At 40.9% G+C, this 44,991-nt stretch carries 39 protein-coding genes; 25 read left to right on the top strand and 14 right to left on the bottom strand.

The window, feature by feature from the left end; genetic code table 11:
• Positions 1–58: 58 nt before the first annotated feature.
• Entirely contained in the window at positions 59–679 is a 621-nt protein-coding gene (locus OCT63_RS18200; RefSeq protein ID WP_269984234.1) for a tyrosine-type recombinase/integrase, read from the bottom strand.
• A 592-nt stretch (positions 680–1,271) separates the two neighbouring features.
• Here OCT63_RS18200 and OCT63_RS18205 point away from each other — a divergent pair.
• Both OCT63_RS18205 and OCT63_RS18210 read left to right on the top strand, forming a co-directional pair.
• Entirely contained in the window at positions 1,272–2,441 is a 1,170-nt protein-coding gene (locus OCT63_RS18205; protein WP_269984235.1) for a Y-family DNA polymerase, read from the top strand.
• Positions 2,442–2,983: 542 nt separating this feature from the next.
• Positions 2,984–5,158 carry a hypothetical protein gene (locus OCT63_RS18210; protein WP_269984236.1) on the top strand — a complete coding sequence of 725 codons (2,175 nt, stop codon included), beginning with the start codon at positions 2,984–2,986 and terminating at the stop codon, positions 5,156–5,158.
• A gap of 43 nt (positions 5,159–5,201) precedes the next feature.
• On the opposite strand, the gene OCT63_RS18215 is transcribed toward OCT63_RS18210, so the two are convergent.
• The 4 genes from OCT63_RS18215 to OCT63_RS18230 all read right to left on the bottom strand — a co-directional run bounded on the left by OCT63_RS18215 (position 5,202) and on the right by OCT63_RS18230 (position 7,480).
• On the bottom strand, positions 5,202–5,462 hold the full coding sequence (locus OCT63_RS18215) for a hypothetical protein (protein ID WP_269984237.1): 261 nt from the start codon (positions 5,460–5,462) through the stop codon (positions 5,202–5,204).
• Positions 5,463–5,473: 11 nt separating this feature from the next.
• The gene (locus OCT63_RS18220; protein ID WP_269984238.1) at positions 5,474–5,968 is read right to left on the bottom strand and encodes a hypothetical protein; all 495 of its coding nucleotides are present in this window, start codon (positions 5,966–5,968) and stop codon (positions 5,474–5,476) included.
• A 737-nt stretch (positions 5,969–6,705) separates the two neighbouring features.
• Positions 6,706–7,059: a hypothetical protein gene (locus tag OCT63_RS18225; RefSeq protein WP_269984239.1), complete on the bottom strand. Its 354-nt coding sequence runs from the start codon at positions 7,057–7,059 to the stop codon at positions 6,706–6,708.
• The gene (locus tag OCT63_RS18230) at positions 7,049–7,480 is read right to left on the bottom strand and encodes a hypothetical protein (RefSeq protein ID WP_269984240.1); all 432 of its coding nucleotides are present in this window, start codon (positions 7,478–7,480) and stop codon (positions 7,049–7,051) included. Before OCT63_RS18230 ends, OCT63_RS18225 begins: the two co-directional genes overlap by 11 nt.
• 172 nt (positions 7,481–7,652) lie before the next feature.
• Here OCT63_RS18230 and OCT63_RS18235 point away from each other — a divergent pair, with 172 nt between their 5' ends.
• The 3 genes from OCT63_RS18235 (at position 7,653) to OCT63_RS18245 (ending at position 10,784) form a co-directional block, all read left to right on the top strand.
• Positions 7,653–8,576: a hypothetical protein gene (locus OCT63_RS18235; RefSeq protein WP_269984241.1), complete on the top strand. Its 924-nt coding sequence runs from the start codon at positions 7,653–7,655 to the stop codon at positions 8,574–8,576.
• Between the two features lie 201 nt (positions 8,577–8,777).
• A complete protein-coding gene (locus OCT63_RS18240) occupies positions 8,778–10,181 on the top strand; it encodes a hypothetical protein (protein WP_269984242.1) in 1,404 nt (467 codons plus the stop codon).
• A 72-nt stretch (positions 10,182–10,253) separates the two neighbouring features.
• The gene (locus OCT63_RS18245) at positions 10,254–10,784 is read left to right on the top strand and encodes a hypothetical protein (protein WP_269984243.1); all 531 of its coding nucleotides are present in this window, start codon (positions 10,254–10,256) and stop codon (positions 10,782–10,784) included.
• On the opposite strand, the gene OCT63_RS18250 is transcribed toward OCT63_RS18245, so the two are convergent.
• Positions 10,781–11,206, bottom strand: coding sequence for a hypothetical protein (locus OCT63_RS18250; RefSeq protein WP_269984244.1), 426 nt, complete (start codon positions 11,204–11,206; stop codon positions 10,781–10,783). The genes OCT63_RS18245 and OCT63_RS18250 overlap by 4 nt on opposite strands.
• Positions 11,207–11,469: 263 nt before the next feature.
• On the opposite strand from OCT63_RS18250, the gene OCT63_RS18255 reads away from it, so the two are divergent.
• The 4 genes from OCT63_RS18255 to OCT63_RS18270 all read left to right on the top strand — a co-directional run bounded on the left by OCT63_RS18255 (position 11,470) and on the right by OCT63_RS18270 (position 14,048).
• Complete coding sequence (locus OCT63_RS18255) at positions 11,470–12,168, top strand: hypothetical protein (RefSeq protein WP_269984245.1); 699 nt, start codon at positions 11,470–11,472, stop codon at positions 12,166–12,168.
• A 35-nt stretch (positions 12,169–12,203) separates the two neighbouring features.
• On the top strand, positions 12,204–12,638 hold the full coding sequence (locus OCT63_RS18260) for a hypothetical protein (protein WP_269984246.1): 435 nt from the start codon (positions 12,204–12,206) through the stop codon (positions 12,636–12,638).
• A 59-nt stretch (positions 12,639–12,697) separates the two neighbouring features.
• Positions 12,698–13,234 (top strand): hypothetical protein, encoded by a 537-nt coding sequence (locus OCT63_RS18265; RefSeq protein ID WP_269984247.1) that lies wholly within the window; start codon positions 12,698–12,700, stop codon positions 13,232–13,234.
• Between the two features lie 76 nt (positions 13,235–13,310).
• Complete coding sequence (locus tag OCT63_RS18270) at positions 13,311–14,048, top strand: excalibur calcium-binding domain-containing protein (RefSeq protein WP_269984248.1); 738 nt, start codon at positions 13,311–13,313, stop codon at positions 14,046–14,048.
• 81 nt (positions 14,049–14,129) lie between these two features.
• Here the strand turns inward: OCT63_RS18270 and OCT63_RS18275 are convergent, their stop codons facing one another.
• From OCT63_RS18275 to OCT63_RS18295, 5 genes are all read right to left on the bottom strand, one after another.
• Positions 14,130–15,338 (bottom strand): hypothetical protein, encoded by a 1,209-nt coding sequence (locus OCT63_RS18275; RefSeq protein WP_269984249.1) that lies wholly within the window; start codon positions 15,336–15,338, stop codon positions 14,130–14,132.
• A gap of 242 nt (positions 15,339–15,580) precedes the next feature.
• On the bottom strand, positions 15,581–16,564 hold the full coding sequence (locus OCT63_RS18280) for a hypothetical protein (protein ID WP_269984250.1): 984 nt from the start codon (positions 16,562–16,564) through the stop codon (positions 15,581–15,583).
• 218 nt (positions 16,565–16,782) lie between these two features.
• Positions 16,783–20,652 carry a toxin-antitoxin system YwqK family antitoxin gene (locus OCT63_RS18285; protein WP_269984251.1) on the bottom strand — a complete coding sequence of 1,290 codons (3,870 nt, stop codon included), beginning with the start codon at positions 20,650–20,652 and terminating at the stop codon, positions 16,783–16,785.
• A gap of 685 nt (positions 20,653–21,337) precedes the next feature.
• The gene (gene tnpC, locus OCT63_RS18290) at positions 21,338–22,744 is read right to left on the bottom strand and encodes an IS66 family transposase (protein WP_038224876.1); all 1,407 of its coding nucleotides are present in this window, start codon (positions 22,742–22,744) and stop codon (positions 21,338–21,340) included.
• A gap of 275 nt (positions 22,745–23,019) precedes the next feature.
• Entirely contained in the window at positions 23,020–26,982 is a 3,963-nt protein-coding gene (locus OCT63_RS18295) for a toxin-antitoxin system YwqK family antitoxin (protein WP_269984252.1), read from the bottom strand.
• 681 nt (positions 26,983–27,663) lie between these two features.
• Here OCT63_RS18295 and OCT63_RS18300 point away from each other — a divergent pair.
• On the top strand, positions 27,664–28,869 hold the full coding sequence (locus OCT63_RS18300; RefSeq protein ID WP_269984253.1) for a tyrosine-type recombinase/integrase: 1,206 nt from the start codon (positions 27,664–27,666) through the stop codon (positions 28,867–28,869).
• Here the strand turns inward: OCT63_RS18300 and OCT63_RS18305 are convergent.
• On the bottom strand, positions 28,853–29,314 hold the full coding sequence (locus tag OCT63_RS18305; RefSeq protein WP_269984254.1) for a hypothetical protein: 462 nt from the start codon (positions 29,312–29,314) through the stop codon (positions 28,853–28,855). The genes OCT63_RS18300 and OCT63_RS18305 overlap by 17 nt on opposite strands.
• On the bottom strand, positions 29,314–29,571 hold the full coding sequence (locus tag OCT63_RS18310) for a hypothetical protein (RefSeq protein WP_269984255.1): 258 nt from the start codon (positions 29,569–29,571) through the stop codon (positions 29,314–29,316). Before OCT63_RS18310 ends, OCT63_RS18305 begins: the two co-directional genes overlap by 1 nt.
• Before the next feature lie 130 nt (positions 29,572–29,701).
• On the opposite strand from OCT63_RS18310, the gene OCT63_RS18315 reads away from it, so the two are divergent.
• Both OCT63_RS18315 and OCT63_RS18320 read left to right on the top strand, forming a co-directional pair.
• Positions 29,702–30,082 (top strand): hypothetical protein, encoded by a 381-nt coding sequence (locus OCT63_RS18315; RefSeq protein WP_269984256.1) that lies wholly within the window; start codon positions 29,702–29,704, stop codon positions 30,080–30,082.
• A 2-nt stretch (positions 30,083–30,084) separates the two neighbouring features.
• Positions 30,085–30,510, top strand: coding sequence for a hypothetical protein (locus OCT63_RS18320; protein WP_269984257.1), 426 nt, complete (start codon positions 30,085–30,087; stop codon positions 30,508–30,510).
• Here the strand turns inward: OCT63_RS18320 and OCT63_RS18325 are convergent.
• Entirely contained in the window at positions 30,507–31,001 is a 495-nt protein-coding gene (locus OCT63_RS18325; RefSeq protein ID WP_269984258.1) for a hypothetical protein, read from the bottom strand. The two genes, OCT63_RS18320 and OCT63_RS18325, sit on opposite strands and share 4 nt — an antisense overlap.
• 342 nt (positions 31,002–31,343) lie before the next feature.
• Between OCT63_RS18325 and OCT63_RS18330 the strand changes: the two genes are divergently transcribed.
• The 13 genes from OCT63_RS18330 to OCT63_RS18390 form a co-directional block, all read left to right on the top strand.
• Complete coding sequence (locus OCT63_RS18330; protein WP_269984259.1) at positions 31,344–31,865, top strand: hypothetical protein; 522 nt, start codon at positions 31,344–31,346, stop codon at positions 31,863–31,865.
• The gene (locus OCT63_RS18335; protein ID WP_269984260.1) at positions 31,858–32,385 is read left to right on the top strand and encodes a hypothetical protein; all 528 of its coding nucleotides are present in this window, start codon (positions 31,858–31,860) and stop codon (positions 32,383–32,385) included. The genes OCT63_RS18330 and OCT63_RS18335 overlap by 8 nt, the downstream gene beginning before the upstream one ends.
• Positions 32,382–33,308 carry a type IV secretory system conjugative DNA transfer family protein gene (locus OCT63_RS18340; RefSeq protein WP_269984261.1) on the top strand — a complete coding sequence of 309 codons (927 nt, stop codon included), beginning with the start codon at positions 32,382–32,384 and terminating at the stop codon, positions 33,306–33,308. The genes OCT63_RS18335 and OCT63_RS18340 overlap by 4 nt, the downstream gene beginning before the upstream one ends.
• Positions 33,309–34,454 (top strand): ATPase, T2SS/T4P/T4SS family, encoded by a 1,146-nt coding sequence (locus OCT63_RS18345; RefSeq protein ID WP_269984262.1) that lies wholly within the window; start codon positions 33,309–33,311, stop codon positions 34,452–34,454. It begins immediately after the preceding gene.
• Positions 34,455–34,806: 352 nt separating this feature from the next.
• Positions 34,807–35,460, top strand: coding sequence for a TcpQ domain-containing protein (locus OCT63_RS18350; RefSeq protein ID WP_269984263.1), 654 nt, complete (start codon positions 34,807–34,809; stop codon positions 35,458–35,460).
• Positions 35,457–37,100, top strand: coding sequence for a hypothetical protein (locus tag OCT63_RS18355; RefSeq protein ID WP_269984264.1), 1,644 nt, complete (start codon positions 35,457–35,459; stop codon positions 37,098–37,100). Before OCT63_RS18350 ends, OCT63_RS18355 begins: the two co-directional genes overlap by 4 nt.
• A 2-nt stretch (positions 37,101–37,102) precedes the next feature.
• On the top strand, positions 37,103–38,686 hold the full coding sequence (locus OCT63_RS18360) for a type 4b pilus protein PilO2 (protein WP_269984265.1): 1,584 nt from the start codon (positions 37,103–37,105) through the stop codon (positions 38,684–38,686).
• A complete protein-coding gene (locus OCT63_RS18365; protein WP_269984266.1) occupies positions 38,683–39,417 on the top strand; it encodes a hypothetical protein in 735 nt (244 codons plus the stop codon). Before OCT63_RS18360 ends, OCT63_RS18365 begins: the two co-directional genes overlap by 4 nt.
• 8 nt (positions 39,418–39,425) lie before the next feature.
• Positions 39,426–41,243 carry a GspE/PulE family protein gene (locus OCT63_RS18370; protein ID WP_269984267.1) on the top strand — a complete coding sequence of 606 codons (1,818 nt, stop codon included), beginning with the start codon at positions 39,426–39,428 and terminating at the stop codon, positions 41,241–41,243.
• Between the two features lie 4 nt (positions 41,244–41,247).
• Positions 41,248–42,333 (top strand): hypothetical protein, encoded by a 1,086-nt coding sequence (locus OCT63_RS18375; protein ID WP_269984268.1) that lies wholly within the window; start codon positions 41,248–41,250, stop codon positions 42,331–42,333.
• Between the two features lie 66 nt (positions 42,334–42,399).
• Entirely contained in the window at positions 42,400–42,981 is a 582-nt protein-coding gene (locus OCT63_RS18380; RefSeq protein ID WP_269984269.1) for a hypothetical protein, read from the top strand.
• A gap of 13 nt (positions 42,982–42,994) precedes the next feature.
• Positions 42,995–44,425: a hypothetical protein gene (locus tag OCT63_RS18385; RefSeq protein ID WP_269984270.1), complete on the top strand. Its 1,431-nt coding sequence runs from the start codon at positions 42,995–42,997 to the stop codon at positions 44,423–44,425.
• A 71-nt stretch (positions 44,426–44,496) separates the two neighbouring features.
• Positions 44,497–44,991, top strand: a 495-nt coding sequence (locus tag OCT63_RS18390) for a hypothetical protein (RefSeq protein WP_269984271.1), incomplete at its 3' end; no start/stop codon positions are given.

Genomic DNA, 44,991 nt, shown 5'->3' on the forward strand with positions numbered 1-44,991 from the left:
ATTAGTACAGGGCATTATAATTCAGTAGCTTAGTATGCTTTGCAATATAGTATTTTAACTATAAAAGAGAAACTCTAATATCAAGATTTTCAGCAGACTCAAGCGCATCCTGCACATCGATACCAAGATAACGCACTGTGCTTTCGATTTTCTTATGACCGAGTAACAACTGAATGGCGCGTAAGTTTTTGTCTCGCTTGTACAGAATAGAAACTTTAGTTCTGCGCATGGAGTGAGTGCCATACAAACTGCTTTCTAAACCTATGGATGACACCCATTTATGGACTATGCGATCGTAAGCTCGGGTGCCAAGATGAGGTACAGTATGCTTTCGTGATGGGAATAAATAGTCAGTAGCGTTTAATTTAGCGTATGCTATCCATTTGCGTAACGACTCACGGGTATATGCAATTATCTCAAACATCACCGGCGTACCGGTTTTTTGCTGCACCACACTGGTACGAGTGAGAATATCGCCAGAGCGCATCACATCAGAGACTTTCAACGCCACCAAATCACACCCCCGTAACTTAGAATCAATCGCGAGGTTAAACAGAGCCAGCTCCTTTAAGTTGTTGGCTATTTCCAGCCGGGCACGGATAGACCAAATTTCTTGTTGGCGCAGCGGCGCTTTTTGGCCGATGATCTTGCCTTTGTTCCATGGTATGCGGCTTGCCATGATAATGCTTCATTATTTTGCAGTGACATTTCTTTATCGACAGAACAGCGTAAATAATGACCGAACTTGATGTTTCAATTAACATCACATAGCACACTTTGGTATGACCAGCATTTGAGGTTATGTTAGATCAAGACTTGATTAAGCCGAATGCGCAAGTAAAAGTCACCGAACATAATTGGCATTTGAAATAGCAATGACCGCTTTGAGCTGCAAAGCAGTCATTGTTGTTGGTTTATGCGAATCTCCGCTTTTGGCACAGAGCCGCCCTTCGGCTCTAAATTGTTTCTGTCCAGAAATGAGTTACAACAATATGATACTTTAATACTCAGTTGTAGCTCGATTCAGACTTGGTAGTAGCAATTAGTATGAATCTTTATTTTTGAGCACATTTAATTTAAATCGGTACGAACAGGGTTAATTGGTTGTTTAGTATGTACTTATAAAGTCCTCTCCTACATGAGAATTCATGAGCCCCATATCAAAAAATTCTCAACTTATTGCTTAATATCGGTGAGAATTACACAAAGCAGGCTACAGGCTTTATTTAGAAAGGTTTTTCATAACATTTTAGGGGGTAAAACGTGTAACGGTGAATAATGATGGGGCTGTGGTCGCGGCTAACCGTATGGCGGTAGACCTCGGAATAAAAAAATTTGAAGCGTACTTCAAACAAAAGGACAAAATTGATCTGCATAAGGTCAAAGTTTTTTCGAGCAACTATGCTGAATATTTTGCCCTTAGCCAAAAAATGATGGGCGTGATCAGTACCTTCTCCCAGCGTCATCATTGTTACTCGATTGATGAGATCTTTCTAGATTTGGCTGGGCACACCGAGGCGCTGTCTGATGTCCGTCAATTTGGTCTAAACATCAGAAAAGAGGTTTGGCGCTGTTGTAGGATCCCCGTTAGCTTTGGTTATGCGAATACCCTCACATTGAGTAAAGTGGCCAACAAGCTGGCTAAGTCAAAGCGCGAATACTCAGGTGTCTATGTGATTGAAACAGAGAAAGAACGAGTCGAATCGCTTAAGAAGACTCCCATCAAGGATGTTTGGGGGATTGGACGAAAGTTATCAACCAAAATGAAGTATATGGGTATCTCTACAGCATGGGATTTCGCGTCACGACCTGTTGAAGAGATCCAACGTAACTTCAATGTCAATGTTGAACGTTGTCATCGGGAACTCAACAACGAGCCCTGTTTAAATTGGGACGACTGTAGAGACGATAAGCAAACAATCATGTCAACGCGTTCAGTGGGTATGCGAATAACAGATATCAACTCGCTTAAGCAAGCACTGAGTTTCCATGCGAGTATTGTTGCGCGTAAGTGCCGAGAACAGAAAAGTTCTTGCAGAACGTTAACTGCGTTTGCAAGTACATCGCCATATGACAGCAATCCGAAGAGCTTTAAACGGATCCATACGTTTGAGTATGCGACTAATGATTCGACCCGAATAACGAAGGCGGTTACCGACATTGCTGAGCAATGTTTTCAGCCTGATGTTCCGTACTACAAAATTGGTGTGGCTGCTCTCGAATTAGTTTCTGATAGGCAGCGACAAGTTGATTTATTTGCTGAACCTGAAGACCCGGCATTGATGAACGTTCTCGATACCTTAAACAATCGGTATGGGAGAGGAAGTGTTTTCCTGGGAGCTCAAGGCACGAACGAGAAACAAGAATGGGAAATGCGCCGTGATTTTCTCTCTCCATGCTTTACTACAAGGGTTTCAGACTTTCCCGTAATTCAATGTTGAAGAAGTTATTGTTCAAAGGTCACTTTAACAAAATCATATATCATATATTTTTTTGGAATTAACGCTCCTCAATACATTGACAATACCAATGCAATTGAGTTATTAATTTAAGTGCACATGAGCTTTGATGGGTAGTGCAAACTTCTTAAAGGTCGGCTCTTTTTTAAGGTCGATAACAATTCTTAATACATCAAAGTAACTTACTATGCCGCAGGCCATTAGTGATTAGGCGAGTCTGCAAGGATAAAAAATGACACTTTACTACTACTAGCAGTCATCCTTCGAGTAATCTTCAAAAACTCCAAGTGAATGACTGAAATATTTAAATACTTAAATTTTTTACTGTCATGCATTTGGAGGTCCCCATGAACAATTCATAACGCACCAATCTGTTTCAATACCGGCATCTAATGCCTATCAACACTCGCAATGGAATTATTCATTGTGCCAGTTTCGCACATCCGTAATTTGAAGTCGTAATCTTCAAACCGGTATGTGTGGCTATGTATGCGATTGAATCCAATAAATTGAGGGATATGAAAATGAAACTGCTCACTCAAGGAATGCTCACAGTTCGATACCTACTGGTTACTACACTGACAGCAACACTGTCAGTTGGTTGTGGCGGCGACAGCGGCGGCGGCTCGTCGTCATCAAGCGGATCAGGAAATGTAGCCCCTACAATCTCAGCACCAACTTCTATTACCATGAATGAACGAGCGACCGACTCCGTCACTGTTTATTCGAAAGCAGACCCCGATAAACAGGTTATCGTTCAATTTGAACATGTATCGGGGCCAGAATTGACAATCACTGAACAGCCTACTGTTGGAAACAAACACGAGTTCACTGTTACAGCACCAAAAACAAGTGAAGATGAAGTGTCACTCTACAAAGTAAAATCACATACGCTGTATGATCCATCCAATCAAAGTGAAGCCGAACTTGAATTCAACATAGACTTCCTTGACCCTCGTGCCATTGAAACTTCGAAGTATGCACTAGGGCAGGACTATGAACTTGAAGCAGTGATTGGGGCAGGTGTTGACTTGGAATTCGATCAGCCAAAGCAGAATCGTTGCATGCAGAACTATGAGGTAGAAATAGTTCCACACAGCAAAGGCTCGTCCTTCCATCAAGAACAAACGATCCACCTTGAATCAGCAATGGAATTTGCTCAAGTCAAGGCTGACCTTTCGATTGTAGGTAAAGTCAGCCTCGGAGATTTCGAGTACAAACGACAAGTAAATAAACGTAATGGGCAAATTGCTTTGTATTACTTGATGGAGTTAAACAAAGACCTTCAAAAGGTAGTTGCCCCTCATAAGGGTGAAGTGATGAAACTGAAACCTGAGTATCATGAGTTGCTCTCTAAGGATTATTTAGGGTATCGGCTAAGATGTGGTACAGGTTATGTGGCAGAGGTTTACACGGGGGCACAAATTGTCACTGGTTTATTGTTCGAATTTAGCAATTATGAATTGAAGGAAGAGTTAACGGCGAATGGAAAATTTGTGGTTGGTACTTTGTCACAGCTAAAAACCACCCTCAATTATCTAAAAGAAAAACACTCAAAGGATGTCAGCATAATGATATCGTCACATGTAAAGGGAGGAGATGCAGAGCTCATTTACAGCGAGCTTAATAACTCAGACATAATGAGTTGCACGAACAATATCGACAAGTGTATTGACGCCGTAAGCAGTATTAATAACGCTATAACGTCTAACTCGGCATACTTTGAGTCCGTGAAAACCAACCCTGCAGTCATCAAAGTTAATACCTTCTCTTACCGCAATTCTGTTGATTTACCTGCGGACTATCAAGATACCATTCTCACCCCTGAAGAGCGTAATGCGAGCGATGAAATACTGAAAATGTATGTTCACGAGTTATCGTACCAAAGCTACACATCAAAACTGAACCGACTTAAGATTTCATTTACTGACTTCGAAAAGCATGAGGATGCTGTTACAGCTTTTGAATCAGATAACAGCACTGTTTCTTCTCGACTCGAACTGATCAAAGACGCGAATGAACGTTGCCAAATGAATCAAATCGGTTGTGATGTGGTTTTATCAGAACTTAATGTTGACCTAGGTTCATACCCGCTTGTTTACCCCACGATGCCATGGATATTGCAATCAGAGTTAATTAACGAACGTGAAAAAGTAGACGTACTTTGTATCCCCAAAGATTGGAAAACTTGGGTTATCACAGGGGTAGGCCGAAAGGAGGAAGCTACGCAATATTACGAGCACTATCCAATGGCAGTAAGACTCAGAAAGATTAATGACGACCAGACATTGGGGGAAGAAAAATATATGACTTGCCGTGGCGGGCACCACCAAAAGTACAGTTGGCAACCTGTATCAGAAACCAACACGGGCACCTATTTCAATTCGCAACCTTCAGGCTATGTATGGTTGTACCCACAAACACCTGACTATATCTTAAAAGAATTAAAGGAAGGGACAAGCTTTAGAAAGACAATGCAGTATTTCGGTGCTGTGTTTGTTAAGTACAATGACGGTGAAGTAGTTAACCACTGGACAGACAAGAAGGCCCGGTATTACAACAATCTTGTGGAGTACGATTCTTTAGGCACTCACCAAGTTGTTACAGCGCCGAATGGAGGGTGGATAAGTGGATTTGGTGTTCAGCGTTCTGAAACAAACGTTCAGCCAATTGTCGCCTTTACTGCAAAGCCATTATAAATTCTGTTAAATGAGAGGGGGGAGTCCCCCTCAATCAATTTTTTTATGCGTCATCTTCTAACAGAAAAATCACCTCATTCAACCCAATCCTTTTGGCGTCTTTAAGCAAAGATTCAGGGTTTCTATATTGCTTGACGCCAGTAATATAGGTCGAAACTATGTAACGATTTTGCTCTTCGTCTACGATAGATAAATTGTAACCCTTAATAAGACTCCCCTTGAATGGTCGAGCTTCACCAATCAGCTTTGTCTCTTTGCACAAAGCAGTAAGACACGAAACATTCATTAATTCTGAAGCCTCCATAGTGTTCTCCATTACTTATTCTCCAGCTGTATAGTTTTCTTCTGTTCAACTCTCTTTATCACTTCAAGGGTCAACTGGACATAATATTCGACTTCATCTTGCTTCTTACGAATATCAGCTTCTTCTTGACTGCATTTTCTTCCCCAACGAAAGGCACTGAAGAATATGTAAAATGACATAAATATTGCCGACAAAGTCAAAGAGAGTGAGAAGAACTCATCTCTTAGCGCGAGTAGGTCTGGGACACTGGATTTAGAGAGTTCAAAGGCGGTTTCGGCATCCAGGAAATAAAGAGAAGTCAGTACGACTGCCAATAAGCAAGCAATAGTGATCCTAACGAATGCTATAAGCACGCGTATCGGTGAGTGTAGGAGAAGTGACTTTAGAACGATTAAAGCACGGTATCCACTTGTATCAACAAGCTTGTCGTCAATCTCGTTACGTAGTTCACTAGTGATTTCTTGGGTTATTTCTATTGCTAGGTTATCTGATATGTGAGCTGACATGATTCATTCCTCTTAGTGATAATGCAAAAACGCAAAATCACAATAGGCTTCAATCCATCAACTCTCAACAGATAGTTGGTGTTTTTTGTTAAACAATGATATATATTCATTTTCTATGTAACGGGTTTCAAATCTGTCTACAAATTGAAAGAAATTGTAACGGGATGGTGTTGTGTATATTGCTAACATTGTCGATATCAATCAGAATTGAAAACCGATGATAGAGTAAGATTGTTCAAGTGGGCCAGATGACTAAAAAGACAGAACGACGTAACAACGAACTGGATATGCGTTTTCTATCAGTCACTAAGACCGCATATAAGATCCATATCCATTTACCGGATGATACGGTGACAAATCGGTCCATAGGATACCTTAAACAAGGCAAGGAGCAGGGTTACATTTCCGCTTTGAAGCTAAGAGACCAGATAGGTATAGAGGCATGGGGAAAACATTGGAAGCGAATCCTGAACGACCCCAAAATCTTTCATAAGTTGCCGAAGAACTTGGAGCCACAATTAATGGCAGACAAGAATAGTTCAAATCAATACTACAGAGCGATGCCTGTCGTTAATGGTAAGAGGGTTTGTTTTAAGAGAAGCATAAACAAGTACGGAAAGCTTGGAGCGTATTTAGCGTGTAAGAGAAAGCTGCTTGACGCGTACGAGGACGATCTTGAACTGTTAAGTTATATGGGGCGGGTACCTACTATATATCTCAAGTAATCTACGTGCACTCTACCAATACCAGCTATATGCCACCCATTTGTGGGTTCTGTCTCCTGGTTTCGGATGATCACCCAAACTAGGCACTACGTCATAGGTGCATAGCATCATTACAGCATATCCGTCGCTAGCGCGATACCCGGTTGCAGACATGTATTCGTCAAGATCAGCTTTATTCATAGCCTCAATTTCACCTACATGAAAGAACTCTCCATTGTGGTAACAACCTTCTTCGCTGGTGGTATCCCAAGCATTGTATTTATAAGGAAAGGGATGTTCTTCAGCGCGTGCTTGCTTGAAGATAGCAAACATGATGATGACTAAAACAGCAGCCGTGAAAATATTTGAAGTCTTGTTATTGTCCAATTGTCGGATCCTCAGTTAATTTGTACTTGTTTGGGAGCGCTGCAAAAGTCGTTTTTTGCCAATGCATATCTAAGCTATAGAACGCGCAAGTTGTGCATATGAGTTGCTGATCAGTAACAATGAAATTCAATGGGATCCCTTGCACAAGACTCGAACTAGCCATAATGACTTGAAGTTTTTGATCAGAATGAGAAAAGGGTTTAGTCATGATTCCATTAGGCGTGTATATCTCCACTGTGTCGTCCAGGACGCCATAATTAAAGATGGCAACCAAGTCAGATTCAGCACCTAAATAGATCCCTTTGAATGGTGGTTCGAGTGTGATCTCTGTCTCTAGAAACTCAGTCACTTTTGTAGACGGCCCCATATCTTGGCAACCCACTATTAATCCTAATGACAATATAAGCTTGGTCGGCTTCATCTCTAGCTACATTCATAAACTCGTATAAATGCATCATATCATTGCTGATTAAAATATTGCAAAGTTACATTAAAAACAATAGGCTTTTTTTAGCGGGTTTTACCTGATTTACATGCTAGTTTATGGTTGGTTTTACCCGGAACACGTAACTTTAGAAATGGAGCTTTATGATATGAAAAATAGCTTGATAGCTGTATGTGTGTTTATTGCATCAACTGGCGTCACGCACGCCTCTACAACAATAAACCCTAATCCAGGTGAGAAGGTCTCAACAATCGGAAACGTTGTTCAAACAGTAAACTCAACTGCAAATAATGCGTGGTTCTCATTAGTGGAGCAAGAATATGCTCTTAATGGTGGTTTCGGTGAGCGGGTATCAAACTACTATGTGGTGAAACATAACTTTGCTGGTCGCGTAAATAGTGATGCCTTCGGGGAAACATATTTTCCTGTGGAAACACATGTGTACGTCCCAAAATCTGAGTATTCACATATGTTGAATGCACAAGACTTTGGTAGTGCGCGGGGCGTATCTTTAACACAAATGAATAACTTTGATCGTGAGATTGTTATCACTAGCCGCACTGCTCAAGATATCGGTGTACATAATCCTACTAACGATGTTGTCTTTGATACTGCTGCTCTGAACCTTACGGACCTATATGATAACGGAAAAGTAGGGTCATTCGACCTTGTCGCAACTCAGTACCATGGCCAGGCTAATTACTACGAAAATGAAGGCCACGATTTCTATTCTCAGCATGGCCTATATTCAAACTTAAGCCAACTGGATACTTCGTTTGATAAAGGTGTAGTAGTAGCACTTGGTTTAACAAACAACCGGTACAGAATTGAAGATCTACCGTTGATTCAAGATACAAACGAAATCGTACACCCCAAGTACATTTACACTACAAAAGATGCGTATGTTGTCGCACATCCGAGTAAACAAAAATATGCAAACAGCTACCAAATTGATGTTCACTTTCCATTGGATTCAAACTCGACTTCGGGATACAAGTGCACTCTAGATGCTTCGTTCACTATGGTGGATGAAGTCAGTGCCACATCTGACTGGTCATGTGCCCGATACTAAAACCCTAAAATGACCAATGGCCGCTCAAAAGTTATAACACTAACTTGGGCGGCGTTTTGTATAAGCTCTATAGATCCTGCTTCAATGTCTTGGTTACTCAAACACCTTGAAAATCCACTTCTCAAATAGAATTCTTATCATTGCTTAATCTAATATATTAGATTATATTGATGCTAATATATGTTATTTTTGGAGGGTGTTATGTTTATAGCTAGGATATTTCAATACTCACTTAAACACTTGGCTAATGGTGCCGCTCGTGTCTACATAAAGAACAGTGACGCGTTACAATCGGCCAATTTTAATGCTTCAGACGACATCTCAACTGATATCAAAAAGCACAAGGTGACCATCAAAAAAGTAGCCGGTACTGGCGATATGATTGTTAAGAACACTCAACGAGGCGCACTTGTCGAGATTAGAAACAAAAAATTGGCTGAAGCTTTCAAAGGGATAGACCGAGTTACTGTCACTTTTCGTAGTAACGTTATTACTATTCAAATCTCAAATGCTGATAAAGCACGTTTAGAAAGAGAACAAACAGTAATTCGAAAACTCATCAATAGAAGACCTTTATCGTTTGGAAGCGTCTATAGTGGACTGGCGTTATTGAGCCTAGCTATCAAAGAAGGAATGGAGCGGTGCAATATAAGAACACAGCATGCTTTTAGCACTGATATAGAAGAGCTGCCCATATCAATTCAACTAGAAGGGAACCCTGTTTGGAAAACTCCAGCCCCCGATGCAATAGCGATCGTTGATGATATCAGTGAACTTGATACTTCTTTAGTACCACAACTGGACGTCGTTGAACTCGGATATCCATGCTGGGGGATGTCTAAACTATGCCCAAAAGGGTTAAGAGACACACAACACCCTGTCGCGGGTGCGAAATTTATCCCTACAGTGAACAAATTGCGCGAACTCAATCCCGCGATCATCATCTTGGAATGCAGTGTCCCATTTCTCTCCAGTGATACATATTCACTCATGCGACGTGAGTTACCAGGATACACCTTCTCAGAAACTAAAATTAATGGTTACGAAAACGGTGACTTCGAAGAAAGAGAGCGCTGCGCAGTAACAGCAATCTCTTCTGGTCTGCCAAATATTGGACTGAATCGTTTTGCACCACCAGCTTGCGTTGAAAGAAAGCCCATTAGCTCGATCATGGAAGACATTGCAGATAGCAGCCCGTTATGGAAAAGATACGAACATGTCGTTTCTAAACTGAATGACAGCCGACTCAATTTTAAGCACAAATTGTATAAAGGGGATGAGGATAAAATTGCTGCGATTCCAGCTACATATAATTCTCCCAAAATTGGGTCACCAATGATTGCTCATTGGAAAAACAATTATCAGAGACTTATTACATGGCAGGAACATTCGAGAATTCGAATGGTACCGGAGTTGATGGAGAAAGCTTTGCGTAGGGTAACAACAGGTGACCACCCATTAGTAAGTTCACGCGGTAACGTAACAGTAGTCCACCAAATGCTTGGTAACTCTGTATCGCCGAAGGCATGGCGAAACTTTGGCGAATTTGTTGGTGATTATCTAAATAGAATCCGCCAAACTTACGAACTAGCACTATGTGCTTAATTAGAACTGTGTTGTATAACACTCAATGTAGGGTTATTGTGGTTTATTAAAGTAAAATGACATGGATTGGTAATGTTTCGCAAATTTCTCTTTCACGCGATAACCTACATTCTTCTGGCTTTAGTTTTCATCTTGATCAATACAATAAGCACAATCGAAGACCTCAGCGAAACTCAAGTACTTCACGTCAATGATGAATGGGGAGGGGTTAGAATAGACCCTGAATCACTGTCGAATATGATCGACGCCCTCAATCAAGTTGACAATACAAGTGCCGATGGATTTCGCGAGCTAAACTCTGTGTTTGACGGCGCGCATGAATTGGAATTCAGAGAGAAAGAATCTTTAATTGACCGGGCTTCAGAGGAAGTTACCAGTACACTCCATGATATTCTGGTGATTGAAACGTATTTGGATGTGCTTGTCGTTTCTATGGTTGTCAGCCTGTGCCTATACATTCTTCTTCATTTAGTTAATGAATCTTGGTGTGCAATCTGTAACACTAAAACAGGAGCACCAATCATAAGGGTTGTACTGCTGCACCCTTATTTATTGGTGATCCTGACCTATGCAGCATTGATTCTGTTTTTCAAAGACAACTAGTCATAAGGTATGTCGAAGTCAAACGGGTCTTCCTCTTCTACCATACCCACAACTTCCGATTCGTCCTTTAGTTCATAGTGGCTCAAATTGAGGTGTGCTTCTTTAATCCTGGTTTCAACCAAAGCATGAAAGTACTCATCAAAGTTTATCTCGATCACCCTTCCAACAGTGACGTCAAGACTAGTACCTGAAAGGTCAATTAAAGACCCATCGTCACATACAATGAGCTCGTAGTTATTGTATTCATTAATAAAGTAGAACCACTCAATAAACTCACTCATTGAACAGTTAAGAGGCTTTAATTGAATTGAAAGTCGATCAGGTGAAGTATCAAATAGAAAATCGCCTTCGTCATCTCTAAAGCCATGAGTGCTTGGCCCTTTCTCTTCAGAATCCACGATTTTGGCTCTTCGTGTTGTCATTTCGTGTCCTTTGTCATTTGGCCTTATCAACTGTTTGAATCGGCATGATTAATTGGAGTTATCAACTGATTTTGTTGATATCTAGGTAAAACTTGTTGACGATTGGGTGTCGATCTGTGATTCATTTCTGAACAAGGATCTAAACCTTTAAATTACTAAACACAATATGATACTTTTAATCTCAATATGGGGTGTTTTTCTCAATATTACCTATTTTTATAGGTCATTTATGTATAAGTAACAATACTTGAAAGGGCGCTAGAATGGAATCAGGCTTGCTGACATACGAACAAGTTGAAAAGAACAAGTTGATAGCGAAAAATGTTGCGTTAGAGTTGAGTAACGCTATCACGCAATCAAATTTAGCTGCAGTGCTAAGTGTAGGCGACATGACAAACGTAGAGAATACGATTTCGACCTTGCTGGCATATAGCGAAGATTCCAATTCAAGCCGTGTCACGGATAAGTTGTCACATACTCAAGTCGTGAGAGAGGCTAACCGAGCCATCGTTAAAATGCTCATATCCGGTTACGGTGTCACGCAAATCTTGAAGCTCAGCTTCTATGATCATCACCTTGCGGCGATTGACGGGGAACCAAGGGTAACGCTTAACATCCATGAAGAGATTGAGTTGAAATCAGTAAGCGAAGATCCTGACCTACTTAAGAGTACAATTAGAAATCGAAGGTTGGCAGCTCGAGAAAATCTTATCAGGCTACTACCCAGCGAATACAATGACCTCACTGTGGTTAAAACAACCGAGGGTAAGCAATACACGATCACACCAACAATCATACCTATTGATTCACTCCTTTTATTAGCCGACGAAAAATTAACTGCAGACTTTTCACCTAGCGTCAGATCCTACATAAACCACTTAGCAAAACTTCATGATGGCCTATTACACATCGATAAGAAAATGACACAGATGTTTAATGGGCCAAGAGGGCGTCAGATTTGATTAGGTATTCACGAAACAGTATCGACGGGGTTGATGTGTTGCGTCTGGATGAGCTAGAGCTTGTCGAAACCGATTCATATCCACTGTTTACGACATTACGCCAGCAGAACATCAAAATCGTAGCAAATGAGATTCCATTAGGAGAGGGAAGGTACCTGCGATTGATAATGCATACCGGTAATGCATATTTTGAGCTTGCCTTGCAAGGAAACGAAGAAGGTGAAATGGAACTGCACTGGTTCAATGAATACTTATTTTATCAGGGTAAGATCTGCTTTAACACGGCTTTAAACAACGAAGGCATAACGCAATCCATCGTGTATGAATTAAGAGAGGACTTGGCAGCTTTGCTCATAGATAACATGGAAGCAATGATCACTTCATTTAACACAACAATAAGAAATGAACTCGCAATGGAGATAGAAGAGTGTAAAAAACTGTATCGTGAAGGGTCGATACTTTTACACTAAACTTACCATAAACTAGCAACTTTTCATAAAGCTAGTTATTCACGGATGAAAATTCGAATATGAATATAAATGACACTATAGGTAAGTTGGAAAAAGCCAACTTAGAGTTCCAGCAGTTTCTAAACAAGCATCAGTTCAGGGTGAAAGGTGTATCCAGCACTTATGACTTAGTTATCGATAATATTTTGTCTGAAAAGGTGATTAACGCAAGTCTAATAGGTACTTACGCAATTGGTTCGAACCTTTTGGTCATGCCATATCACCTAGTTGAACAAGACCCGCAAACCATGCTGGTGGAACGTTCAACTGTCCTGGGCTTGAAGGAGTATGGCCACAGAATCAACATGCCTGAGCTTACGGAGAACAAGATCTTTTTCTGCAAGAAGGCATTGGCCAAAGCAACGGCTTGGCGTCGAATGACACCTCCACGAGTGTATAGAAATGAAAAAGGGCATATTGCGTCGGTTTTCCCTCTGAACCGACTCATTGCCACGGCAGCACACTATTACAGGGCGAATGCGTTTGTGGCGATAAAAACCGGCCAATCGATCGTGTATTTGGCTATCCATGATGATATCCATCAACTGAAACCTTAGAGTTGTATTTAAAATGGCTTTGATGTATATCTAACATATTAGATAAAGATGGGGTTAGGGTATTATGCATAGAAATATGAAAAGTCACTTGCTAATGCTATTTGTGACGCTTGTATCTGGGAAAGTATTAGCTGAAGAATGGAGAGGGCTGACAGTAGAACCTGAATTTCGCTGCAGCCCATATGACAAGAAAGAGCAATATCCCTACTCGCAAAGTGTCGAGGACGATATCGTTGCGTCGATGGGCGGTGTTGTATATGGCCCTTACACCGGAACCTATTTTGAAAACGACCGTGCCACCGACATCGAGCACATAGTGAGTACAAGCGAAGCCCACGACTCTGGACTCTGTAAAGCAACACCGGAGAAACGTGCCGCCATTGCTCAAGACCTTCTGAATTTGACGCTAGCAGCCCCTAAAGTAAATAGATGTAACATTGGCGGTAAATGTGGTTACGACGCAGCAGAGTGGCTACCAGAGCGAAATAAGTGTTGGTTTGCAGCGCGTGTCGTCCTTGTGAAACAAAAATACGGTCTTAGTGTGGATCGAGCTGAAGCAACTCGCTTGGAAAGTATCATAAGCAATTGTGATAACTTTGAAATGCAGTTCAACGATGCAAGTCAGGTGACTGCTGTCGATCAATCACCTCCTGTGACCACACAAGTGGATGCTTTGACGCTGTACGATGACAATAACAATGGTCGAATTACTTGCAGCGAGGCTAGGGCACATGGCATTGCCCCGGTGCGTCGCGGCGACATAGCATACGAATTTATGCGAGATCCTGACCAGGATGGCGTTGTGTGTGAGTGAGTAGGTAGCTTTTAAGCTTAGAAAATAGAAGAAGCCCCAGTGTTTAACGCTGGGGCTTTTCTTTTGATGTGCCATACTGTATTAAAAATCTATGTCTGCGTCTGCATTTTCTCGTAAAAGTTTGGTTTGGTTGCTAAAAACTGTCAGAAACTCACTGAAAACAAAAACTTCGTTAGCATGATCCTTGTTAAACCTGATCGTACTGCTGATTGCCTTTTCCAAGATATCCAAGATTTCTTGGCAGTGAGTCGTTGAAGCGTGGCTTAAATCAGGGTTACGGATAAATTTTGCGAATTGTTCACGAAACACTTTCAGATGAGGGTTAGAACTGTATTCAGGAGACATAGTAATCTTATAGTAGTCAAAAAGGGTCCCAAGATTCCTGTTGAAAGCATGGCCATGCGTTCGCGCAAGCCCATTTTTTTCGACTATTCCATAGTAAGCAATGGCATATTGGTAGCCCCAATAATCTCCAATGACCTTAGGGACAGTCAGTTTGCAACCGCAAAAATCCAATATGCCTTCAACGACATTCCACAATGAATTGAGGGTTTGTAACGAGTCGAAGATATTCAATAAGACATAGCGTTCTTGAGAAGAATTGGTGTTTACGTACAAGTCGCCATAGGAATTATTGATTTCAAGTGCGATATCAAGATCACCTAGCAGCGAGCTTAACTGAACTAAATGCTTTTCACATTGAACAAGCAGTTCCTTATACAAATCGTGGTCAAAAGAAGTAGGGACGGAAAACTGGCTCAAACTCTCAGCGATATGTTCCATTGAATCTTTTATTTTTGGAAGATGACTTCCGTTCGGCTCCTCTAACAAGACTTGGTACGCCGTATTACTATGAGAATTTTGGGGGAAAATCTTCTTATATAGAGAGAGTCGATCTTTAAATCGAATTGAGTGAGTTGCCTCAAGCTTTGATAGCATTAAATCAAAGTCGGCTTTATGCTCGCGGAACTGCTGGAATTTAAGCATAACTCTCTGCTCACTCCAAATGGCTTCATCATGCTCAAAACGCTTTTGATCGTGTGCTCTAGTGGCTGCATCTTGGTCTTTAAGAAAGTTCAATGTTCGCACTGCGCCGAAAGCAGCGTATATGGCTGCGCCTGCAGCAACCGCAGTAAAGAATGCCCCCGTCCACATAGCCCAGTTTCCGAATGTAACAGAGCCACTTTCTGCCCAATGGGAAAATAGAAGATCACCTAGGAATCCAAAAACGCAAAATCCAAGGAAAACACCCACAAAACCGGCACAAATAAAAATGAAATTATCCTTCAAAACCAAACCCCTACAATATCTATGCGAGTCATTGTATAGCTATTTGGTTAAAGGGGAAGTGGTCAAAACATTGAATGGCAAGCATTGCTTATGAGTACGAAATATAACTGACTGAACACGGGGGTCATTGCCAACATTTTGTGGATATAGCAAATGAGAGCGGAGTTGGGCACATTAGAACTTAAGGACTGAGACAAAAGGCAGGTTAAGGGAGAAGCAAAACCCCTCCCATAGATACAAGGCTATAGTTGTTTTTTTAAACTATCACGACGGTGCCTGAGGTTGATCGCACGAGAATCATCCCCTCGCATTTCAGCATGGTGAATGTCTGAGTCAAGAGATTCAATTTGACTTCGGATTGCATTGTCAGCACGCTCTTCCTTATCCGCTTGGTTGTAAAGTGCATCTAATTTAGCATTGGCCTTATCCAACCGTTCTCTGGCCAACTTATGCTGAACAGGGTCTGTATTAATATCAAATGCGTTAACATCTTTACGTGCTTGTTCGACTACGCTTTTAGCGTTGGAAATGGCACTTTGGGAAACACTGCCATACCCGAGATCACGAGAACCATCGCCACTCATTATGTAACCAATGATCCCGAGCACCAATATCCCGCCAACTAACTCTAGAAAGTTACCAATTTCTTCAGAGAAGGCATAGCAAATGGCAAATACCAACATTCCTATAGAGAACCATTTAAAGAATTTTTTTTCTTTAGCTGAAAATGTAGGCTCCTTGCTCTTCGTTCCCTTTGACTTGGTTGAAGGATTAGATGGCTTGGATTTTTTTTCTGGTGAGCTATTAGTTGAGTGAGAATATATAATAGGCCCAGATTTTTTTTCAAATTTAGGCTTCTTTGGCGTGTATTTTCCTGGGTTTGTTGGCGTAGGCGTGGCCTTAAGATTATCATCATGAAGAACATCGTCTAACAGATCATTACTGTCAAACGCCCATGTAATCCACTCTCTGGCTTCTGTAGTCAACTTAATGCGTTTTTCATCATCGACTGTGCTCTCAGAAAGGAAATTCGCATACTCATCCACAGCAATCATAGCAGCGCCTACACTATCAAATTGCTCTGTAACACACTTCTCTTTCCCCATCAGCAAACTATGGTAATCAGCGAGAATCTCATCACGATTGTTGACGTAGTCCTCCATACTGATTTTCCCAGCACGATACTTTACTTCTAGTCCTTCTATTTCACCCCTAAAGTCTTTCACTTTATTGTCCTTTTGATTGAAATTTTATCCTAAAAAATCACTAAAACATGAAAATCTATATAATCTATGTGAATAAATGACAAGATAGCTATTCAAAGATTCTTTGAACACAAAAGGAAGATTCGACAGATAAAAAATGTGAACAAAGTGTCATATGTGAGCGTTGCGGTGCATTTGTAAAAAAACCCCGCGAATGCGAGGTTTAGATTGAGTAGCGATTAGCAAGGTTTGGATTCACTGCCAACGTTGCAGAAATCAATGTCCCTACCGTTATCAAAGAGGGTTTTTGAAGTCAGATTGCCTTTGTAGTAATAACGCCACCAACCATGTCGCTGTCCCTCGTTATAACTGCCTTTGACAGAATTGTCACCGTCACGTCGATAATAGTCACCATGCAATTTGTCGTTTTTGAAGTTTGATTGTATGGTAGCGTCACCGTCATTGGTGACATTTGCAAAGCAGCCAGGTTTTTGGAAGTAGGCACCTTCTCTTAAACCGTTTTCGTATGTACCACTTTGACATAAGTCTTGTGAACCCAGAGTTGAATATGCGCCATAAGGGCCATGTCCGACATAATTAAAGCTAGCATCTTTATCGAACAATATAGAGTAGAAAGACCAAGTGGCACCGTCCAATATCGCCTTATCGAATTCAAACTCATGCTCAAGACCTACGTACTGTTTTCTTTGTAATCCATCTATATAGTGGTAGGTTCCACGGTCGTCCATATCGACATTGCCACTATATTCGGTTACTTCTCTCTGGTATTTACCAAAAGGAATTAGAAAGTTCGATTCTGGTGAATTATTTTCTCTAATATCATGTGATTTAACAATAACATGTTTTCCTTCATGCTCCTTAACTTCGAACCATTCTTCTTGGATTATCTCAATATTACCGGCATCATCATGGAGTGAGTATTTTGATACTTCCGGGTACGTTAGAAACAAATCTTCACCTTTTTCAATGATATGCTTAAAGCCATAAAACGGTCTAGATTCGTACTCAGAACCAGCAGGAATTTTCAATAATTGATGACGTTCGTAGCTATGCTTAGATACTGCAGTTCCAACAAAGTCCGTGCTCAACTCTTCACTCACATAGCTTGAAGTACCTAGAAAATGAATGTTCTCTAGAGACGATAGTGTTTCAAACACAGGCAGGTATTTTGTAGTCTTCTCATTTGATTCGTTATCCCTGAAATATAAGTGCTGACGCTGTTCAGAGAGGTAATTAACAATATGCTTGTACTCAGCGTTAGGACAATCATATTGCTTATATAGCATCGTTGTTGTGGCTGCGCCGTTAGTAATTGTATGGCTATCTAATTTTTCAACCGTTAAGCCATCGTCACATACCAGTCCATTCAAACCAAATTCATGAATACTACGATACTCATGCTCTGTACCCATATCGCTGATTTGCTTCTGAGTACCGACTCGTACTTGTTGATAACCATCAGAATCTGGAGTGCGAAAATTGCCCAAATTAGATTCATTATAAACACCATCTCGGAGTAAGATCTGAATGCCTTCCTGTAAATTGAAAACCTTAGTGCTTTCAGAGTTGAGAGCATTTCTGAAGTTCGAAACTTCGAGAGTCTGTTTATCTTCGCTCTGCTTCAAGGTTTTTGTAGGGTAAGCACTCTTTGATCCAGAAGAAAGCTGGATGATTTCAAATGTATCAGATTGACTAGCTATACCTGATTGATATTGCGAGTGTCGATTTACGAGTAAGCCCTCTTCATAAGAAGCCTCAGTTTCTAACCATTCCCCTTGACTGTTTGACTCATAGAGTTTAACTGTACACTCGCCAATTTGAGTTGGATCGCTTGCGTCAGCAGGACGAATGTGAACACGATTATTCTCGGTCTTTGTTCTTCCTATTTCAGCCAAGAACTGCTCTTCACTTGGACAGGCTTTAGAATTGACGGATAAATTCATGACTATACTTTTATCTAGGTGTTCATAACCATCAATATGAGACATCGTGACCACAATCTGGCGCAAAACTGCCTCATCTTCTATAGGGATAGCCCTTGCCATTAAGCGATTTGCTCCGAACTCAGAAAACTCTATTGTTCCTTCAGGTATTGCCCTCCATTGAATATTTTCGTAATCAACTTTGCTTGGATCACTGCCTGAACTACCGAGTAGCAAGGAAATATCAATATTGTCCCCAACTTGAATTGCACCGAGATCTGCTTGATTGGTCTCTGGAGAGAAACTAGGCAAAGACCAGTCAACCCATGGTTTGAAATAAGGTTCTGCCCAGTCTTTTTTGTGGGGCTTAATGGTTGGGAATGGTGGGTACTTCGCTTCAATTTCAGCAACAGGACCAGACCCAATTTCAATCTTCTCCATTGAATAAAGCGGTTGATCATTTACTAGCACATGAAGCTTTGATTCAAAGGAACCAGCAATTTTACCTCCAAACTTAAGACCTGTAGTGATCAGTGTTACTTCGGCACCTTTCCCTGCACTTACTATTAAACCTGGCGAAAGCTCAAGTCCGACATTAGTTACAATACCCGATTCAATTTCTGCTTTACCGTCAAGTTGAGCCTGAGAACCGATAATTTCATTTTTAAATGAGCCTAATCTACCACTTAGCGTAGGATCTCCATCTTTGACGCCAATTGTTGTCTTGAATGGATATCTAAATTCTCTTGTGATGGAGTATTCCCCTCTAAATTCCACCTTACCGAAGACAAGCTCTGCACCACTCTGAACATAGAAGTTGCCCACTTTAGCTGCAGGGAAATAGGGCATAGGGATGGCCTTGCGGAATACAACTGGAAAGCAACCAGCGGCGACGGGGTAGCCATCATAGAGCCCGGCTGCTTTGATACCATAGGTAACTTGAGTTGCTAAGTAACCTTCCATATGAAGGTACATGTCATTTGGCAAATACTCACCGTCACGGATTTTCAGCTTACCTTCAACGTATATATCGTACAAAGGATCTATTTGTGGAACTAAAGGAACCGCTGGTGGTTTGAATTGAGGAAGCTTTTGATACGGATTATCAGCAGGGGTAAATTCACAGTTTAACCCTCCTTTGAATGGTGAAATAGAAGCCGCTTTGCCAACATCACTAGACTTTAATCTGAAACTAAAATCCAAATCTGCAAGCTCCCGTATTTCTACAAACGTGTATTCAATAGCTTCAAAGACCATCTCTTTAATTGAGCCTACAAACTGAGCTTGACCAAGACGTTGTGATTGAGCTGCCGTGGTGGTAGCTGTTAACTGAAATACTTCGGCGATTGCGTTGTCAACATTACCATGTAAGTAAGTACCGAGCAGCTCAGACTCTAGAGATTCATGCCAATCATTGGGCATTGAGCTTAGGTTTCTTGGTGTGAACTTTACCTTAAGAGTGTTCTTTTCATCATAGTAAGACTCGATAAAGAATAGATCTTGAAAGTCTGACATGTATGAAGGGGTTATACCTGGATAGAATTCAGTTGGCGTGTTAGTAACTAAACTTGATAACTCAGGATTTGGCTCATCGACACCATCCTCGACAACAAAAATTTCGTAATCACTGTTTGAAGGTAAGCCAGAAATGACAAGTTGATTTGAAGAGTTCAGTGTACCAGAACCAAGTATTTGAAAGTCGTCGTCAGTATGTCTTTGACGGCCCATAACATTATAAATTGTCAGTTGTGATTGTGCAGAAATGGTAGAAGCCGGTTCAACCTGTATGTATGCCACGCCATCCCGATCGAATGAGCTAGTAACAGTTAAAGATAGAGGGGTATAATTATCAGTGTTGCAAATGACGGCAACATCTAGGTCATCATTGATAATGCCGGTTGGAGTATCAATATCACATGACTTTCCTATAGGGGCATCAACACTCAAGCTAAAGTTAGCCCCATCAGCATACTTACCAATTTCAAAAGAGCGTCCATCCGCGGAGTGAGTAGATAAAGAATTAAGTGTGTCTTCTATAGCCAAATTAACATCGCCACCAACGATAGTACCAGTAATGGTATGAGCACCTACAGCAGCTTCATTTCCGTTATCAGATCCGCTTGAGCCACCGTCCCCGCCACACCCTGCCAGTATGATCGTTGTCATGATTAGGGATACTCTGAGAGTTCCACTTTTGTACATTATATTCATCTCATTTATATAAGCATGGGCGCGTATATTACAAACCTCTATTGATGTTAACAATGCACTAATGTTTATAAGTGAAAAAAAATATGTACTAATGCAAACAAACACTTAGTGCTTGCGCGAAATTCGCTCAAAAATCCATAAAACTGCTAGTTAATGGTAACTAATTGTTGAAAATACAAAGGTCTCAATAAAAATAGACAAGGGGCGACAAATAAGGTTAGCGCGTATGCCCCAATTAAATATATGTGACCTAAAACTTAACCATACAAAACATAGGCTTATAAGTTCATCAATACAATCATTCTCTTTGAATCTCGTTTAAGCTAAAACATCATGTTAGGCAATATGCAATGCAACTGCATTTTCCATAATGGCCCTGTGTTAAATAATGAGGGGAGAATCATGGACATACTCACGAGCCATTGTATTTTAATTGTTAATAGCACCTGCGAACTCAATAACAAACAAATTTGCCATTAGCAGCCCATCTCAAACTTGTTCTACAATTTCTTCAGAAAAGGGTATAGCAAATCGCAAATACCAGCATACCGATAGAGAACCATTTAAAGAATTTTTTTCTTTCGGTGAGAATGTTGGTTCCTTGCTCGTAACTATTCACCCGCGAGCTATTGACGTCGGTTTATGCTAAGAATACTGGCGTCTGATAGTCCTCTTTAAGCATATGGTGCTCGACGATTTTACGTAGCCACTTATAAGCTGAGATTTTCTGAAGCTTGGCGGTTTCTATCAGTGAGAACATTCGCTCACGGAACAGATCTCCTCGATATGAGCGAGTCACGTAACAGCACTTTCTCATCAATATATAATTACGCAGGACTCGCTCTGCAGCGTTGTTTGTTAACGGGCACTCGGAGTCATCCATAAAACGCCAGACCATAGTGTCATCAGCGATGAGGTTTCGACATCTACCTCGATATCGTTTTGAGCATTGATAACTGCCCAATTTGAGCCAATGAAGCCAACTCTTTCGTAACCGCCGGAGTCGGCGGTAATACTGGCTTTCGGTAACTTTTCCTTCGATATACCGGTGGTGACACCTGAATACGCTATGAGCGATTAAAGCGAGTTTTTCTCCGATTTTTTGGTTTTCAGGACAAACGCTCTCCTCGATTGCAATGACGTTCCTTAATATGTGAGCCCAGCATAATTGCCGCTTAGATTCGTCGATATATTTGTAGGCAGAATATTGGTCCGTCACTAAAAGGTGTAAAACCGCTTCACCAAGTAGTCGTTTGGCTGCATGTTGGCTTCTTCCGCTGTTAATTTGGAAAAAGGCGACATCATTGCTTAGTGCGGCCCACATCCAGCTTTTATCCTTATTGCGCTGATGCGAAGTCTCATCAGCCATAATCAGTTTAGATGCTTTGACTGTTTCATGGATTTGAGCATGCGTATCGGCTAAGTATTCCGTGACTCGCCCTTGTGCCGCTGATATTGCACCAGTTGAGAAGTTAAGTTGGAAGACGTCTTTCAACATAGATTGTATTTTACCTATGCTTTGGTGGTGCTGGGTTGCTTGGATTCCGATAAAGCTATGTAGATTTGGCCCCATTTGAACATCAGGCACATACTCTGGAAGCTCCGCTTGATGCTTATCACCACACCATGAGCACTCGCCTTTAAAGACTTGATGCTCAATAAGTGTGTACGAAATATCAGGCAAATCGAAGATTTGATGTCGTTTGTAGGGATGTCGATTTGGAACAACACAGCCACCGCAATGGCATGTCTTGTTTGGTAAGTATTGCTCAACCGAGGCACTGTCTTCAACGGGGTGAAGCAGTCGGCGATGGCCTTTATGACCTGGTTGAGCTCCTTGCTTTTTTCCTGATTTCTTCCGATTAGGTGAAGTATTCTTAGCTTTATTATGCAAAGGCTGCTGTGATGATGGCACAGAAGAGTTTCGACTATTTTGATTTAGTCGGTCTTCAAGTTCAGCCAACTTATTCCATAAAAAATGGATGATATCTTTCGCTTCTTCAGGCGAATCGAAATCTGGCGGAGGTGGTAATGTTTTCTTATTCATACCTCCAGGTTGCCACCGAAAAAAGATCACTCAAGTTGAATGTGGGATCAAGTTAACTCGGTCACATAACTTTAGTGTCAAGGCCTCGCGGGTGAATAGTTACCCTTGCTCTTCGCTATCTTGGACTTGGTTAACGGCTTAGATCGCCTAGATTGTTTTTGGGGTGAGATTTCATTCGCATGAGAATAAAGTTTCATGTACAGCCGTGACTCTATGTAAGTAATGTGGACAAAAAAGCCTCGCGGGTGCGAGGCTTGAGCAGAAAGGAAAGCTAGCTAACAAGGATCACTTTCGCTACCTACATAGCATGAGTCAATCCGTTTTCCATTCTCATACTTAGTCTTTGAGGTCAAATTGCCATATTGGTAGTTACTCCACCATCCATGCATCTTGCCATTAATGTATGTGCCTTTGATTTTAGAAGAACCATCCCGATGACCTGCTGAATATTCGCCATGATATTGGTCATTGCTGTAGTTGGCCTTGATCCAATGGTCATCATTGAATCTATTTGTCGATTTGCATCCCGCATCTTTGAAGTAATAGCCTTCCCTTACATCATTTTGGTATGTCCCGCTTTCACACAACTCATTCGAACCTAATGCAGTGTAGGTACCATATTGGCCATGATCGATATAGTGGAAACTAGCATCATAATCGAAAAGCATTCTTACAAATCGCCAAGTCTCGCCATCCAATTCTACATTGTCGTTATCGAATTGATGTTGTTCATCGACATACTGAAACTTTTTGATGGCTTGTTCAAAGTGATGTTCGCCTCTGTCATCCACCATCACATCACCGCTGTATTCAGTAACCTCTCTTTCATATTTACCTAATGTGGTGAGATAGTAAGATTCAGCTTCATTGTCTTCGTAAATCTGGTGCGTTTTAACGATAACACTTGCACCTTCAAAATCAGCAACATCGAACCAACTCTCATAGATTCGATCAATAACCCCATCATCTTCGTGTGTTGAATATTTATTCAACTCAGTATGGGATAAGTACATTTCTCCATCGTACTCAAGTAAATGGTCGAAGCCATAAAAGGAGCGCGATGTGTACGGTGATCCGACAGGAAGTGTCAATAGCTTATAACGTTCATAGTCGAACCTTGAAACTGTGGACCCAACATAGTCCGTTCTAATTTCTTCACTTAAATAGGAAAGTTGGCCATTAAATTGACTAACCTCTACACTCGGAAGCGTATCGAAGATTGGAAGATACCTTTCAATCCTGATAGATGTTTCGTTTGGATCTGAATACGCGAATTGACTTGTTTTTTCAGAAAGATAATTGACTACACCTGCATATCTAGCGCTTGGGCAATTAAACTGCTCATAGGTAAACAAGGTGGTATTAGTTCCATCAGTCTTACTAAACGACTCACTAAGCAGTTTCTCTACGGTTGCGCCATCGTCACATACCAACCCTGATAAACCGTACTCCTTGATTCTTTGTGATTCAGATTCCTGACCTACGTCATAGATGTTCTTTTGAGTACCTACTAATAATTGTTGATAATTATCAGTGCCAGGGATTTTGATGTTGCCAATGTTAGATTCGGTATAGAGCCCACCACGCTGGTTGATTTGAACGCCTTCTTGCAATCGAATCGCTTTACTGCCATCAGCATTGAGCACATTTCTATAGTTGAAAATTGTGAAAGTTTGTTCATCTTCACTTTGCTCCATGGCCCTTGTTGGGTTAGCAACCTTAGCCCCTGTAGATAGCGAGATAATTTCAAACGTATCTGATTGCTTTATGACACCAGATTGGTAATAAGAATCACGGTTTACTAGAAAACCTGACTCGTAGAATGCTTCTGTTTCAAGCCACTCATTGTCACCTGCAGTCTCATATAATTTGATTGTACAACTACCAATTTGTGTTGGATCGCTGGCGTCAGCTGGGCGGATGTGAACACGATTATTGTCTGTTTTTGTTCTATTGACCTCTTTCAGGAACTGCTCTTCATCTGGGCATGATTTAGAAGTCACATTAAGGTTCATGAGAATGCTTTTGTTTAAGAACTCGTACCCTTCTTTATGAGACATGGTCACGACAATCTGGCGTATTTCAGCGTCGTTTTCAACTGGTGTCGCCGTTGTACGCAGCCGTTGAGGCCCAAATTCAGAAAATTCGAATGAGCCTGCTGGTACCGCGTTCCATTGGATGTTTTGAAAATCAATTTTGCTCGTGTCACTGCCAGCTGTACTGAGGTCTAAACCTATATTGATAGTGTCACCTACAACAATCGCCCCTAGATCGGCCTGATTGGTTTTGGCTGTGTAGCTAGGTAAAGCCCAGTCCTTCCAAGGTTTAAAGTACGGCTTAGCCCAATCTAGTTTCTTAGGTTTGTATGTAGGTAGTGGCGGTAACTTCAGTTCAACCTCAGCGACAGGCCCCGAACCAAGCTCGATCTTCTCCATGGAGTAAAGCGCTTGATTGTTCACTAGCACATGCTGAATAGCTTCAACTTCACCCGCAATCTTTGCACCGAACTTTAATCCTGTTGTTGCTAACGTGAACTCAGTACCTTTACCCACACTTGCGGTTAATCCCGGTGAAAGTTCTATACCGACATTGGCTACAATTCCAGACTCAATTGCGGCCTTACCAACTAAAGTGGACTTCGAGGCAACAATTTCATTGCTAAAGGTACCAAGGCCACCGGATAGTTGTGCATCTCCATCCTTAACGCCAATAGTGGTCTTAAACGGGTATCTAAATTCACGAGTAATCGAGTACTCACCGCGAGCTTCAATTTTTCCAAAAACGAGCTCTGCTCCAGTTTGAACAATAAAGTTACCTACCTTTGCAGTAGGGAAGTATGGCATTGGAATTGGAAATCGAACCACGACAGGATAACAACTAGCCGCGATTGGTGCGCCATCATAGATTCTTGCGGTCTTCATTCCATAGGTCAATTGCGATGCGTAATAGCCTTCTGTATGGATGTACATGTCATTAGGAAGGTACTCACCGTCTCTAATTTTTAACTTACCCTCTACGTAGATATCGTAGGAAGACTCTTTTTTCGGAATGGTGGGTACCATCGGCAGCTTGAAGTTAGTAACAGACTCATAAGGATTATCAACATTCTCAAAATCGCAAGTGAGGTTACTGCTATACGGAGATATTGAAGCAGCTTTGCCATCGCCATCGTGGGATTTCAATCGGAAACTAAAATCTAAGTCGGCCAACTCACGTATTTCAACAAACGTACGTTCTATTGCCTCGAATACCACCTCTTTAATTGAACCCAAAAATTGCGCTTGGCCAAGGCTTCGTGTTTGTGCTTGTGGACTAACGCCGGTTAGCTGAAAGACTTCTGCAATGGCATCATCAACATTTCCATGTAGATAGGTGCCTGCAAGTTCAGATTCTAATGCTTGATGCCAATCATCAGGCATTGAGTCAAGGTTTTTAGGGGTGAATTTAACCTTCAAAACGTTCTTGTCGTCATAGTACGACTCAATTAGAAATAGGTCCTGAAAGTCGGACATATAGGAAGGAATGACGCCAGGATAGAACTCAGTTGGAGGATTCGTTACAAGGCTAACCAATTCTGGCTCTGGCTCTTCAACCCCGTCAGGAACAACATAAATTTCCAGTTCAGCATTAGAGGGTAAGCTATCGATAACGAGCTGGTTAAACGAGTTGAGTGTTGCTGAACCTAGTAATTGGAAAGCGCCATCAGTATTCTTAGCGCGGCCCATCACATTGTATTGAGTTTGTTCTGACTGAGCAGAAATGGCACCTGAAGGTTCAACCTGAATATAGGCAACCCCATCTCTATCAAAAGTGCTCGTTACGACTAATGATTGGGGTGTATAAGTATGATCATTACAAGTGACCACAACATTCAAGTCACTATTAATTACGCCTGTTGGAGCATCAGCAATACATTTTTTACCGACAGGGCTGTCAACATTCAAACTATACGTTGCGCCATCGCTGTACTTACCAATTTCAAAGGTGACGCCATCTTGAGAATGTGTAGAAAGAGAGTTAAGAGCGTCGTCAATGGATAAATTCGTTACACCACCGACAATAGAGCCCGTAATAGTATGGACACCAACCGTAGGTGTTGTCCCACCGTCACTTCCATTACCACCAGATCCGCCACTATCATTACCAGTCGAACTGGAGCTTCCACTGTCACCACCACAACCAGACAGCAATATAGCTGCCACGGCTGCAGATAGGACACGTTTATTTGCATAAGCCATGTATATACATCCTGTTTGTATTAATGCGTTGGCATATATTACAAACCGGATTATAGAGCCTCAACCCCCTAGTGTTTTTTATTTGTGCAAAGGCACTATTAAATCTGATCAATATCTAAATTCAACTTGATAATACGAAGGAAGATACGAATAACGCTAGTTTATGGTAAATTTATCGACTGAGTAGTAATCGATGTAGCGTGTTGTGATTTATAGGTGCAGGTGGGTGCTGGCATTCAATAGGGATGAAACAACAAGCAATCTTCACAACAAATAGAAGAAGTTTGAGTGAGATAAGGAACATTCACATAAAAATTCGACAAACTGACTTGTAAGAAACAGAACAATTGATCGCACAGTTTGGTTTGCGTACGCTGATAATGAAACGAGCGATGACAAGGTCGCAAATTTTGACTCGTAGCTTGGTTATTTTAGAGCAAAGAAACAGGTTCTAACCGTCGAAGACCACACTTGTATTTTATACATCAATGGTCAATTCTTTTAGCGACCACTTAACGGCGAACGCCGACAAGGAATTGCGGAATGACACTTCTTCATCTAATACTCGTGCAATACAGAAGGATTTCAAAATTCATGATATAATTACAGTTATAACATGAATTGTTCGACTTGTTCGCAACCCAAAAAGTGATGTTGTAACTTTTTAAATCTGAGGTAGGTATGGCTAACGAAATCAGTATAAGTCCTAAAAAATATAGTCTCCAAACCGTATCCAGAATTAAGGAGCTGCAGGCTAAAGCCAAAGCCGATAAAGATACAGTATCTAGGTTTAAGGTTGAGATCCCAAATCTAACTGGAACAGTAGATCCAAATTATGCAGATATGGATCAGCTCATAGAAAACATGCGTCAATTTGAATTAAATCGTGGCGGTCTTTCTGAGAATTCGCAAAGAAACCTCTTCTCCACTTTGAGATCGTATTTATCGTATTGTGCACGCACCGATATTGAGTACCCGTTTCCGGTTGATGAAACTTTGCTTTACTACTGGTTCATTGAAATGCAATTAGAGGAAAAGAAGTCGTTTGCTACTTTGATGGCCCGAAAAAACCTCATGTCGGTGTTTTTGCGGTTAATGGGGTTTGAGGATCCGATGAAAGGGAATTTGATTGGAGTGCACTTTAAAAGTCTGAAAAGGGACATGGCTGAAAAAAACCAGGCTGCAGTGGTCCAGAAAGTTGCCGTACCTTTTCGTCAAGAACACCTAAAAAAACTCATCCCCATGATGTGTGAACACGAGAAGACTGGGATAAGAAGACTTAGGGACTTATGCGTAATGATCATAGCCTATTGCACGGGCCTTCGTGAGGGGGAGGTTGGCACCATCCTAAGAAAGAATATCACTAGCCAAAATGGTGTGGTGACCATTAGAAGGGTGGTTTCAAAGACCAGTAGTGCACCCATTTCAAAATCTGTGGTGGGAGAGTATGCACGTATATTAGGTGAATATCTTGAGCTGGTGGACATTGCTATCAATCGCCATAATGATAATCCCGATTCAAAGATTAAACTCAGTGAATCGAACACATACATTTTTAGTTGGATCCGGGACAATGGCACATTCAGGGAGGGCATACTGCCCATGCCGGGTGAAACTATCGATCGCATTTTTGAGAGGGCATTCATCTCGCTCAACCCAGAACTACCATCAAGCCATAGCGAGAGGAAAAAGTTGCGTGGTACTGGTGTCTTTTGGACTGGCCACTCAGGCCGAGTTGGGGCAGTGATAGATGCTAAAGTTCTATATCGAATGAATGAGCCCGAGTTGATGGCCATTGGTGACTGGACAAACATGGCAACCGTGATGCGTTATTTAAGGGCAACTGGGCATCTTGAAGCTTCAAATATTACTATTCAGAATGCATAGCCATAAAGCCTAAGAAATCTGAGAAGTCGCAATCAGGGAATGCTTGCTCAACGTAGATTCTCAGGGCCGTTTCGCACATAGCTATAAATTTCGCCTTCTTAGCTAAGTTTCCAACCAAAATTAGTGGGCCTGATTCGATTTTAAGTTCGGAATTTGACACTTCAATTGAAACTGGATTACTGGTCATTGCATGAAACTTTAGCGTCATCTTGACTTTTCTTTTGGCTTTAAATGCTCCATAAAACATGATGAGCTCTTCAATACTAAATGCGACACTTTCCTTGTTTCTCCAATCACTTGCATTACCATAGTGTTGAAAGCACATATCGATCACAACGGTAACTAGGTTATGGTCGCAATGCCCCAACCGGATGAGAGCGGCTTTATAATTACCCTTATTGTATAATTTAACTTGCGAATCAGGGTGAAAAACTCTCTTAACCATTATCTGTTCATTTGACTTTGCACGCATATCTGTGGTTCAGATTGTGCATTGTGTGAGGTTAGTTCACCGTCCTTGGAAATTGTGTTGTTAGTATTGCGGAGATCACTAAGGTAGATATCGTTCTCAAAATGTTCTGAGTCATGGTTTTCCTCAAATCTTGTATCGACTTCAAGATATTCAGCCTTGTTATCTGAATCATCTTCCAAAATTCGGTTAGAATCTTGCAGGTTAAGCGCCCATGGAGTACTTTTATCCATTTTTATTGCCCTCGCAATTTAAATCCTCAGATTTATAAACTGGGTTTATCTATCGAAACTCTACTATGCTTAATATGTTACACTAAGTTAATATTGTTACATTAAACAAGAATATATTTACAACGCCTATATGAATGACTCTATTCGCATTGCATCAATTTTATCGTTTCCGTCTCTTTCTGAATATGCACGTTCTGTATCAGTGTATCTTCTAAACTTTGTTTTAGAATATGACGGTGAACTTATCAGTGCGATTGAAAGTTCTGATGACATACCAACAGACTCAATTCTGAAAGCTGTTGAGCGCGCATACGAAAAACATCAGTTGTCATTATTTGACTATGATGAAGTCTGTAAAATGGCTAAAGTAGAACCAAGTGACTTTTATGCATCCAAACTCATCTCGAATGACTTTGATTATTCAATTGTAAATCAATGGTTTAAAAGGGCGGTTATTCAAAGTACATATCAGCCCTTAGCCTTCATTCAATTACGAGTTTTAGAAAAATAATTATGGATATCGAACACATTCGGGCTTCGCTGGTTGACTTTTCTGCCAAAGAAAATGCTAAAGAACAATCACGAATTAATGCATATAAGGACTTAGTTAACATTATTCTATCCATCAGAACTGCATGTATCCCTAACGAAGTTCGTCCCACCTTCGATAACCTTCCGGTCCATAAACTGCCAAACTTATTGAAAGATCTTAATGCTGACCCAAATGCAATCCGTGATTTAGACAATGTTGTGTACCAAATGGAAAAAGTCCACAACAGAAACTTAAGCGTACTTAATTTTAAATTGGTACATGAAAGTGTTTTGAAAGCAAAAGAGTCCAATGTATTTAGAAACCCAGCACCAAATCCAAAAATTGGAATCGATACTGGGCGCAACATTGAAGTTAAGTCTAAGGGTGGCGACGGACCGAGTCGTTAGATGTTTTCGTTATCAAGAAAACAAGTTGTTAAATCAAGTTGCTCTTCTATTGCACGAAAATAGAATGATTGGTCTTCAAAAGAAACTTCGTACAGTAGAAAGTACAATGCTTGACTAGGTTGTTGTGTAGAAAGGATATCTTTCAAGAACTGGTTTGCTTTGTCGCGGTATTTAGGGTCGAGAATTAGTTTGGACAGGTTTGTCTGTCGAATATCACGTAACGTTCGTCTTGGCTCAATATGGTGATTATCATCTAGCCACCCCTCATGAACTTTCAGTTCTGCCTCAATAACGCGGGCTTCTGAGTCTGTGATGTGATGCTTTCTTTGTGAGAAAGCAGATTTGTTAAGAATAGCGTTCACGCTTAAACCACGTCGCGTGACCAACTCCATGTTCGCCATACGGTTTTCTAGATACGATATGTTTACATTATCTAGTTCAGGTGATCCAAATAATGAACTTGCTAGTTGATTATAGTTAGCTAATTCCATTTTTAAGCCTTATTTAGTTCTAAGTCATCATACTGTAATTTTTATTGTTAGTGACCAAATGTTGTTAGAGTCATGTTGTGAAAATTCATATTAAATATAAAGCATGCGAAATTGATTTTCACCGCCGATCGCTGAATACAGGCGTGATTATTATATGTACAAATCAGAAATGCGACAAATACCCCATTATATAAGTAACAATGTAATTTATAGGATGATATTCGCTGATTATTGTTTCATCCGTCATGCCAATAAACCCTAAATTCCCAGGTAAACTTTGGTATTGTTTTTACATCCAAAATGACATAGATTAAGGCTAAGTTTAATCAAATGAACATTAAGATGATAAAGCATATTCAGGATAAGGTCGTTGGCGGTATTGCCGTTGTCATATCGGGAACAGCAGCTAGTTACTACTTCTTAGGTTCAAGTGTCTATGCGACTCTTGTCGGTATTGCCTTACTTATTGTTTTGACAATTGCCATAAAATCTCTGTCTTCGAAAACCGCAAAATTTGAAGCGGCCAGGAGCAAAATAGCCAGCGCAGGTATTTCTGGGACTGCGGAATTCAGACACAATCCAGAATACCATGCTGCGTCTCATGACACCGTAAAAGTACAAACCGCTCAACAAAAGCTCAATTTAGAACCTGAACATTTTAGAGCATTAGCAGCTCTCGATTTGAATTGGAACGACAAACCCTCAGTAACATGTGTTAGGCGTGCATTTCACAAAAAAGTCAGAGATTTTCATCCTGATCTACACACTGACATCTCACAAGAAATTGCGACCCAAAATATCTCTTACTTGAAAGAAGCAAAGAAGGTGTGCATTGACCTCATTCAAAGGAGTGATCATGTATAAATCCGTGGCGTTAGTTGCAGCATTACTCCCATTGATCTTATCTGGGTGTGCATCAAACGAAGTTAAAGATTATTCACAAATGGAAAAGCCTAGCGTTGTTGAACGTGCTTTCACAGGGCTAGAACCATACGCAATTGAATTGCAGGACGAATTACGGCTATTGGCGAAAACACGGAGCGCAAAAGCTCAAGCAAATAAAACAAGTGAACAACGAAGACAAGAACGAATGATGTCTACCGTTGTACTCCCCGGTTTTGACCGTCGAGTAGATTGGAACTGTGAATGTGAGATAGAAACTGTCGCAAAAGGTATCGCAGACCTCGTCGGGATAGGGAGAGATCGTGTTTTCGTTTACGGGTCAAAACCTCCAGGTGGTGTTTGGATAAATTTGGTCTTAAACAATCAACCAATCAATGATGCACTTAAGATGATTGATGCTGAAAAAGGAGCTCAAATAGATCTCTTGGTTGATACTCGCATCAATACTATCGTCGTTAAGTATTTAGAGACAAGTCTATGAACACAAAACAGTCGATAGTTGCTTCTTTATTTTTATTCACTTCTCTAGTCAGTGCAGAAGTTCCAAATGTAAAAACGTTAAATGAACTAAAGGAACTTAAAGGTGTCAGTGTTTCAGCTGGTGACCAAGAAAAAGCAATCCGTATGGATCTGCTAACAGAACAAGCCGAAGAGCTTGGTTGCGTTCACGCATACATTACTACAATGGACATCCTAATGGAGGCTGCAGAAGAAAAGAGTCAGTTGTGGCAAGAATTGCTTCCATTTGAATCAATAGTAAATGCCGCAGCAGACCTAAGCTCTGGTGAAGCAAAGTACATCGTACCAGGCGTAGTTGACATCATTGAAAGTCATGCAAGTATCTCACATAACGACGAGTCATCCCTCATTAGAACAGATGACATTGTATATCGCTTAAAGTCACAACCGAAGCCTGTACTTAGGAAGCCAAGTTGGACTGATTTTCTTTACGAAGAAAATAAACTTTCTGTCAATGAACCTATCCCTGAATTACTTCCAAATAATTCTTATGAGCAAGATCAGTATGAAATTGCCTTGTCTGAAGGTTGGGACATGTGCGAAGAGCAAGCAGTTGTAGAGATGCGCAGTAGAGCAATTAGGGGGTTTAAAACAGCATCAGGCATGGTTAGATACGTAAACTTGGTGGAGTCAAATAAAATTGATAAGCCAATGATGGTTATCGAGAACGTTGGTGTTTCTATACAAGGTGACCAAATGGGTCTCGGAACACAGTACGTATCCCTCGATGGGAAGGCTTCATGGCTAGGAAACAGTGATGACTACTATTCACCAATTATAACTACACCAAGAGGATCTATTAGGAAGGCTTTGTCGAGTTTAATAGCGACAGGGCAGTTAACCAACCAAGATGTTGAAGATGCAATTACATACTTGGAGAAATAAATGACCGAAAAAATTGAGCCAGTTTTGATCTCACAAGAACTGACTAAAGATGACTTTAATAAAGTAATTTGGCACACAATACACCACAACGCCAGTGACTTGATGATTGATTTCGATTACCCAATCCGTATCGATGTCAAAGGAGTTATACATGAAATCACCAAGATCAAATTACAACCTGAAGCCTGTAAACAATTTCTAATATTCTTACTTGGTAGCAGGGAAGCACTCGTGTCAAATTGTATTGCCTCGGAGCCAATATACTTTTCACATATCGCTAAGAACCCTTCTGACCCTACCAATATCCGAAGTTTTAGAGTTGCTGCTTTGACATCGAGGTCCATGATGTATGGCAAAACTTTCAAAATGGTGTGTCGACTTAACCCTGATGTACCAGAGAATGCCGAGCAGCTTGACATCGAACGGGACCTAGTGAGCATCGTACAAAATAGTAGAAAAGGGATAGCATTATTTATCGGCGGCACTGGTACGGGTAAAACAACGACCATGGCTGGAATTATCGTGTCAGTACTCGAAACCAAATCTAATGGTAAACACATTGTAATCTTCGAAGACCCCCCTGAGATCAACTATGAGAAAATAAACAAAGCAAAAGGGAATAGTGTTTCTGTTCATGAGGTGGGCACATTAGAGAATGACTCCGATGTCTTATCATTCGAAAGCGGTCTTAAAGCCGCCCTTCGACTAAGACCAAATATTTTGGTTCAAGGTGAGATCCGTGTTAAATCCGGGATCATTTACGCATTAAATTTCGCTAATACAGGTCACTTTTTGATGGCTACATTGCACTCAAATTCCTGTGAAAGTGCAATCTCGCGGATTTACAATATGGCCACAGGAGAAGACCAGCAAACAGTGCTAGAAGGATTTATTAACTCATTGTCTGTTTTGGTCGCTCAACTGCTTGTAGTGACGACTGATGGAGAGAGAATTGCGATAAGAGAAATTGTCTATTTAGATGATGACCTGCGAATAAAGCTCTTAAATGCTAAAAGTAACAAAGAAATGTCTTCCGCAATCAGAAACTACCTTGAAGAACGAGGTCAAACGTTCAAACAACAGCTAGAAAAGTTATACCAGAACGGGATTATCGGGCCTGAGTCATTGTTCCTAGAGGTAAGATAATAATGGAAACTAACCAATCCCTGAAAAGGCGTACGGTCCAAGATGCCATGAAACGCGCTCTGTTCTTTATCATGGACTCAACTGCAATCCTGCCTTTACTCGCCTTACCCTTATTGTTCAGTAAAGAATACCTAATATTTCTTGCGGTCTATATGTTCTGTATGAGCTTATTGGTTCTAACGGATCGAAGCCCAAAGGAGTTTTGCATTCATGTACTTTCAAAGTTTAACCGCGGAAATACACATCCTTTGAATCGCAAGTACATGTGGAAACCAACAAATCGCGTTTAAATGGTTTATTGTTTATTAAATACAAATGTCGTATATTGATTGAAACTAATAAAGGATTATTTATGAAGTCGCTTTTATTTATTTCAACAGTTCTACTGTCTACATACACCTATGCTGGTGTTGTCTTTAGTGAACTGGAGTCTGATTCATACCATGGATTAAATGACTCGTTTACAAGTACTGCGTCAAATTTCAATCACTCTTTGCCAGCACATGAGCTTCTCAATGGGTTGGCTCCAAAAGGCTGGCGTGTAAATTTAGGTCCTGGTGTATCCAATCATCAAATTTATTGGGAACCTGCAGTTAATTGGCGTACTGCAATTATGAAGCTTCAAAAGCTTAACCAAGGGATCTATTTTGCAGTAAACGAACAAGATCGAGTAATCGCTGCATCAAAAAGCCGAGAACAGTTAACTCACCTACAAACACGAAACCCAAACCTCTGGGTTTTATCTTCAAAGCTTTCATTGAGAAAGAATCTTTTAGCGTGGAATCAACAATCAGATATTGAAATTATCTGGAGCGCTGAAGACGATTTTCCAGTGCTTTCTAATTCGGTACTCGTTGGTGATCTAACTGGTAAGGGTGGCGTTCTAGATCGAGTACTTCAAGGTACTTTAAAGTCTGAAGCACCCCTTTGGGTCAGCTACAGCCCAGAAATTGGAGCGGCTCGTATACTACCGGGTGGCTCAACAGAGAAGGTGAGCCAGAAATGATCAAAATAAAGTTTTTACTTCGAATGACTCTAGCGTTGCTAGCAACAAATACGCTTATTGGTTGTACTATGCCGGGTGGTGCACAAAATGAAATTGTCAAAGCTCAGTCTGATGCCGCAATGGACGTGATACTAGACAACCAGTTAAAAGAGGGAGTCAATCAAAGTGTCTATTCTGAAGATGACAGTTATGTAATCCTTGGGAAGCCATTTAAATTCAAAAAAGAAGCCAATCTACCTGAACTATTTTCAAGTCCCACAAGATTCAAAAACTTCAACTCTAAGCCTCTATCCGAAGTTATCGACTATTTGAACAACATATATAGCCCTTACGGGGTAAATATCTCATTTTCATCGGATGCAATTGAGTACCTCAAAGGTACATCAAACGGCGGTAGTGATTCATCAGGGACTAGTGATTCGTCAGGTGACAGTCTTGACATAGCGAGCGTTTATACAAATACAAATTCATCTGGGTTGCTTAGCGGTACCGGCATAACAATGTCATTGAGACATGAAAAGCATGTTGCATTTAAGCAACTTCTTGACAGTATTGCCGCTAAGACCAATCTTTGGTGGCGTTACACAGATGATGGCCGTGTAACGTTCTACCGTACTGATACACGTTATCTTCGTATCGACCAATATGCCTCTAGTACAAAACTGAATTCCAGTATCAATTCATCCACGTCGGGTGGTCAGGATGGCGCTGGGACTTCTTCCTCGACAGCTAGTTCACATAATTACACCTTTGAAAGAGACTTAGGAAAACCACTAGATCAATTGCTCTCTGGCATTAAAGCTGTTGCTACTGAAGGCGCTAAAGTAGAAGTTCTTCCCGCATTGAGTTTAGTAGCAGTTACAGACACACCTGTAAAACTTGACCTCATTGAAGCGTTTGTAAAACAGTCAAATTCAATAGCAGGGAAAATGATTCGTCTTCGTATTGAATTGTGGGAGTTAATAACAACTGACTCTTCGAACTATGGAATAGAACAAACGATCAAGTATCAGAGTGGCAATGTAGAGGTTGATTTTGAGGGTATCCCAATTGGCGACACATCAAATTTGGGTTCCTTCGGCTTTAAAATTGGTGGGGGTTCTTTAAAAGGCACTGAAATGGCCCTCCGAGCTCTAGAAGGCACTAAAGCATTATCTCTTAAGAAGACAATTGACGCCACAGTACCGAACAACGACATTGTTCCAATCCAATACGTCAGAGAAAAAGGTTATGCAGACAAGATAGATCAAAGTGTATCTGGTGATGTTGTCACTACATCCGCTACAACTGATACCACTACAAACGGTATCGTGATGTTCGCGAGCCCTAAAGTTAATTCTGACGGCACGATTGGGATCCGAATTGTGTCAGACATAAGTTCACTAAACGCATTAGACCCTCTGGAAGTGGGCGACACAAAACTTCAATTAACCGATAGAACTGTTTCTGCAATGGTTAGCGCTCGTCATGTTCGTGTTGGAGAGTCAGTACTGATGACTGGGTTCGAGCAAGTAGTTGATAATAGTCAAAACAATTCAATGTTAGGTGACATGTTCTGGTGGCTTGGGGGTAACGATTCAAAAGAAAGTCAACGAGCAGTCATGTTGATTGTTGTTACGCCTCATATTGAGAAGGTGTAACAATGGATACTAGTTCTAAGTACATGAAGTCTTTGGAGAGCCTTGGCTTTCCAAAGCATTACATTGGCTTACGGTGGTATAACATTGTTGAGTCAGAGCGTAACGCTCATATTAAAAAGTTGCAGAACAAGCACGAGGAGACTAATGGCGTGCTTGTTAACGGATTGGATGTTGAAGGAAATAATGTTTTAAGCATCGGTTTTGCCGATGAACTTTCATCACGATATTACTCCGCAGCGGCGATAGTTTCAAAAGCCATTAGTGAAAACTATCCAAGTGCCTTTTTTGTACAAGAGCTAGAAGATGGCACTTATTGGTACCTGTTAATCAAGGACCATGTCCCTGTTGGTGTTAATAATGACGTAATACTCGATGACATTGATGCCGTAGTTTCACTCATGAATGAACATTACCAAATGTTTGATCTTGATGAAGTGAAACTACGTTATGTCGTTCCTCGAGAAATTACGGAGCGAGTATCTGCTGTTTTTGAGGAAGACTTAAGCCTATACCAAGATGTTGATTACGCGACGATAAACGATGCTGTAGATGATACACGTTTCGCTCAGATCAAAACCGTTGAATCATTATTGAACACTAACCCGCTCACACGCATCCCAAAGAAGGCGTTACTAGTAACTTCTGTATTGCTAGCTGCCTTAATCGGGGTTAACCACCTCAGAAATAATAGTGATACTGAAGAATTGGTGTACGACTTAGATGCTATAGCAGCTTCAGCGCTAGAGAAAAGTAATACAAGAATCGTTGGAAATTCTTCAAGAGCGAAGCCAAATGTAAATGTGCTCGCATCGGACGCTCTCAGTGCAAGTGAGGAAGAAGCAAAATGGCTAAGTCAACGTTTAGTCGCTTCAAATCCGAAACAGGTAATTTCACAGTTCGTTAAATATGTTGAAGCTCTCCCTGTCAACGTTAAAGGTTGGTATCCAGAAAAAATAGATCTGAGATTAAAGGCAATCATCACTAAGGAATTCTCCACGGTTGGAGACTTTGCAGACATTGAAATGTTTCATCAAATAAAAGTGTTCTGGAGGAATGGGGGGGCTTCAGTAGCTGACTTTAGAGACTCAACTGAATTCGAAGGGGAAGTACTTTACTTACTCCACGGAGAAATGATTGAAACTACCTCACTCAAACCACTTCCGTTACCTAAACAAAATTTTGAACCTTTAGATGCCATTACTTTTATTTCAGACACAAAAGGTAAGTACCTAGATATTTTAAGCTTTGTACAAAATGAGAGTAGAACGAGTGGTGGGAAGTTCACTGGAAATATCAACACGTCTATAAGAAAAAAGCGTGAAACTCCATTCAAGAACCTCATCTATGAATATTCAATTGAACAACCTGAAATAGACTACACAACACTTGAACTGAATCTTGCAACTAGCGGATATGGCTGGTCATTTAAAAATTTACCTAGACTAGCCAAACAGCTAGATGAATTCCCTCATTTAATGGTCACAAAGATCTCTTTAAACCTTGAAACAGAAGAGATGACCATGACGCTTCATTACATACACGATAAAACAATTTTGAACCGAGAAGAGGAGGAAAAGACCTTATGATCACTCGAATCAAGCTATTACAAACGTTAGTTGCCACGACTTTGATTGCGTCCAATTTCTCGCATGCAAAACAAGAAACTTACGGCGATATTCAATCCAAACGCCAACTATCCATTTCACAAAATGAATCATTATCAGATCTTAGTCTAGCTGAAGCTGAAAAAGCTCACCGTAATCGGATGAAAGTTTTGGATAATGAATACCTCAATTTACTACAAATTGAAAAAGGCTTATCAACTAAGGTGCAAACAAAGCCAGCGGACGACCCTAAACTAGTGGAGATGCGCCAGCAGCAAGCTTTTCAGCGCAAGCTAGCGATGCAAAAAGACCAAGACATTGACAAGCTAATTTCAGAGATGGAGTCTCAAATCTTCCTGGTCGATGTCTACGAAGTTGCTGGGTTGATTAGAGGTGAGTTTTGGTATCAAGGCGCCAATGAAGTATTAACCGAAAACGCTATTTTTGGTGACTGGCTTGTCAAAAAACTTAATTTCGAAGGCGCGTTAGTCGTACCTATCGACCCAAATACCGGTATGGAAAAAAAGAATGGCCAAAGAAACTTAAGGCTGATGAGTGAAGAAGAGGCGATCTCTCGATTCAAAAAGGCCCAAGCTTTTAGAGACCAAATTGTTGAAAATAAATTATCAGAAGTGTCTTTAGGCGGTTTTTCTACTTCACCAGCTACGTTCATGCCAAATTCTTCTCCCTCTGAAGGTTTAATGTTCCGTTAGGAGTTTCTATGAGTTCTGATACCAATTCATTGTTTCCAGTCCAGAGAAGTGAGCGAAGTCTAGTTACAACAGGTAACTCAGACTTGGTACATATTAGTAATCAACATATTTTGGCGCGATATCTAAATGATGCCAAAAACGCGACCTTCTTTATAAATGATCAGCCATATACTAAGCGGTCTGACTTACAGTGGAATATTGGAGACGTTTTACCTCAACACAAAATGACCAATCCTCTTTACGGCAAGAAGTACGTAATAGCAAGCTCAAAGCTAACATTCAATGACCAAGAAAAATCCGTGTACACAGTATTAATGACAAGTGACCTCCGTACACACTTTCCTAGTATCAAAACTTCTCTTATTTCAGATATGGGGCTTACAAACAGAGCCTCTCTAAATCTGGTCAAAGTTCAATGTACTGAAGAACTTATTCATGCTTTTGCCGACCATACAACAGAAACTGAATCACTGGCAAAAGACGATGAAGGTAGAGCCTTTAAAGAAATCTGCAAAAAGATTATGACTCAATATCCAAGTTGTAGTGATATTCACTTTGAGGTTTCGTGTATTCCGGGTGCTTCATTAATCAGAATACGAGTGGATGGGAATCTCCAGGTTTTTGCAGAGTATCAGTATGACTTTCTATATCAGACAGTTGATGTGGCCTACAACATTATTGGTGGTGACCGAAGTGCCGGTAGTTCCATCGAAGGTAACAACTTAAACTGGAATGAACCACGAACAGCGAAGTTTGTGTATATAGAAGATGTAAATCGAGTCGAATTCCGCGTCGAGTTTCTACCTCGTACAATAGAAAAGGGGGGAGACTTATGTTGTCGTATTTCCGCAGGCTTGAATGGTGCCAAAGTAAGGCCAATTAAAGACACAGGCTATCACCCAGCTGCATTGAAACTCATTAAGAAAAAATCTGCAATGAAGCAGGGCAATATTCTATTAGCTGGTATCACAGGGTCTGGTAAAAGCCAATCTATGTATTCGATCTACGACTACTTGAAGGATCTTTATCAAGGCACCAGAAAGTTTATTGTTGTTGAGAACCCAGTTGAAATGAACCTTGAGGGTATTACACAGATCAACCTTGAAGACAATACGACAGCGCATGACAATGAAAGAAACAGTATTGAGACTAAATTCAGGAGGGTATTAGAAGCTAACCTTCGTTCAGACCCAGACGTTATGGGCGCAGGAGAAGTTCGCTGTAAAAACTCCGCCACTTTTTCGATGGAGGCATCAAAGACTGGACACCTATGTTTGTCGACCATTCATGCAGGTGGGGTTTTCGAAGTCCCAGGGCGTATTGATTCATGGGGAATACCGAGATCTGTTTATTTGAACCCTAGCAGCTTAACACTCATCATCGCGCAATCCTTATTAAGACAAGTGTGCCCTTGCTGTTCAAAAACCTACGATGAGCTCCCTTCCGATTCCCCTGAAGTCTATTCACTTATTGAATCACTTGCTGACTTGGAACTACTCGAATATTTGAAGGATGTAAGATTCGCGACGAATGGAGGGTGTGAGCATTGCAACTACTCATCTGACGGAAGAATCGGAAGGACGCCTGTTGCTGAAGCGTTAGCACCCGACGCTACTATTCGTAAGTTATGGGTACAATCAAAGGACAATGAAGCGCACGCCTATTGGTATAACAATGGTGGTTTCACCAAGCTGGAGCATGCTATTTACAAAATGTGCAGGGGTGAACTGGATCCGGTCATTATTGAATCTGAGATAGATGAACTTGTAGAGAGCAAACGACTAAGAGTTGAACTGGGCGTTTCCCTATATCACCCGAAAGGATAACCACATGTTGAGAAAAAAGCTACACGAAAACATAGTAGACGCCAAGAAGATATACCTTGACGATGACGTCTATGAACGAATTATGCTCAAGTTACTAAACCTTCGGTTATCTTCAGAATCCAAGAAGAATATGTTGGACAAAATTGCAACTCGATTAAAAGATGGGGATGCTGTTACCAAATCTTTGTCATCACTATTAGGCGCATATAAAAACCAGCAACCAAGAAGTGTTGAGACTAAGTTCTTGAAGATCTTGAACGAACGGTACACATACAAGCCAAGATTGTCTTATATGCTGGCTCCGTTCTTTGACAGTATGACAATTGGTGTAGTTAGTGCGATCGAAGAAGAAAAGAGCTCACATCAGATTTTGCACTTATGTGTTAGTAATCTCGAGCGTAAGAACAAGATGAAGGGTGTGGCGATACTAGGGGTTTTAGGGCCTATATTTTCAATGATGTTGATCATTGGTGCGTGTACTGGTGCTCACCTTTGGATCTATAAAAACCTGTTTAGAGGTCTCTCAGTTGAAAAAACGGGATTGTTAATGACTATGTCCAGTTTTACAGGAAATGTGTATCAATATTCTCCTTTTTTATTCGTTGTCCTCTTCATATACATGATTTGGACCATATGGAGCATCCCCAATCAAATCAGAAAGCGGCCAACAAATTTGCCTCCATGGAACATTATTGACAGTGTCAATTCTGCAGTTGCATTGCAAACATACGGTGAACTTTTAAAGGTAGGTGTATCAAGTACAGATGCCCTTGAAATGATTGGTCGGTACCAAAGTCCATACGTTAAGTTTTGGTGTCAAAAGATTCGTATGCGGATGGTAAATGGGTACACAGAAGGTCGTGCTTTATCATGCGATTTTTTTAAAAAAGGCCCAAGGATTGAAATAGAGTCGTACGCTCTAACGTCGTCCTTCTCAACCAAAATAGAGCGCATTAGCGAAGAAGTCTTTAAATCAACGGAGCAGCTCGTAACAAGAATGACTAACAGCATACTTATATTTTCTTCACTTGGGCTTGTATCAACTGTCGCATTAATAAGTATGTCTATGATGAGCCTTAAGGCTGTGTAAATAAAACTTGTCTTATATACGCTATAGGTATATAAAAAACCAGAGCAACTAACAAAGGGATTAAATATGCTTTTTTTCAGTAAAAAACAACCTGTAGAGCAAGGCGGAAAACATCGAAAACGCTTCGGCGCATTGTTCTCTATTGAATATGCAGTTGTGCTTGCTGCTGTAGGTGTAACAGTTGGTTATATGTTATCAACGCAAGGCGATACTAACGAAGCAACATTGGTCAATAATGCCAAAACAGACATCCTGCAAGCCGTAGAGAAAGCTCGCAAAACCAACGGGACTTTTGATGACTACAGCACCTTCAACAACACTGACTGTTACGATAAAGACATTTTCCCATCTAGCTGGCGCAGCAGCACACAAGATGAATTTACGACACCTTTTGCAGACGACGGCCTTACGTGTGGTTCAGCGGATTCGGCAACGAATAAAGCGGGTATTACAACCACAGGTACAGGAAAATTCTTCACATTTGCATTTTCAAATGTTGAAACCTCGCAATGTAACAACTTGGTTGGAGCACTATTCGAACAAATGATTGAAATCCAAGTTGAAGGCACACGCATTGACGGTAACAACACGATGAAAACTCAGTGTGCTTCGGCTGATGAAGTAACCGTAACGCTTATCCACCGATAGGTAAGAGGCCAGTATGAAGATTTCAACCTTACAGACACGATACAAAAAGCAGGGTGGTTTCGTTTTGCAGGTTGGAATCGTACTGGCCATGTTCGCACTCTCGTTAATCATGACTGTTTTTTTAAGGATTCAGAGTGAAAACTTAAATATGCAACGTGACAACTTACAAGGGCAGCGAATTTCTACGTATATCCACGCCATTAAAAATGCGAGTACACAAGCTGGCTCACTTGCTCAATGGAATGTCGCAGGGCAACCTTTTGAAGACGGTGCAGTTCATATCGGCACTCTATGGTTAAAGGACGTTGCTTGCGGAGGACCTCAACCTGATGAATATCTTTTTTGTGATTTCGAAAATGCACCAGTAATTGGTGATGACATGCAGTATCGAAGTGAAATATCAAACGATGGTACAACGTTAAATATCGCAGTAGAGGTATCAAACGATACACGTACACGAGGGTTTGAATTTAATGGTGAGAATGGAGTTACCCGCTCATGTGGCATTGCAACTGTAGCAGGTGGCGGCTTATCAAATACTGCGTTTGATGGTTCGCTTGCTAATGTCGATTGCGACACAGATACAGGCATCATTACTTTTGATATAGCTTGGAACTCGGCAACTTCAGAAGACCTCAGTATCCGTGGTTTAAACTCACCACTTACTGCGATACCTTGGGGAGGGCAAAACCTCGACGACATGGATCGGTTAGAAGTTTCAACAATAGTAGACCGTGATGACCCTGTATTCACTTTAGACTTAGACGGTACAAGTGAACTCAACGTTTTAAACGCAAACGAAATTAACGCTACTGATGGCACAATCGACAATCTAACATCTACTGACGGTACCATTACCACTCTTGATGGTACCAACCTTAACTACACAAACGTAACAGCTGGTACAGCAAGTATAACCACATCAATCAATCAATTTGACGCAGCTCAATTCAACAATTTTGCGGGGGGCTTGGCAGTTGGTACAGGTACTAACATTTCAACACTCGAAAATGGGTCAATCTTCGTTCCAGGTTCAATTGTCGACTCCAATGACAGTAGTATGTTCTTCAACCCAGGCGGTGTATCGCGAACAGAAGACATACGTTTAACGAGCCGCGGGGGTGTATCGTTATCAAATCTTACCCCAAATTATGTCCATAAAGGCGCAACGACTATATATGGTCAAGGGGTACTCAATAGAGTAGATTGCGGAGATGGCTTTGGAGTAACTGCTAATCGATTGGTTGTTAACTGGGAAGATAGCAAATCGAGCATCGCGGACAATGGAAGTATTGTTTCAAATTATGCTTATAATCGCGTTCGAGTCCAAACCAACGGTACTGCATACTTAGTGCAACTTCTTGGCTACGATTTTATTGCGCGAGATTGGACCGTTATGACCGATAACCGAGCACTCCTTACAATATATTGTTATTACCCATAATTACATCTTTCATTTAAAAGCAATAAGCACTACAATGCCTATATCTAACATGTTATATATTGGAGAAGGCTATGAATTTTGTATTGGCACTAGTATTTGGCCTAATTCGCACGCCTGCATTGATCTACTATGTAGTGACTGGTGTCGTTATCTATGTCATTACGAATCTTCTTCGAATTGTATTTTTACCTCTCAGATTCCTTAACACCAATATGCCTGGTGTTTATGGTCTTGGTCTTAGCTTGTTTATCATCATAGCCGCAACACATGGTTTTCTGTATCTAAAATCCGAGATGCAACCACTACTCGATAGTCAACTATTTGTTACTGTTCCAACAATACTTCTAACTATTGAGAATATGGGAAGCGCAACTCTAGAAGGGTTTTACATGTTAAAAGAAGCAGTTCCAAAACCGGATGTAATGTTCAACTGGACTAAAACTTACTTGTTTGATTGGGATATCAGAAACATTTTTATAGGGTGGTGGGTTATTTTGGCCTCGCAGTTTGGCCCCATCATTTATTACCTTTCACACCGCTTCTTTTATGTTATCGGCATGGAAGAC

Source organism: Vibrio sp. RW, from assembly GCF_027587105.1.
Lineage (GTDB): Bacteria > Pseudomonadota > Gammaproteobacteria > Enterobacterales > Vibrionaceae > Vibrio > Vibrio toranzoniae.

Excerpts from the sequence above, each read along its gene's own strand:
- OCT63_RS18310 (WP_269984255.1), bottom strand. The coding sequence starts at position 29,571 with ATGGATAAAAGTACTCCATGGGCGCTTAACCTGCAAGATTCTAACCGA.
- OCT63_RS18385 (WP_269984270.1), top strand. The coding sequence starts at position 42,995 with ATGAAGATTTCAACCTTACAGACACGATACAAAAAGCAGGGTGGTTTC.
- tnpC (WP_038224876.1), bottom strand. The coding sequence starts at position 22,744 with ATGAATAAGAAAACATTACCACCTCCGCCAGATTTCGATTCGCCTGAA.
- OCT63_RS18315 (WP_269984256.1), top strand. The coding sequence starts at position 29,702 with ATGAATGACTCTATTCGCATTGCATCAATTTTATCGTTTCCGTCTCTT.
- OCT63_RS18330 (WP_269984259.1), top strand. The coding sequence starts at position 31,344 with ATGATAAAGCATATTCAGGATAAGGTCGTTGGCGGTATTGCCGTTGTC.
- OCT63_RS18380 (WP_269984269.1), top strand. The coding sequence starts at position 42,400 with ATGCTTTTTTTCAGTAAAAAACAACCTGTAGAGCAAGGCGGAAAACAT.
- OCT63_RS18200 (WP_269984234.1), bottom strand. The coding sequence starts at position 679 with ATGGCAAGCCGCATACCATGGAACAAAGGCAAGATCATCGGCCAAAAA.
- OCT63_RS18255 (WP_269984245.1), top strand. The coding sequence starts at position 11,470 with ATGGAATCAGGCTTGCTGACATACGAACAAGTTGAAAAGAACAAGTTG.
- OCT63_RS18220 (WP_269984238.1), bottom strand. The coding sequence starts at position 5,968 with ATGTCAGCTCACATATCAGATAACCTAGCAATAGAAATAACCCAAGAA.
- OCT63_RS18285 (WP_269984251.1), bottom strand. The coding sequence starts at position 20,652 with ATGACAACGATCATACTGGCAGGGTGTGGCGGGGACGGTGGCTCAAGC.
- OCT63_RS18340 (WP_269984261.1), top strand. The coding sequence starts at position 32,382 with ATGAACACAAAACAGTCGATAGTTGCTTCTTTATTTTTATTCACTTCT.
- OCT63_RS18325 (WP_269984258.1), bottom strand. The coding sequence starts at position 31,001 with ATGGAATTAGCTAACTATAATCAACTAGCAAGTTCATTATTTGGATCA.
- OCT63_RS18370 (WP_269984267.1), top strand. The coding sequence starts at position 39,426 with ATGAGTTCTGATACCAATTCATTGTTTCCAGTCCAGAGAAGTGAGCGA.
- OCT63_RS18305 (WP_269984254.1), bottom strand. The coding sequence starts at position 29,314 with ATGGTTAAGAGAGTTTTTCACCCTGATTCGCAAGTTAAATTATACAAT.
- OCT63_RS18300 (WP_269984253.1), top strand. The coding sequence starts at position 27,664 with ATGGCTAACGAAATCAGTATAAGTCCTAAAAAATATAGTCTCCAAACC.
- OCT63_RS18345 (WP_269984262.1), top strand. The coding sequence starts at position 33,309 with ATGACCGAAAAAATTGAGCCAGTTTTGATCTCACAAGAACTGACTAAA.
- OCT63_RS18375 (WP_269984268.1), top strand. The coding sequence starts at position 41,248 with ATGTTGAGAAAAAAGCTACACGAAAACATAGTAGACGCCAAGAAGATA.
- OCT63_RS18250 (WP_269984244.1), bottom strand. The coding sequence starts at position 11,206 with ATGACAACACGAAGAGCCAAAATCGTGGATTCTGAAGAGAAAGGGCCA.
- OCT63_RS18245 (WP_269984243.1), top strand. The coding sequence starts at position 10,254 with ATGTTTCGCAAATTTCTCTTTCACGCGATAACCTACATTCTTCTGGCT.
- OCT63_RS18350 (WP_269984263.1), top strand. The coding sequence starts at position 34,807 with ATGAAGTCGCTTTTATTTATTTCAACAGTTCTACTGTCTACATACACC.
- OCT63_RS18295 (WP_269984252.1), bottom strand. The coding sequence starts at position 26,982 with ATGGCTTATGCAAATAAACGTGTCCTATCTGCAGCCGTGGCAGCTATA.
- OCT63_RS18240 (WP_269984242.1), top strand. The coding sequence starts at position 8,778 with ATGTTTATAGCTAGGATATTTCAATACTCACTTAAACACTTGGCTAAT.
- OCT63_RS18355 (WP_269984264.1), top strand. The coding sequence starts at position 35,457 with ATGATCAAAATAAAGTTTTTACTTCGAATGACTCTAGCGTTGCTAGCA.
- OCT63_RS18320 (WP_269984257.1), top strand. The coding sequence starts at position 30,085 with ATGGATATCGAACACATTCGGGCTTCGCTGGTTGACTTTTCTGCCAAA.
- OCT63_RS18270 (WP_269984248.1), top strand. The coding sequence starts at position 13,311 with ATGAAAAGTCACTTGCTAATGCTATTTGTGACGCTTGTATCTGGGAAA.
- OCT63_RS18335 (WP_269984260.1), top strand. The coding sequence starts at position 31,858 with ATGTATAAATCCGTGGCGTTAGTTGCAGCATTACTCCCATTGATCTTA.
- OCT63_RS18215 (WP_269984237.1), bottom strand. The coding sequence starts at position 5,462 with ATGGAGGCTTCAGAATTAATGAATGTTTCGTGTCTTACTGCTTTGTGC.
- OCT63_RS18265 (WP_269984247.1), top strand. The coding sequence starts at position 12,698 with ATGAATATAAATGACACTATAGGTAAGTTGGAAAAAGCCAACTTAGAG.
- OCT63_RS18210 (WP_269984236.1), top strand. The coding sequence starts at position 2,984 with ATGAAACTGCTCACTCAAGGAATGCTCACAGTTCGATACCTACTGGTT.
- OCT63_RS18235 (WP_269984241.1), top strand. The coding sequence starts at position 7,653 with ATGAAAAATAGCTTGATAGCTGTATGTGTGTTTATTGCATCAACTGGC.
- OCT63_RS18365 (WP_269984266.1), top strand. The coding sequence starts at position 38,683 with ATGATCACTCGAATCAAGCTATTACAAACGTTAGTTGCCACGACTTTG.
- OCT63_RS18360 (WP_269984265.1), top strand. The coding sequence starts at position 37,103 with ATGGATACTAGTTCTAAGTACATGAAGTCTTTGGAGAGCCTTGGCTTT.
- OCT63_RS18230 (WP_269984240.1), bottom strand. The coding sequence starts at position 7,480 with ATGAAGCCGACCAAGCTTATATTGTCATTAGGATTAATAGTGGGTTGC.